55 protein-coding genes and 1 other RNA gene (2 of these 56 running past the window's edge) are annotated in these 56000 nt (G+C 63.6%); 11 read left to right on the forward strand and 45 right to left on the reverse strand.

Annotation, left to right across the window (positions count from 1 at the left end; translation table 11 throughout):
- The 7 genes from truB to rimP form a co-directional block, all read right to left on the reverse strand.
- Window positions 1-507: the 5' portion of a tRNA pseudouridine(55) synthase TruB gene (gene truB / locus AC56QQ_RS33580; RefSeq protein ID WP_497124858.1), read on the reverse strand. It extends 462 nt beyond the left edge of the window; only the first 507 of its 969 coding nucleotides appear in the window; it begins with the start codon at window positions 505-507; its stop codon lies beyond the left edge, outside the window.
- Window positions 507-941 (reverse strand): 30S ribosome-binding factor RbfA, encoded by a 435-nt coding sequence (gene rbfA, locus AC56QQ_RS33585; RefSeq protein WP_497124859.1) that lies wholly within the window; start codon window positions 939-941, stop codon window positions 507-509. The genes truB and rbfA overlap by 1 nt, the downstream gene beginning before the upstream one ends.
- Window positions 942-1048: 107 nt before the next feature.
- Window positions 1049-1621, reverse strand: coding sequence for a hypothetical protein (locus AC56QQ_RS33590; protein WP_497124860.1), 573 nt, complete (start codon window positions 1619-1621; stop codon window positions 1049-1051).
- Between the two features lie 18 nt (window positions 1622-1639).
- The gene (infB, locus tag AC56QQ_RS33595; RefSeq protein ID WP_497124862.1) at window positions 1640-4210 is read right to left on the reverse strand and encodes a translation initiation factor IF-2; all 2571 of its coding nucleotides are present in this window, start codon (window positions 4208-4210) and stop codon (window positions 1640-1642) included.
- The gene (locus AC56QQ_RS33600) at window positions 4207-4857 is read right to left on the reverse strand and encodes an RNA-binding protein (protein ID WP_497129216.1); all 651 of its coding nucleotides are present in this window, start codon (window positions 4855-4857) and stop codon (window positions 4207-4209) included. The genes infB and AC56QQ_RS33600 overlap by 4 nt, the downstream gene beginning before the upstream one ends.
- Window positions 4858-4895: 38 nt before the next feature.
- Window positions 4896-6491: a transcription termination factor NusA gene (gene nusA / locus AC56QQ_RS33605; RefSeq protein WP_497124863.1), complete on the reverse strand. Its 1596-nt coding sequence runs from the start codon at window positions 6489-6491 to the stop codon at window positions 4896-4898.
- Between the two features lie 48 nt (window positions 6492-6539).
- Window positions 6540-7175, reverse strand: coding sequence for a ribosome maturation factor RimP (gene rimP / locus AC56QQ_RS33610; protein WP_256748941.1), 636 nt, complete (start codon window positions 7173-7175; stop codon window positions 6540-6542).
- A gap of 287 nt (window positions 7176-7462) precedes the next feature.
- On the opposite strand from rimP, the gene AC56QQ_RS33615 reads away from it, so the two are divergent.
- A complete protein-coding gene (locus AC56QQ_RS33615) occupies window positions 7463-7627 on the forward strand; it encodes a hypothetical protein (protein WP_256748942.1) in 165 nt (54 codons plus the stop codon).
- 6 nt (window positions 7628-7633) lie between these two features.
- Here AC56QQ_RS33615 and AC56QQ_RS33620 read toward each other — a convergent pair whose 3' ends face one another.
- The 4 genes from AC56QQ_RS33620 to AC56QQ_RS33635 form a co-directional block, all read right to left on the reverse strand.
- Window positions 7634-9190: a tripartite tricarboxylate transporter permease gene (locus AC56QQ_RS33620; RefSeq protein ID WP_489859283.1), complete on the reverse strand. Its 1557-nt coding sequence runs from the start codon at window positions 9188-9190 to the stop codon at window positions 7634-7636.
- A 25-nt stretch (window positions 9191-9215) separates the two neighbouring features.
- Window positions 9216-9701, reverse strand: a complete 486-nt coding sequence (locus tag AC56QQ_RS33625; protein WP_497124864.1) for a tripartite tricarboxylate transporter TctB family protein — start codon at window positions 9699-9701, stop codon at window positions 9216-9218.
- A complete protein-coding gene (locus AC56QQ_RS33630; protein ID WP_497124865.1) occupies window positions 9698-10642 on the reverse strand; it encodes a Bug family tripartite tricarboxylate transporter substrate binding protein in 945 nt (314 codons plus the stop codon). Before AC56QQ_RS33630 ends, AC56QQ_RS33625 begins: the two co-directional genes overlap by 4 nt.
- 308 nt (window positions 10643-10950) lie before the next feature.
- Window positions 10951-12015, reverse strand: a complete 1065-nt coding sequence (locus tag AC56QQ_RS33635; RefSeq protein ID WP_497124866.1) for an ABC transporter substrate-binding protein — start codon at window positions 12013-12015, stop codon at window positions 10951-10953.
- A 119-nt stretch (window positions 12016-12134) separates the two neighbouring features.
- On the opposite strand from AC56QQ_RS33635, the gene AC56QQ_RS33640 reads away from it, so the two are divergent.
- Both AC56QQ_RS33640 and AC56QQ_RS33645 read left to right on the forward strand, forming a co-directional pair.
- A complete protein-coding gene (locus tag AC56QQ_RS33640; RefSeq protein ID WP_489859280.1) occupies window positions 12135-12809 on the forward strand; it encodes a response regulator transcription factor in 675 nt (224 codons plus the stop codon).
- 11 nt (window positions 12810-12820) lie between these two features.
- Window positions 12821-14224 carry a sensor histidine kinase gene (locus AC56QQ_RS33645; protein WP_497124867.1) on the forward strand — a complete coding sequence of 468 codons (1404 nt, stop codon included), beginning with the start codon at window positions 12821-12823 and terminating at the stop codon, window positions 14222-14224.
- On the opposite strand, the gene trmB is transcribed toward AC56QQ_RS33645, so the two are convergent.
- From trmB to AC56QQ_RS33735, 18 genes are all read right to left on the reverse strand, one after another.
- Window positions 14200-14901, reverse strand: coding sequence for a tRNA (guanine(46)-N(7))-methyltransferase TrmB (gene trmB, locus AC56QQ_RS33650; RefSeq protein WP_497124868.1), 702 nt, complete (start codon window positions 14899-14901; stop codon window positions 14200-14202). The genes AC56QQ_RS33645 and trmB overlap by 25 nt on opposite strands.
- Before the next feature lie 21 nt (window positions 14902-14922).
- Window positions 14923-16188: a methionine adenosyltransferase gene (metK, locus tag AC56QQ_RS33655; RefSeq protein ID WP_269906113.1), complete on the reverse strand. Its 1266-nt coding sequence runs from the start codon at window positions 16186-16188 to the stop codon at window positions 14923-14925.
- Between the two features lie 168 nt (window positions 16189-16356).
- The gene (locus tag AC56QQ_RS33660) at window positions 16357-16776 is read right to left on the reverse strand and encodes a helix-turn-helix domain-containing protein (RefSeq protein ID WP_091579562.1); all 420 of its coding nucleotides are present in this window, start codon (window positions 16774-16776) and stop codon (window positions 16357-16359) included.
- Between the two features lie 138 nt (window positions 16777-16914).
- A complete protein-coding gene (gene lnt, locus AC56QQ_RS33665; RefSeq protein WP_497124869.1) occupies window positions 16915-18507 on the reverse strand; it encodes an apolipoprotein N-acyltransferase in 1593 nt (530 codons plus the stop codon).
- 117 nt (window positions 18508-18624) lie between these two features.
- Window positions 18625-19095 (reverse strand): VOC family protein, encoded by a 471-nt coding sequence (locus tag AC56QQ_RS33670; protein ID WP_497124870.1) that lies wholly within the window; start codon window positions 19093-19095, stop codon window positions 18625-18627.
- A gap of 16 nt (window positions 19096-19111) precedes the next feature.
- The gene (locus AC56QQ_RS33675; protein WP_497124871.1) at window positions 19112-20188 is read right to left on the reverse strand and encodes a hemolysin family protein; all 1077 of its coding nucleotides are present in this window, start codon (window positions 20186-20188) and stop codon (window positions 19112-19114) included.
- A 28-nt stretch (window positions 20189-20216) separates the two neighbouring features.
- The gene (gene ybeY / locus AC56QQ_RS33680) at window positions 20217-20723 is read right to left on the reverse strand and encodes an rRNA maturation RNase YbeY (RefSeq protein WP_489859274.1); all 507 of its coding nucleotides are present in this window, start codon (window positions 20721-20723) and stop codon (window positions 20217-20219) included.
- A gap of 18 nt (window positions 20724-20741) precedes the next feature.
- Window positions 20742-21734: a PhoH family protein gene (locus AC56QQ_RS33685; protein WP_256749320.1), complete on the reverse strand. Its 993-nt coding sequence runs from the start codon at window positions 21732-21734 to the stop codon at window positions 20742-20744.
- Between the two features lie 83 nt (window positions 21735-21817).
- Complete coding sequence (gene miaB / locus AC56QQ_RS33690) at window positions 21818-23176, reverse strand: tRNA (N6-isopentenyl adenosine(37)-C2)-methylthiotransferase MiaB (RefSeq protein ID WP_497129218.1); 1359 nt, start codon at window positions 23174-23176, stop codon at window positions 21818-21820.
- 137 nt (window positions 23177-23313) lie between these two features.
- On the reverse strand, window positions 23314-24114 hold the full coding sequence (olsA, locus tag AC56QQ_RS33695) for a lyso-ornithine lipid O-acyltransferase (RefSeq protein ID WP_489859272.1): 801 nt from the start codon (window positions 24112-24114) through the stop codon (window positions 23314-23316).
- A 20-nt stretch (window positions 24115-24134) separates the two neighbouring features.
- The gene (gene rimI / locus AC56QQ_RS33700) at window positions 24135-24629 is read right to left on the reverse strand and encodes a ribosomal protein S18-alanine N-acetyltransferase (RefSeq protein WP_091579544.1); all 495 of its coding nucleotides are present in this window, start codon (window positions 24627-24629) and stop codon (window positions 24135-24137) included.
- 61 nt (window positions 24630-24690) lie between these two features.
- The gene (gene tsaB / locus AC56QQ_RS33705) at window positions 24691-25368 is read right to left on the reverse strand and encodes a tRNA (adenosine(37)-N6)-threonylcarbamoyltransferase complex dimerization subunit type 1 TsaB (RefSeq protein WP_497124872.1); all 678 of its coding nucleotides are present in this window, start codon (window positions 25366-25368) and stop codon (window positions 24691-24693) included.
- A 111-nt stretch (window positions 25369-25479) separates the two neighbouring features.
- Complete coding sequence (locus tag AC56QQ_RS33710; protein ID WP_497124874.1) at window positions 25480-26586, reverse strand: DUF1513 domain-containing protein; 1107 nt, start codon at window positions 26584-26586, stop codon at window positions 25480-25482.
- Window positions 26587-26651: 65 nt separating this feature from the next.
- Window positions 26652-27731 carry an imelysin family protein gene (locus AC56QQ_RS33715; RefSeq protein ID WP_497124875.1) on the reverse strand — a complete coding sequence of 360 codons (1080 nt, stop codon included), beginning with the start codon at window positions 27729-27731 and terminating at the stop codon, window positions 26652-26654.
- Complete coding sequence (locus AC56QQ_RS33720) at window positions 27731-29332, reverse strand: di-heme oxidoreductase family protein (protein WP_497124876.1); 1602 nt, start codon at window positions 29330-29332, stop codon at window positions 27731-27733. Before AC56QQ_RS33720 ends, AC56QQ_RS33715 begins: the two co-directional genes overlap by 1 nt.
- Before the next feature lie 9 nt (window positions 29333-29341).
- On the reverse strand, window positions 29342-29827 hold the full coding sequence (gene bfr, locus AC56QQ_RS33725) for a bacterioferritin (RefSeq protein WP_489859267.1): 486 nt from the start codon (window positions 29825-29827) through the stop codon (window positions 29342-29344).
- Window positions 29793-30104 carry a (2Fe-2S)-binding protein gene (locus AC56QQ_RS33730; protein WP_497124877.1) on the reverse strand — a complete coding sequence of 104 codons (312 nt, stop codon included), beginning with the start codon at window positions 30102-30104 and terminating at the stop codon, window positions 29793-29795. Before AC56QQ_RS33730 ends, bfr begins: the two co-directional genes overlap by 35 nt.
- A 133-nt stretch (window positions 30105-30237) precedes the next feature.
- The gene (locus AC56QQ_RS33735) at window positions 30238-31530 is read right to left on the reverse strand and encodes an imelysin family protein (protein ID WP_497129220.1); all 1293 of its coding nucleotides are present in this window, start codon (window positions 31528-31530) and stop codon (window positions 30238-30240) included.
- A gap of 459 nt (window positions 31531-31989) precedes the next feature.
- Here AC56QQ_RS33735 and AC56QQ_RS33740 point away from each other — a divergent pair, with 459 nt between their 5' ends.
- Entirely contained in the window at window positions 31990-33243 is a 1254-nt protein-coding gene (locus tag AC56QQ_RS33740) for an NAD(P)/FAD-dependent oxidoreductase (RefSeq protein ID WP_497124878.1), read from the forward strand.
- A 32-nt stretch (window positions 33244-33275) separates the two neighbouring features.
- Here the strand turns inward: AC56QQ_RS33740 and AC56QQ_RS33745 are convergent, their stop codons facing one another.
- Both AC56QQ_RS33745 and AC56QQ_RS33750 read right to left on the reverse strand, forming a co-directional pair.
- On the reverse strand, window positions 33276-34553 hold the full coding sequence (locus AC56QQ_RS33745) for a 4-aminobutyrate--2-oxoglutarate transaminase (protein ID WP_497124879.1): 1278 nt from the start codon (window positions 34551-34553) through the stop codon (window positions 33276-33278).
- Between the two features lie 173 nt (window positions 34554-34726).
- Window positions 34727-34969: a hypothetical protein gene (locus AC56QQ_RS33750; RefSeq protein ID WP_497124880.1), complete on the reverse strand. Its 243-nt coding sequence runs from the start codon at window positions 34967-34969 to the stop codon at window positions 34727-34729.
- Here AC56QQ_RS33750 and AC56QQ_RS33755 point away from each other — a divergent pair.
- The 3 genes from AC56QQ_RS33755 to AC56QQ_RS33765 are packed head-to-tail and all read left to right on the forward strand — an operon-like array spanning window position 34956 to window position 40098.
- Window positions 34956-35921, forward strand: coding sequence for an efflux RND transporter periplasmic adaptor subunit (locus tag AC56QQ_RS33755; protein WP_497124881.1), 966 nt, complete (start codon window positions 34956-34958; stop codon window positions 35919-35921). The genes AC56QQ_RS33750 and AC56QQ_RS33755 overlap by 14 nt on opposite strands.
- The gene (locus tag AC56QQ_RS33760) at window positions 35918-37000 is read left to right on the forward strand and encodes an efflux RND transporter periplasmic adaptor subunit (protein ID WP_497124883.1); all 1083 of its coding nucleotides are present in this window, start codon (window positions 35918-35920) and stop codon (window positions 36998-37000) included. The genes AC56QQ_RS33755 and AC56QQ_RS33760 overlap by 4 nt, the downstream gene beginning before the upstream one ends.
- On the forward strand, window positions 36997-40098 hold the full coding sequence (locus AC56QQ_RS33765; RefSeq protein WP_497124885.1) for an efflux RND transporter permease subunit: 3102 nt from the start codon (window positions 36997-36999) through the stop codon (window positions 40096-40098). The genes AC56QQ_RS33760 and AC56QQ_RS33765 overlap by 4 nt, the downstream gene beginning before the upstream one ends.
- A 6-nt stretch (window positions 40099-40104) precedes the next feature.
- Here the strand turns inward: AC56QQ_RS33765 and AC56QQ_RS33770 are convergent, their stop codons facing one another.
- The 12 genes from AC56QQ_RS33770 to ffs all read right to left on the reverse strand — a co-directional run bounded on the left by AC56QQ_RS33770 (window position 40105) and on the right by ffs (window position 51604).
- Entirely contained in the window at window positions 40105-40854 is a 750-nt protein-coding gene (locus AC56QQ_RS33770; RefSeq protein ID WP_497124886.1) for an ABC transporter ATP-binding protein, read from the reverse strand.
- Window positions 40851-41699 (reverse strand): ABC transporter ATP-binding protein, encoded by an 849-nt coding sequence (locus tag AC56QQ_RS33775; RefSeq protein WP_489859257.1) that lies wholly within the window; start codon window positions 41697-41699, stop codon window positions 40851-40853. The genes AC56QQ_RS33770 and AC56QQ_RS33775 overlap by 4 nt, the downstream gene beginning before the upstream one ends.
- Window positions 41696-42616, reverse strand: coding sequence for a nickel transporter permease (gene nikC / locus AC56QQ_RS33780; RefSeq protein ID WP_497124888.1), 921 nt, complete (start codon window positions 42614-42616; stop codon window positions 41696-41698). The genes AC56QQ_RS33775 and nikC overlap by 4 nt, the downstream gene beginning before the upstream one ends.
- Entirely contained in the window at window positions 42613-43674 is a 1062-nt protein-coding gene (locus AC56QQ_RS33785; protein WP_497124889.1) for an ABC transporter permease, read from the reverse strand. The genes nikC and AC56QQ_RS33785 overlap by 4 nt, the downstream gene beginning before the upstream one ends.
- Before the next feature lie 18 nt (window positions 43675-43692).
- A complete protein-coding gene (locus tag AC56QQ_RS33790; RefSeq protein ID WP_489859254.1) occupies window positions 43693-45336 on the reverse strand; it encodes an ABC transporter substrate-binding protein in 1644 nt (547 codons plus the stop codon).
- Window positions 45337-45599: 263 nt separating this feature from the next.
- The gene (locus AC56QQ_RS33795; RefSeq protein WP_497124890.1) at window positions 45600-46850 is read right to left on the reverse strand and encodes a lytic murein transglycosylase; all 1251 of its coding nucleotides are present in this window, start codon (window positions 46848-46850) and stop codon (window positions 45600-45602) included.
- Window positions 46851-46875: 25 nt separating this feature from the next.
- The gene (recR, locus tag AC56QQ_RS33800; RefSeq protein ID WP_091584573.1) at window positions 46876-47481 is read right to left on the reverse strand and encodes a recombination mediator RecR; all 606 of its coding nucleotides are present in this window, start codon (window positions 47479-47481) and stop codon (window positions 46876-46878) included.
- A 190-nt stretch (window positions 47482-47671) separates the two neighbouring features.
- A complete protein-coding gene (locus AC56QQ_RS33805) occupies window positions 47672-48667 on the reverse strand; it encodes a cell wall hydrolase (protein WP_497124891.1) in 996 nt (331 codons plus the stop codon).
- A 133-nt stretch (window positions 48668-48800) separates the two neighbouring features.
- Window positions 48801-49208 (reverse strand): hypothetical protein, encoded by a 408-nt coding sequence (locus AC56QQ_RS33810; protein ID WP_497124893.1) that lies wholly within the window; start codon window positions 49206-49208, stop codon window positions 48801-48803.
- A 19-nt stretch (window positions 49209-49227) separates the two neighbouring features.
- Complete coding sequence (locus tag AC56QQ_RS33815) at window positions 49228-49551, reverse strand: YbaB/EbfC family nucleoid-associated protein (protein ID WP_013527931.1); 324 nt, start codon at window positions 49549-49551, stop codon at window positions 49228-49230.
- A gap of 30 nt (window positions 49552-49581) precedes the next feature.
- On the reverse strand, window positions 49582-51402 hold the full coding sequence (locus AC56QQ_RS33820) for a DNA polymerase III subunit gamma/tau (protein WP_497124895.1): 1821 nt from the start codon (window positions 51400-51402) through the stop codon (window positions 49582-49584).
- 105 nt (window positions 51403-51507) lie between these two features.
- Window positions 51508-51604: signal recognition particle sRNA small type (gene ffs / locus AC56QQ_RS33825), an RNA gene on the reverse strand.
- A gap of 155 nt (window positions 51605-51759) precedes the next feature.
- Here ffs and AC56QQ_RS33830 point away from each other — a divergent pair.
- Genes AC56QQ_RS33830 through AC56QQ_RS33840 form a run of 3 tightly spaced genes read left to right on the forward strand, consistent with a single transcriptional unit; the run spans window position 51760 to window position 53518 of the window.
- Window positions 51760-52179 (forward strand): HIT family protein, encoded by a 420-nt coding sequence (locus tag AC56QQ_RS33830; RefSeq protein WP_091584565.1) that lies wholly within the window; start codon window positions 51760-51762, stop codon window positions 52177-52179.
- Between the two features lie 54 nt (window positions 52180-52233).
- Window positions 52234-53175: an NAD(+) diphosphatase gene (nudC, locus tag AC56QQ_RS33835; protein WP_497124896.1), complete on the forward strand. Its 942-nt coding sequence runs from the start codon at window positions 52234-52236 to the stop codon at window positions 53173-53175.
- Between the two features lie 37 nt (window positions 53176-53212).
- Window positions 53213-53518 (forward strand): Dabb family protein, encoded by a 306-nt coding sequence (locus tag AC56QQ_RS33840; protein ID WP_256748981.1) that lies wholly within the window; start codon window positions 53213-53215, stop codon window positions 53516-53518.
- Here AC56QQ_RS33840 and AC56QQ_RS33845 read toward each other — a convergent pair.
- On the reverse strand, window positions 53515-54378 hold the full coding sequence (locus tag AC56QQ_RS33845; protein ID WP_489859248.1) for a prephenate dehydratase: 864 nt from the start codon (window positions 54376-54378) through the stop codon (window positions 53515-53517). The two genes, AC56QQ_RS33840 and AC56QQ_RS33845, sit on opposite strands and share 4 nt — an antisense overlap.
- 45 nt (window positions 54379-54423) lie before the next feature.
- Window positions 54424-55152 (reverse strand): 3-deoxy-manno-octulosonate cytidylyltransferase, encoded by a 729-nt coding sequence (locus AC56QQ_RS33850; RefSeq protein ID WP_497124897.1) that lies wholly within the window; start codon window positions 55150-55152, stop codon window positions 54424-54426.
- A 193-nt stretch (window positions 55153-55345) separates the two neighbouring features.
- Between AC56QQ_RS33850 and AC56QQ_RS33855 the strand changes: the two genes are divergently transcribed.
- Window positions 55346-56000, forward strand: the 5' portion of a protein-coding gene (locus AC56QQ_RS33855; protein WP_489859246.1) for a c-type cytochrome. 17 nt of this gene lie beyond the right edge of the window; only the first 655 of its 672 coding nucleotides appear in the window; its start codon is at window positions 55346-55348; its stop codon lies beyond the right edge, outside the window.

Raw genomic sequence — 56000 nt, forward strand, 5'->3', positions numbered from 1 at the left:
AGTGTGGTCGGCATGGTGCTCGACAAGATCGAGACGGCCTATCTCGACCTCGCGCGGCGGGATGTCGACCGTCTCGCCCTCGCGGGCCAGGTCATAGGCGCGCTCGCCGGCGATCTTGATGGCCGAGAATTGTGGTGGCGTCTGCATGATGACGCCGGTGTATTTCGGCAGCAGCGCCAACACCTCGGCCTCCGACGGACGCTGGTCAGAGTCCTTGCTTACCGGACCCTCGAGGTCGTCGGTCGAACGCTCCTGCCCCCAGGCAACGGTGAAACGATAGATCTTGGCGCCGTCCTGCACGTAAGGCACGGTCTTGGTGGCTTCGCCGAGCGCGATAGGCAGCATGCCGGAAGCCAGCGGATCGAGCGTGCCGGCATGGCCGGCCTTGTCCGCCTGGAACAGCCACTTGATCTTGGAGACGGCTTCGGTCGAACCCATTCCGACCGGCTTGTCCAGCACCAGCCAGCCCGAGATCGGACGGCCCTTCTTCTTGCCGCGACGCGCCACTATTCGGTGTCCTTGTTGTCGTCTTTGTTTTGATCGGCTTGGTCGTCCGGGCCCAGATCGCGCGCCACTTCGGGCGACTTGAGGAGATCATTGATCCTGGCGAAATTGTCGAAGGAGGTGTCGAGCTTGAAGCGGAACTCCGGCATGAACTTCATCTGCCGCAGCGCCCCGGACACGCGGCCACGCACGAATTTCGCATGCTTGTTGAGCGCCTCGACCACCGCTCCGGTGTCCTTGGCGCCGAGTGGCGAAACGAAAGCGGTGGCGACCCTCAGATCGGTAGACATACGCACTTCCGAGACCGAAATCACGGTATTCTCGATCAGCGGATCGATGATCTCACCGCGCTGCAAGGTTTCGGACAGCGCATGGCGCACCTGTTCGGCGACACGCAGCATGCGCTGGGTTGGGCCAGCGGTTGTTGGTCTAGGCATGGAAATCTCTTTTCTTCGCGCGCGGGTTCGAACCGCCTCAAACCGTCCACTTAACGCTGTTGAGCAGGTTTGGCTACTCTGGGTAATTGTCTTAGCCGGTCGCCATTCTATAGCCGAGCCTCAGCTGCCCAGCTGCCTATTTTCTGGAGGGTGTCCACGGCAACAACTTCCCTTGGAACGAAAACAAAACGCTTGCCGCTGTCTATTGTGAGAAATAGGTAATCGCGGCTAAAGGACACCCGTTCTATCTTTCTTTTTTTGGTCGAATCCTTGTCAGAGAACTCAACAACACGCGTGTCGAAAATCCTTACTGAATCGACGACATCACCAACTTCATTGGCCTTTTTCTTCTTTCTAAAATATCCGCCAATACTGCGGACTATCAGCAGATATAAAGCTCCCATGGCCATTGGCGCCAAAACAGAAACGGCCTCGGCGGAGATGATATCCTGTACGAAGTATTCCAACATCGCGACGATTGACGCAGAAGCCCAAATAACCAAAAAAATTATGGCTATCAAAATCAGCCAAGCAATTCCTGTCAGGATCCAACGCCTGGATCGACCATACCGCAGGTCGCGAAACGAACTTGCGGCATCTTTGAGCCGCTTATCATTTGTTTGGAAAGTAAACTCCCATAGCGGGAGCATACTTTCCAAATTTGGAGCGTCCTGGCTCATGTCGGCGACGAAAGCGCCTTACAGCGTCCGGGTCACCATCTCGACGCGGAAGCACTCGATGACGTCGCCGACACGCATGTCCTCGTAGTTCTGGAAGGCCATGCCGCACTCCTGGCCGCCTGGAACTTCCGAAACCTCGTCCTTGAAGCGCTTCAGCGTCTTCAGCGTGCCTTCGTGGATGACGACGTTGTCGCGGATCAGGCGCACGCCCGCGCCACGCTCGACCTTGCCTTCGGTGACACGGCAGCCGGCGATCTTGCCGACCTTGGTGATGTCGAAGATCTCGAGAATCTGCGCATTGCCGATGAAAGTCTCGCGGCGTTCCGGCGACAACAGGCCCGACAGAGCCGCCTTCACGTCATCCACGAGATTGTAGATGATCGAGTAGTAGCGGATCTCGATGCCCGCAGCCGCGGCAGCGGCACGCGCCTGGACGTTGGCGCGGACATTGAAGCCGATGATCGCCGCACCCGAAGTCTCCGCCAGCGACACGTCGCTTTCGGTGATGGCGCCGGCGCCGGCATGAACGATGCGCGCACGCACCTCGTCGGTGCCGAGCTTGTCCAGCGCCGCGTTGATCGCCTCGATCGAGCCCTGCACGTCGCCCTTGATGACCAGCGGGAATTCCTTCAGTCCGCTCGTCTGCAATTGCGACATCATCTGCTCGAGCGACCCGCGCTGGCCGGCATGCTTGGCAACCGCCTTCTCACGCGCCAGACGCTGGCGGTACTCGGTGATTTCGCGGGCACGGGCCTCGTTGTTGACCACGGCAAAGCGGTCGCCGGCCTGCGGCGTGCCTTGCAGGCCAAGCACTTCGACCGGCATCGCCGGCGGCGCTTCCTTGATCTGCACGCCACGATCGTTAACCAGCGCACGCACCCGGCCCCATTCGTTGCCGGCGACAAGGATATCACCCGGCATCAGCGTGCCGGTCTGCACCAGCACGGTGGCAACCGGGCCACGGCCCTTGTCAAGCTGAGCTTCGATGACAACACCCTCGGCGGTGCGGTCCGGATTGGCCTTCAGGTCGAGAATTTCGGCCTGCAGCAGGATCGCCTCGAGCAGCTTGTCGAGATTGGTGCCCTTGGTCGCCGACACTTCGACGTCCAGCACTTCACCGCCCATCGATTCGACGAAAACCTCGTGGCGCAACAGTTCCGAACGCACCTTCTGCGGATCGGCATCATGCTTATCGATCTTGTTGATCGCCACGATGATCGGAACGCCGGCCGCCTTGGCATGGCTGATGGACTCGATCGTCTGCGGCATCACGCTGTCGTCGGCCGCCACCACCAGGATGGCGATGTCGGTTGCCCGGGCGCCGCGGGCGCGCATTGCGGTGAAGGCGGCGTGGCCGGGCGTGTCGATGAAGGTGATCTTGTGACCATTCTTCTCGACCTGATAGGCACCGATGTGCTGGGTGATGCCGCCGGCCTCGCCGGACACGACATTGGCGTTGCGGATGGCGTCGAGCAGCGAGGTCTTGCCGTGATCGACGTGGCCCATGATCGTCACCACAGGCGGCCGCGACACCAGGTCCTCGGCATTGTCAGCGATGTTGAACAGGCCTTCCTCGATGTCGGACTCGGCGACGCGGCGAACCGTGTGGCCGAATTCGGTGGCGACCAGCTCGGCCGTGTCGGCGTCGATGACGTCGCCCGGCTTCAGGATCTGGCCCTGCTTCATGAAGAACTTGACCAGGTCGACGGCGCGCTCGGACATGCGTTGCGCAAGTTCCTGGATGGTAATGGTTTCTGGCAGGATCACTTCGCGCATGACTTTCTCGCGAGGCTCATTGTGCATCGCGCGCTTGAATTTCTCCTGGCGGCGACGCATCGACGACAGCGAACGAGCCCGCGCGTCTTCGTCGGACAATGCTGAATTCAGCGTCAGCTTGCCCCGGCGGCGGTCTTCCTCGCTCTTGGTCGGCTTGGCCGGGCGCGCCACTTCGGGCGTGACCAGACGGCGCACCGGCGCACCGGCGCCAGTCCGCTTCGGCTTGACCTCTTCCTCGTCGTCAACAGTCGCCAGTTCAGCGGCCAGCGGCGCACGGCGGCGTGCCTCTTCCTCGGCCCGACGGCGGGACTCGGCCTCGGCCTGCAACCGCGCCTCTTCCTCGGCCTGGCGGCGGGCGGATTCCTCGCGTTCGCGCTTGCGGCGTTCTTCGTCCTCGGCGCGGCGCTTGGCGTCCTCGGCGGCGCGCTGACGGTCCTCGACCTCACGCACCTTCGAGCCTTCAAGCGCCCTGCGGCGCGCTTCCATTTCACTGCGCGACAGTTCGTTCAGCACCATGCCGCTGCGCTCGACCGGAGGCTGCGGCGGTGGCGGCGGCGCCTTGGGCGCTTCCTGCACGACGGGCGCTGCCACGACCGGCGGCTTCGGCGTGAACACCGGTGCGGCAACAGGCTCCGGCTTGTCGCCGGGCATCGAGAACTTGCGCTTCTTGGTTTCGACGACGACCTGCTTGGTGCGGCCGTGCGAGAAGTTCTGGCGCACAGTCCCCTGTTCCATACCGGGGCGCTTCAGCGTCAAGGTCTTCTTCGGCGTCACACTCAGCGTATTGTCGTCACCCGATTTCGTATCGCTCATTCCATATCCTCTGCGGCATCATCTTCGTCAGCAACAGCCGCAAGCATTGCCAGATCGTCCGGGGAACCGCCCCGATACCGGTCGAGCGCAACCATGCGCTTCTGGACCGCCCTGCCCGCGTCTCCCGCGAGAACGGCAGCATGTATCACATTTGTACCCCCCAATGCCAAGCTCAACTCGGCCTCGGAGAAAAGTTTGTAGGCAAGGATAGCAGGCCCGCCGAGATGGACTGTCGCCCGCCGCGCCTGGCTGATCTTGCGTACGCCGTCTTCGGATGCCTCGGCCGCATGGAGCACGAAAAGCGCCAGCCCGCCGCGCACCGCGCTCTCCACCTTGGTGGCGCCAAGCGAAATTGCGCCTGCCTTGCGTGCAAGCCCCAGCATGCCCAAGGCGTATTTGGAGAGCAGCCCGTCAACCATGCCGCCAAGATCGGGCGGCACGACCACCTGTGCCTTGAAGGCGCGCGCAAAGAGGTTTTTCGCCGCAGCCTTGTCGATATGTAGGCGGTCGGCGCTCACCCAGCAACCACGGCCGGGCAGATTTCTCTTGATGTCTGGAACGACGGCCGAATCCGGGCCGACGACGAACCGGATCAGTTCATCCGGTTCGGCCTGCCTGCGGGTGACGATGCAGGTGCGATCGTTCATCTCGTCCAAGGGCGGGTTCGGTGCGATGCGGTTTCACCTCACGCACCAACGGCTTCGTCAGCCGTTTCTTCTTCGGCTGCAAGCTCGTCTTCGGTGATCCAGCCAGCCTTGAGGCGGGCAGCCAGAACCATCTGCTCGGCATCGGCGCGCGTCACGCCATGGCTGGCGAGCACACCCGGAAATACCTTTGTCTCGCCGTCCTTGCGTTCCTTCCAGCCGGTCAGGTCGTCGGCCGCGTAGCCAGCGAAATCCTCGATCGTCTTGATGCCGTCCTCGCCGAGGGTCACCATCATGGCGGTGGTGATGCCGGGGATTTCGCGCAACTCGTCCTTGACGCCCAGCGCCTTGCGCTTGTCGTCGTGCTCGGCCTCGATCTTCTCCAGATACTCGCGGGCGCGGGTCTGGATCTCCGAAGCGGTGTCGTCGTCGAAGCCATCGATCGAGGCGATCTCGCCGGCATCGACATAGGCGACTTCCTCGACGCTGGTGAAGCCTTCGGAGGCCAGCACCTGGCCGACCATCTCGTCGACGTCGAGAGCTTCCATGAACAGCGACGATCGCTCGACAAATTCCTTCTGGCGGCGCTCGGATTCTTCAGCCTCGGTCAGGATGTCGATATCCCAGCCGGTGAGCTGCGAGGCGAGCCGCACGTTCTGGCCGCGGCGGCCGATGGCCAGCGACAGCTGGTCGTCGGGAACCACGACCTCAATGCGTTCGGCATCCTCGTCGAGCACGACCTTGGCGACTTCGGCCGGCTGCAGCGCGTTGACGATGAAGGACGCGGCCGAAGGCGACCACGGAATGATGTCGATCTTCTCACCCTGCAATTCGCCGACGACCGCCTGGACGCGGCTGCCGCGCATGCCGACGCAGGCGCCGACCGGATCGATCGATGAGTCCCGCGAGATGACGGCGATCTTGGCACGCGAGCCCGGGTCGCGGGCGACCGACTTGATCTCAATGATGCCGTCATAGATCTCAGGCACTTCCATGGTGAACAGCTTCGCCATGAACTGCGGATGGGTGCGCGACAGGAATATCTGCGGGCCGCGCTGCTCGCGACGCACATCGTAGACATAGGCGCGGACGCGATCGCCATATTTGTAGTTCTCGCGCGGGATCAGCTCGTCGCGACGGATGATCGCCTCGCCACGGCCAAGATCGACAATGACATTGCCGTATTCGACGCGCTTGACCGTGCCGTTGACGATTTCGCCGATGCGGTCCTTGTATTCGTCGTACTGGCGGTCGCGCTCTGCCTCGCGCACCTTCTGCACGATGACCTGCTTGGCCGACTGGGCGGCGATGCGGCCGAAATCCATCGGCGGCAGCTGTTCGGCGATGAAGTCGCCGAGCTGGGCGTCGGGATTGCGCTCACGCGCCGAGGATATGGCGATCTGCGTGGCGTAGTCATCGACCTTCTCGACCACTTCCATCAGCCGCTGCAGCTTCATCTCGCCGGTGTTGGGATTGATGTCGGCACGGATGTTGGTCTCCTGGCCGTAACGCGAACGCGCTGCCTTCTGGATCGCATCGGCCATGGCGGCGATGACGATCGACTTGTCGATCGACTTTTCACGCGCGACCGCATCGGCGATCTGCAGCAGTTCAAGCCTGTTGGCGCTTACAACCATGTTTTTTCTCCCGAGCTTGTTGCCGAGCTTTTACGCCCGGCAGCCCAATCACATTTCCTGTTCGGTTTCGTTTTCCGCGCCCTCTGGCGCCTCGTCTTCCGGCTCGCCGCGGCGTTTCTTCGCTTCCTTGCGCGCCCTGTTGTCCTTCGACAGCGCGTCACGGATGAGATCGTCGGTCAGGATCAACCGGGTTTCGGCGATCGCATCGTAAGGTACGCGCACCGTCGGCTCTTCGCCATAGGCGGCCTTGTCGCGCTCGATCAGCACGTCATTTTCACCGGCCTCGACGATCTTGCCCTTGAACCGCTTGCGATCGGCGACAATGATCGATGTTTCCATCTTGACCAGATGACCCGTCCACGTCGCGAAATCAGACTTGCGGACCAATGGCCGGTCGATACCGGGCGACGAGACCTCGAGATGATAGGCCTTTTCGATCGGATCATCGACATCGAGCGCCGGCGACACCGCGCGGCTGACCTCTTCGCAATCCTCGACGGTCATGGTGCCGTCCTCGCGCTCGGCCATGATCTGCAGCGTCAGCCCGTTCTGGCCCGACAGATGCACCCGCACAAGGCGGAAGCCGATCGCGCGCAGCACCGGCTGGACGATCAACGCGATGCGCGCATCGATGCCGCTCTCGCGGATGATGCGATCGTCGCCCTCGCTTGCCGTTGCAGTCATTCGATCCCTGTCGTTCGATTCGAAGCTATCGGCAGGTAATAAAAAAGAGCGGGACCGGGTGGACCCACTCTTCGTCATACCGACCAAGAATTTGAAGCTGATATAAACGAAGGTGGCGCGCCTTTCAAGTCCCGTAGGCGGCGGCGCCCCCCGAACGGAATTCAACCGACTGTTGCAGCACGCGCATGGCAAGCATGCAGTTGCGCCACTAACCGGCTGTCTTTCCAGTACCTATGTCCACCAAGCCGTGCAATTTCGATGATGCACGGCAGCAAGGAAGAAAACAAATGAATACCTACAAGCCGTTTGGCGCTATTGGCGAACTGATCCGCCTGTTTGGCAGTGCAATTACCGTATCGGCCGCTGTTGAGCGCGGTCGCCGTCCCGACAATCGGGACTTGGTGGCGCTGGGCATCGAGCCGCGCGATTTCCACCGAATCCGGCGCTTTTAGAGCCTGTCAGTCCTCATTGGCGCCAAGCTGAGCCAGAACCTTGCCCCGGCCACGGGCTCGCAGATAGAGCGGCAAAAGCACCGCAGTCGCCGCTAGCAGCAACAGGATCACCGCGATCGGAGATCCGACCAGGATCAACAGATCGCCCTGGCTGATGGCCAGCGCGCGGCGCAGTTGCTGCTCCGCCATCGGCCCCAGGATCAATCCCACCACAACCGGCGCAATCGGATAGCCGAAGCGGCGCAGGCCGTAGCCGAGCAGGCCGAACGCCAAAAGCATGCCCAGTTCGAACGAAACGGGCAAAGTGAACAGACCCAGGACGTTGACCTGCGACACGGCTGCATTGGCACCGATCGTTCCGAGCGTCGCAAACGTCAGGATGCCGGCATAGAGCCAGGGTGTCGGTATCGTCAAAAGCTTGATCCAGACACCGATCAGCGGCAGGTTGAGCACCAGAAGCATCAGATTGGCAACGAGCAGGCTGGCAATCAAACCCCAGACAAGCTGAGGATTTGTGGCGAACAGCAGCGGGCCCGGCTGCAATCCGAACTGCTGGAAGCCAGCCAGCATGATCGCGGCCGTGGCCGTGGTCGGCAGTCCCAGCGTCAGCAACGGCACCAGCGTGCCGGCGGCCGAAGCGTTGTTGGCCGCTTCCGGACCTGCGACGCCTTCGATCGCGCCGTGGCCGAATTCTTCCGGTTTTTCCGCAAGCTGCTTTTCCACCGAGTAAGAAAGGAACGTGCCGATTTCGGCGCCACCAGCCGGCATTGCGCCGATCGGGAAGCCTATGGCGGTGCCACGCAGCCAAGGCTTCCATGAGCGGCGCCAGTCCTCGCGGGTCATCCAGACCGAACCCTTGACCGCCTGTATGGTTGAACTGCTGCTCTTGCCGGCGGCAACGCTCAGTGCTTCGCCGATGGCAAAGAGCGCCACCGCTAGCGTGGTCACCTCGATACCATCGAGCAGGTCGGGAATGCCGAAGGCGAGACGCGCCTGCCCTGTCTGCAGGTCAATACCGATCAACCCGAGCCCCAGACCGATGAACAGCGCGGTGAGACCGCGCAGCGTCGAGTCGCCGAAGGCCGCCGAAACGGTCATGAAGGCGAGGATCATCAGCGCGAAATATTCGGCCGGACCGAACGACAACGCCATCTTGACGATGGTTGGCGCGATGAAGGCGAGGCCGATCGTGGCAATCAGCCCGGCGACGAAAGAGCCAATGGCGGCCGTCGCCAGTGCCGGCCCGCCGCGCCCGGCGCGAGCCATCTTGTTGCCTTCCAGCGCGGTAACGATCGAGGCACTTTCGCCCGGCGTGTTGAGCAGGATCGACGTCGTCGAGCCGCCATACATGCCGCCATAGTAGATGCCGGCAAACATGATCAGCGAGCCGGCCGGGTCCAGTTTGTAGGTAACGGGCAGAAGCAGCGCCACGGTGAGCGCCGGGCCAATGCCGGGAAGAACGCCGACAGCCGTGCCGAGCGTGACGCCGATGAGCGCATAAAGCAGGTTCATCGGCTGGAGAGCCGTCAACAACCCTTGCGCCAGCAGACCGAACGTATCCATCAGGGCTGAACTCCCACGAAAATCGCTAGAACAGCTGCTCAAGCGGGCCGGCAGGCAGCGAAAGCTGCAGCCCCTTGGCGAAGATGATCCAGATGATGAATGACAGGATGAAGCCGATCGGGATCGTCTGCCACAACGGGCCACGGCCGAATGCGCGCGCGGTCGCGGCAAAAAGCAGGCCCGTGGCAATCGCGAAGCCGGCCACCTTCAGCAGCAGCATCTGGGCCAAGAGGCCGCCGACGATCCACAGGATCGGACTGATCTCCTGATGTTCGCGTTCAGGAAAATCGCCGCGAAAGGCCTCGAAAGCCGTCCAGATCGACAGACCAAGAAACACCGCGGCAATGAAGTATGGAAAGGTCGTGGGGCCGACGCGCGCATAATTGGCCCCGGCACCGTGGCTGGCGGTGCTCCACGCAATCACCACGGCCACGATGGCGAGTGCGGCGGCGATGACAAGCGCCGCCCGATCCGGGCGGCGCTTCGCTTGCTGGTGGTCCGTCTGGCTCATTTCACCAGACCGATATCTTTCAGGATCGCCGCCGTCGCTTCGGTGTCCTTCTTGAGCTGGGCGGAGAATTCGTCACCGGCGAGATAGGTGTTGGCCCAGCCCTTGTCGGCGAGAATCTTCTTCCACGACGCCGACTGCACCATCTTGTCGACGTCGGCAAGCACGGCGGCTTTCTGATCGGCGGAGAGGCCGGGAGCGGCAGCAACCATACGCCAGTTCTGGATGGAAACATCCACACCACCTTCCTTGAAGGTCGGCGCATCGATGGCTTCGACCTTGGTCTCGCTGGAGATGCCGATGATGCGAAGCTGACCGGCCTTGATCTGCGATTCGAATTCGCCATAGCCGGAAATGCCGACCGTCACCTGGCCGCCAAGAATGGCGGCAAGAGCTTCACCACCGCCGGAAAAGGCGATGTAGTTGATCTTGGTGGGGTCGACGCCAACGGCCTTGGCAAGAAGGCCCGCGGCAATGTGGTCGGTCCCTCCGGCAGAACCGCCGCCCCAGGAGACCGCGCCCGGATCAGCCTTGAGCTTGGCAACCAGCCCGGCCATATCCTTGATGTCGGACGCGGCCGGAACAACGATCGCTTCATATTCGCCGGTCAGGCGGGCGATCGGGGTGATCCGGTCGAGCGTCACCGGCGAAGCGTTGGTAAGGATCGCGCCGACCATGACATAGCCACCGACGATGAGCTGGGTCGGATCGCCATTGGCCTGATTGACGAACTGCGCGAGGCCGATGGTGCCGCCGGCTCCAGGAACGTTGTTGACCTGCACGCTGCTTGATATCTTTTCGTCCTGGAGCGCGGTCTGCATCGAGCGTGCCGTCTGGTCCCAACCGCCGCCGGGGGCTGCGGGAGCCATGATCTTGTAGTCGGCCGCCGCGGCCGGCAGGGCGAGTGCGCCCGCGATGATGGATGCCAACACGAATTGCTTCATTTGCCGTTCCTCCCTTGCTACCCGCATGCGCGGGGCAAATGCTTGTTCAGTTTCGAAGCCCGCGTCAGGCAGCGTCCCGAAATAACAAGGAAGGAGCTGGCCGGCTCAGCGTCCGGCCACTATGGGCAGCGTTTCCAGACCACCTGCACGGCGGCAGTGCCGGCCGTCGGTAGTCTTTGCGGAAACGTGTTCGAAGTCCTCCCGAACTTTCCGAGCCTCGCCGCCTCCACGGATGGGCCAAAACCTACCTAGCATGGCAACCTGACATCAGACTGACACCGATGCAACAGGATAGGCATATCGAGCTATCAGGGACTGCGCAGCGCCGCGTTCCAGCGTTCGATGAGGCGCATGCGCTTTACCTGGTCGAGATAGACCATCAGGCCCGGGCTGACCGGGACCGGACGCAATTGTGCGCCGAGAACCTCCTGCATCCTGTTTGCCGTGTTCTCACCCGATACCTCTGGATTGACGGCAGCGATCTCGAGTTCGCGCGCCATCACCGTCTGTCCTTCCGCGGACATGAAATATTCAAGATAGCGGCGACCGAGGTCGGGTGAGTGGGAGCCGGTCGGCACCAGCCCGATGCGCGACATCACCACCGTATAGTCCTTGGGCAGGACAATGCCGACGTCGGGATCTCTGGCGGCCCAATCGGCGGCATAAGAACCCAGGATGTTGTAGCCAAGCACAAAGCGGCCATCGGCGATCCGCTCGAGGATGGCGGAGCTGGTCGAATAGAGCTTCACTCCTGCCGCTCCCATGGCGCGGATCACCGACCAGATGTCCGGATATTGCTCCTGGTCGCGCGCCATGAACATGAAACCAACGCCGGAACGCTCGATGTCGTAAGTGGCGATGCGGCCATAGACCTTGTCGCCCTGGGTCCTGAGGAAATCGACGAACTGGCCGCGCGTGGCCGGCGGCGGAACGTCCTTGAAGCTCGGCTTGTGATAGACGAACACCGCGGGCTCGAAGGTCAGCGCATAGGCCGTGTCGCGCCAGTTTGCCCAGCGCGGCCATCGATCGGAGAGCGGCAGACGGCTTTCCTGAGCATAGCCGTCATTGGCGAGCTTGACCTGGAGGTCCATGGCCGAGGAAAAAGCAATGTCGGCGGTGCCCTTGCCGGCGTCCGTTTCGGCCACGACACGATCATAGATGTCGGTCGTCAGCAAATCCTCGTAGCGCACGGCGACATCGGGATTGGCCCTCTGGAAGCCGTCGATCATCGGTTTGGCCAACGGCGCGTCAAGCGAGGAATAGACGACCAGCGTGCGTGCATTCGAAGCGCCGTCAAGTGCGGGAAAGAGGGTGACCTCGGCCCGCGCGGGCGCCGAAAGACAAACCAGAACGGTGAGGATGGCCAAGCGCATGGTCGCCAGACCATGCATCAACAATGCGGGTCGTACAACGGCGACACGCGATGGACGCAAATGACGCGGCTCTGGACCTTTGCCTGTCGAATAGGCATCGTCCGTGCAGGGAGAACCCAGTGCGCATTCTGGTGGTAGAGGACAATCAGACGCTGGCCGATGGGCTCGCAGCCGTGCTGAGAGGCAGCGGCTACGCCGTCGACGTGGTCGGCGATGGTGCGTCGGCCGTGGCGGTACTTGCCACCGAGCGGTTCGACCTCGTTATTCTCGACCTTAACCTGCCCCAGATGGATGGTCTCGAGGTGTTGCGCACCATGCGCGGCCGCCAGCATGACGCGGCGGTGCTGATCCTGTCGGCACGCCACTCGCTGGACGAAAGGGTCAAGGGGCTCGACCTTGGCGCCGACGACTACATGGTCAAGCCCTTCGATGTGGGCGAACTGGAGGCGCGGGTCCGCACGTTGCTGCGCCGTCGCGCAGGCCTCAAGGCAGCCACCGTTGCCTTTGGCGAGGTAGTGCTCGACCTCAACACGCGCAGTTTCTCGTCCCAGGGCGCAGCAATCGACATTCCCGCGCGGGAGCTGGCATTGCTCGAAACGCTGTTCATGCGCGCCGGCAAGGTGGTGGCCAAGCAAGCTATTATCGAATCGCTTGCCGGTTTCGACGAGGACCTGAGCGCCAACGCCATCGAGCAATATGCCAGCCGCCTGCGCAAGCGGCTGGCGCCTTACGGACTGACGGTCAGAACCGCACGCGGCATTGGCTACTATCTCGAAAAGATCCCAAGCGCCTGATGGTGCGGACAATGCCATATTCGCTGCGAGGGCGGCTGCTGGTCTGGCTGCTGGTGCCGCTGGTCATCATGGGCCTGATTGCGCTCGCCGACACTTATCGCGAGGCCGTGAACACGGCAAACGCCGTATCAGACCGCGTGCTGGCCGGCTCGGCGCTGGCCATTGCCGAGCGCATCGTGGTGGCCGAGAACGGCATGCTGGAGGTCGACGTTCCCTACGTGGCGCTCGAGATGCTGACGTCGGCGGCGCAAGACCGCGTCTTCTACCGCGTCGACGGCCCCGGTGGCGTCTTCATAACCGGCTATCAGACGTTGCCGGTGATCAAGGGGCTTGCGCGGGAGGAAAGCGGCTATGCCGATGGCAGTTTTCGCGGCGAGCCTATCCGACTGACATCGCTGTCCCGCGCCGCTTCGACGGGGGCGAGTTCCGTGCCCTTTGTCGTTACCGTCGCCGAAACGACCATTGCCCGCTCGCAACTGGCCCGCACCATCCTGTTGCGCTCCGCATTGCGCCTGGCCATCCTGATCGGCGGTGCAGCGGCGATCGTGTGGCTCGCCGTCACCTTTTCGCTGAGGCCGCTCTATCGGCTGCGGGATGCCATCGCCGAGCGCAACCCCGACGATTTGCACCCGATCGAACAGTCGGTGCCAAAGGAGGTGCGCGGGCTGGTCGACACCGTCAACTCGTTCATGGGAAGACTTGGTTCGGCGCTCGGCGCGATGCGGCATTTCACGGGCAATGCCAGCCATCAGCTGCGCACGCCGCTGGCCATCATCCGCACACAGCTGGCGCTTTCGGCGCGCGCTCATTCGCTTGAAGAGGCACGCCATGCCGCCGCGATCGGTGACGAGGCGATCGCCCATGCCGAGCGGGTCATCGCCCAGCTCCTGTTGCTTGCCAAGGTCGACGAAGCGCTGTCCGATCGGCTGAAGAGCCTTGGCGCTATCAATCTGACCGAACTTGCGCAGACGCTGACCGCCGACTTTGTCGCCCACGCCCGCAGTGTCGGCATCGACCTCGGCTTCGAGGGCGAGCGGTCGCTGTTTGTCCGCGGCGAGCCGATGCTGTTGAGCGAGATGATCCGCAATCTGATCGAAAATGTGCTTGCCTATGCCGGCAGCGGGGCGGAGGCGACCGTCAAGGTTTTCGGTAGCGGCGCTGATGTCGTTCTGGAAGTGGAAGACACCGGACCCGGTATCGCGGCGGACAAACTGGACAGCGTACGCCAGCGCTTCGTGCGCGGCGATGCCGGCGGCAAGCCGGGCGCTGGGCTGGGCCTGCCGATCGTAGAGGAGATCGGGGCGCTGTTCGGCGGCCGGCTCGATCTGTCGGCGGGCAAGGACGATTGCGGTCTGCGCGTGCGCGTCACCTTTTCAACGGCGAACCGGGATCAGCCTCGCACGAAAGTAAGATAGGCCGGCCGCCGGCCCTCACGAATGGCCTTCGCCTCGTAGCGTGTGCCGGGCCAGCCGTCATAGGGACGATGCCAGTCCGCCGCCTCCGAAGCCTGCCAGGCGAACCCGCCATGCGCCCGGCAATGCAGCAAAGTCCAGTTTACATAGGTGTCGATGTCGGAGGCGAAGCGGAATTTTGAACCCGGCTTCAGGACGCGCGCGAAACGGTCGAGATTGACGGGGCTGACGAAACGGCGCTTCCAGTGCTTCTTCTTCGGCCAGGGATCCGGATAGAGAAGGTCGATGCCGTCGAGCGAAGCTTGCGGCAACCAGTCGAGCAGCCGGGTGGCGTCGTCGTCATAAACCCGAAGATTGGCGAGTGGCTTTTCCTTGACCGCCATCATCATCTTGGCCATGCCGTTGACGAAGGGTTCGACGCCGATAAAGCCGATCGTCGGCGCCTCGGTGGCGCGATGCAGCAGATGTTCGCCGCCGCCAAAGCCAATTTCGAGGCGAACGGCCGAAACATCCGCCTCAAACAGAGAGCGCGGATCAGCCGGCGGTTCAGCCGTCAGATCGAGCCGGTATCTGCCGAAGCCGCTTTCCAGCGCGGCCGCCTGCTGCGGACGCATGGTCTTGCCGCGCCGGCGACCGAAAAATGCTTCGGTCGCGCGACGTGGTCTGTCCTTCGGTTCCATAGCGAGGCCTTGGCGCCGCTATCAGGCGGCAACCGCGTCCTTGAGTGCCTTGGCGAGATCGGTCTTCTCCCAGGAGAAAGACCCATCCCGGCCGGCCTTGCGGCCGAAATGGCCGTAGGACGACGTCTTGGCATAGATCGGCTTGTTGAGATCCAGATGGCGACGGATGCCGGACGGCGAGAGATCCATGACGGTGCGCAGCGCTTCCTCGAGCTTGGCCTCGTCGACCTTGCCGGTGCCGTGCAGGTCGACATAGACCGACAGCGGCTGGGCGACGCCAATGGCGTAGGAAAGCTGGATGGTGCAGCGGTCGGCGAGTTTCGCCGCGACGACATTCTTGGCCAGATAGCGGGCCGCATAGGCCGCGGAACGGTCGACCTTGGTGGTGTCCTTGCCGGAGAAGGCGCCGCCGCCATGGGGTGCCGCGCCACCATAGGTGTCGACGATGATCTTGCGGCCGGTCAGCCCGGCATCGCCGTCCGGCCCGCCAATGACGAACTTGCCGGTCGGGTTGATGTACCACATGCAATTGTCGGCGATCTTGAGGTCGCCCAGTGCCTCGCGGATATAGGGTTCGACAACCTGGCGAACCTTCTTGGAGTCCCAGCTTGCATCGAGGTGCTGGGTGGAGAGCACGATCTGCGTCGCTTCCGCCGCCTTGCCGTCGACATAGCGAACGGTGACCTGGCTCTTGGCGTCCGGCCCGAGCTTGCCGGCCTCGCCGCTGCCTTCGTGGCGGGCGGCGGCCAGCAATTCGAGGATCTTGTGGCTGTAGTAGATCGGCGCCGGCATCAGGTCCGGCGTCTCGCGGCAGGCATAGCCGAACATGATGCCCTGGTCGCCGGCACCTTCCTCGCCCTGACGGTCGGAAGCGTTGTCGACGCCCTGACCGATATCGGGCGACTGGCCGTGCAGCAGGACCTCGATCTTGGCCGTCTTCCAGTGGAAGCCGGCCTGCTCGTAGCCGATCTCACGGATCGCCTTGCGGGCGACCGACTTGAACTTGGCCGGGTTGACGATCGGGTGACCGGCGGCATCCTTCAGGATGTTGCCTTCCTTGTCCTTCTTCAGCAGCGTCTCGGGGACGCGCACCTCACCGGCGATGACGACGCGGTTGGTGGTTGCCAGCGTCTCGCAGGCGACGCGGACTTTCCACGGATCCATGCCGGTCTTCTTGGCTTCGCGATAGACCAGATCGACGATCTCGTCGGAGATCCGGTCACAGACCTTGTCGGGGTGGCCCTCGGAAACGGATTCCGAGGTAAAGAAGTAATTCTGCCGCGTCACGGGTGTCCCCTCTTGAAAAACGATCGGCAGGCTGCCGATTTTGGCGCGCCACCTGTTAGCGGGGCGGAGCGTCGCTCGTCAAGCGGTGCCGCCGTCCTGGCATGAATGTCAATGCAGTTATCTTGTGCCACCGGCGGCAAGTTACCGCCGGTGCAACGGGATTGCGGATCAGTCGGGATCGTCGGCCGAGAGGGACTTGACCAGATCTATGATCCTGCGGCGCACCTTGGCGTCGGCGATCTTGACAAAGGCCCGGTTGAGCTGAAGACCTTCGGGACTGCCGCAGAATTCGACGGCGAAAGCCATCGACGCATCTTCGGCAAAGCCACGGCCGGCGACGGCCTCTTGGCCGGGCGCATCCTCGAAAAAGAAGGCAACAGGCACGCCGAGTATGGAAGCGATCGCCTGCAGGCGGCTGGCGCCGACGCGATTGGTGCCCTTTTCATATTTCTGAATTTGTTGAAATGTGATGCCGAGATTCTCGCCCAGTTTCTCCTGGCTCATTCCCAGCATATTGCGGCGAAGCCGAATGCGGCTCCCAACATGGATATCGATCGGATTCGGTTTTTTCTTGTTGTCTTCTGCCATTTTTTCCTCGCCGAATTTTTTCGGCTTTCTCTATTTTTTCCTGCCCAAATGGAGCCGGAGGCAACTGCCCCAACAGAACGATCAACCGACTTCGAGAAATTTCAGGCGTTACAGTATGAGTTTCTAATGTGCGGGCTGTCAATTCACCCGTAGCCTCTGCCTTACGTTCAACAGCGCCGCCGCAACGGCAAACAGCAACATGATCAGCATTCCGTTAATCCACCGCTGGCCGGAGGATACGATCCTCTGTTCGGAAATCGGCACATGTGCATCGATGGCTCCGCGCGCATCGATCGCCAGCGCATCGACGATGCGTCCGCGTGGATCGACAACGGCCGAGATGCCGTTGTTGGCAGCACGCAACAATGGCAATCCATTCTCCACCGCGCGAATTTGAGCCTGCCTGAAATGCTGGTACGGACCAGGCGTATCGCCGAACCAAGCATCATTTGTGACGTTCACAATAAGCTGCGCTGACGTTGCGTCAACTGCCACCAGATCGGGAAAAATCACCTCATAACAAATAAATGGCAGCGCGCGGATGCCGCCCGGCAGTGTGAGGGCGTGCCGCTCGTTGCCGGCGGTAAACGTCATCGGCCCGGCAACCAGCTGCTCGATGCCGAAACGCTCGAGCAGATCGGCAAAAGGCAGATATTCGCCGAACGGCACCAGATGAACCTTGTCCACGGCATCAGTGATTTCACCCTTGTCGTCGATCGCAACCACGGAGTTGTAGTAGCGGCTGTCGGCGTTGGCGGCCGAGCCGCCTTCCTCGCGCACGACGCCGGCTATCAGCGTCTGGCCATCGCCCAGCATGTCGCCCAGCGCCGTCAATGCGTCTGGCCGCTCGGTGAACAGGAACGGCACCGAGGTTTCCGGCCACAGGATCAGTTGCGGCTTTGCATGACCGGGGTCCGGTGCCTTGGCCGACAGGCCCATCAGGACCGCGAAGATGCGGTCGCGAACCGAGGCGTCCCACTTTTCCGACAGGTCCACGGCCGGCTGGACGATACGGACATCCAGGCTGCGCGCCGCCGGCTTTTCAGGAGCGGTAAGCCTGACATAGCCGAAGCCGGCATGGGCAGCGGCGAGGATGACAAACAGCACCGCGCCGAGGCGAAGATGCCGGCGTGCCACCAGCAGCGCCGGCAGCGCGAACAGGAACACGGCGAGCACGTTCATGCCGATCATGCCGGTGACCGAGACGCTCTGCATCAGCAAGGGAACGGGCATTGCGGCGTAGCCGATCGCATTCCAGGGAAAACCGGTGAACAGGAAACCGCGCAGCCACTCCGCCAGCCCGAAGCCGAAGGCAAGAGCGGCGATACGGCCTATGTCGCTGCTCCACAAAAGCCGCGCCACCATTGCCGCAAAGCCATAAAAAAAGGCGAGCGCGAAGGGAATGCCGACCACCGCGAAGGGGAGCGCCCAGGCAAAGCTGTCGGCCTCGACCAGCAGCGCCGAGCCGATCCACCACAGGCCGGCAAGGAAATAGCCGAAGCCGAACCACCAGCCGACGGCAAGGGCCGGCCGCAGGCGCCGGAACAAGCTGCCGGAGGCTTCGCCGGTGGCGCCGTCGAGCAGCCAGACCAGCAAGGGAAACGAGATGAAACAGGCGGCGAAGAAATCGTAAGGTGCCTGGCCAAGCACCGCCAGCGCCCCCGCGAGAAACGCGACGAGCGCGCGCCGCCAACCCCAAAGCAGAATTATCCGGCCGGCAAGGCGCTCCATGCATACTTCCGAGTCGCGCGAATCAGGAAGCAAGATTTAACAGGCTGCGGTCCGCGCTCCAAACGGCAGTGATCCCGCGAGAAGCGCGCCCGGGCCGGGTCCAGCGATGCCGGCCGTCTAGCGATGCCAGCCATCGATGCGCAGATCGCCCAATCGCTCCGCCTCCTCGCGCGGAACCAGGCGAATGGGTTGCGTGAAGGTCCAGACATGGCCCTCGGGATCACGGGCCCGATACTGACGTTCGCCATAGAACTGATCGGCGGGCTCCTGGAGGATCTCCGCGCCCTTTACCCTGGCTTGTTCGCAATGGGCGTCCAGCCCATCCTTCAGGCGCACATAGACGGACTGGGTGTTCCTGCCGCCGACCGAAGCCGGACTGGCGACGTAGTCGGCCCATTCGGAATCGACGATGATGTGGCTGTCGCCGAACCGCATCTCGGAATGGACGAGCTTCCCCTCGGCATCGCTGACCACCATGCTGCGCACGAAGCCGAAAGCCGCTTCAAGCCAGTCCAGCGCGGCACGAGGATCCTTGTAGAAGACACCCGAGCCCAGGCTGGAGTGCTTGAACGGGTCGTCGAGCGTCATCGGGCGAGCGAAAGGCTCACGCCTGCTCGGCACGGGCGGCGGCGCGCCGGCGGCGTTCAGCCTTCTGGATCTGCACGATGCGCACGCGCTTGACGCGGCGCGGATCTGCATCGAGCACGTGAAACTCGAAGCCGGGAATGGCCTGCACCACCTCGCCCCGGGCCGGAACGCGGCCAAGCGTGTTGAAGATCATGCCGCCGATGGTGTCGACATATTCGCCGTGTTCGCCGGCGGCGAAATCCCCACCGATCATCTTGGCGACATCGTCGATCTCGGCCTTGCCGTCGACGATGAACACGCCGTCACCGCTCTGGGTGATCATCGGCTCGTCGTCGTCATGCTCGTCCTCGATGTCGCCGACGACCATCTCGACGATGTCTTCCAGCGAGACGAGGCCGTCGGTGCCCCCATATTCGTCGATCACCAGCGCCATCTGCGTGCGTGTCGTCTGCATGCGGCCCATCAGGTCCGAGGCAAGCATCGACGGCGGCACGAACAGCACCGGGCGGATCAGGTTGAGGTCGCCAATGGTGCGCGCAAGGTCGACCTGCGCGAGATCGAGAACCGTGGCGGCAGGGGTTTTCCTGCTCGTGCGGCCCTTCTTGACCCGCGCGATCTTGGTGATGTGGGCCAGCACGTCGCGAATATGGACCATGCCGCGCGGATCATCGAGGGTCTCGGAATAGACCGGCATGCGGGAATGGCCGGATTGCTCGAAAGTGTCCAGGAGATCGCCGAGCGTCGTCGTGATCTCGACCGCCTCGATGTCGGCGCGCGGCACCATGACGTCCTCGACGCGCACTTCGCGCAGCCGCAGGATGTTGTTGAGCATGGCGCGTTCGCCGGGCGAAAAGGCGCCAGTATCGCTCGTCGTTTCGGCAAGCGCGCCGGCGATTTCCTCACGCAGGCTGGTGCCATTGCGTTGCCGGAACAAGCCCAAAACGCGTTCGAACAGGGAAGGACCGGCAGGCGAAGACTCGCTGGCAGCGCTGCCGGTAACGGTACTCGGACTTGATCCCTCTTCCGAAGTATCGGAAGCCTTGGTAGCACTGCCGGCGTCGGGGCGGGCGGCAGTCTCTGGTTTGTCGTTCATCGTCGTCCGGTCAATTGGTCTTTTGTAGTTACGCGTAGGGATCGGGAATGGCAAGCCTTGCGAGCGCCGCGCGTTCGATGGCCTCCATCTCCTCGGCCTCGGCGTCGGTCTCGTGATCATAGCCCATGAGATGCAGCAGGCCATGGATGACGAGATGGGAGATATGGTTCTCCAAGGGCTTCTCTTCCAGTGCCGCTTCGCGCGCGACCGTTTCAGCGGCCAGCACGATATCGCCCAGCATCGGCGGCAGCGGGCCCCCCTTGGGAAACGGAAAAGCCGGGAAAGACAGGACGTTGGTTGGCTTGTCCTTGCCGCGCCAGCCGGCATTGAGCGTGCGTATATGGGCATCGTCGGAAAAAACGACGCTGAGTTCGGAGCGTCCTGCCGCGCCGGTTTCGGCGAAGGCGGCACCGGCAGCCCGTTCGACCAGCCGCAAAAGTCCGGCCTCTTCAGGCCAGTTTCCCGCTTCGACTGCCAAGTCGATGTCGACGGGAAGCGAAATCTCCCCACCGACCGGTTTTATGTCCTCAGGCATGACGCCGCATCGTCAAAATCAATTCTCGGCGCCGAGGCCGCGCGCCAGCTTGGCATCCCGGTCGTACGCCCTGACGATTTCAGCCACCAGCGGATGGCGAACCACATCGACATCGTTGAAGCGCACGGTCACCGCGCCCGCCACGCCGTCGAGGACACGCAAGGCTTCGACCAAGCCGGATTTGGTGCTTGGAGGAAGGTCGATCTGGGTTGGATCGCCGGTGACGATCATGCGCGAGTTCTCGCCCAGACGCGTCAGGAACATCTTCATCTGCATCGGCGTGGTGTTCTGCGCTTCGTCGAGAATAACCGCGGCATGCGCCAGCGTGCGGCCGCGCATGAAGGCGAGCGGCGCGATCTCGATCACCTCGGCGGCAATGGCCCGCTCGACCTTGTCGGCCGGCATCATGTCGTAGAGCGCATCATAGAGCGGACGCAGGTAGGGGTCGACCTTTTCCTTCATGTCACCCGGCAGGAAGCCAAGCCGCTCACCGGCCTCGACCGCCGGCCGCGAGAGAATGATGCGTTCGACCATGCCGCGCTCGAGCAGCATCGCCGCATGCGCCACCGCCAGATAGGTCTTGCCGGTGCCTGCCGGACCGATGCCGAACACCAGTTCCGACCGCTCCAGCGCCCGCATATAGGCGTCCTGGTTCAGCGAGCGGGCATAGATGGTCTTCTTGCGGGTGGTGATCTGGGCGGCGGAGACCTTGCCCTTGCGCTCGAGCGTCGGCAGGGTCAGCTGATCATCGGCGGCGACCGCCATGCGCACGGCGCCGTCGACGTCGGACTGACCGATATCCACGCCCTTCTGCAGGATGCCGTAGAGATTATCCAGGGCGCGGCGTGCCTGCTCGGCGGCTGAAGCGGACCCCTTGATGGTCAGCTGGTTGCCGCGCGAGCGAATGTCGACGCCGAGCTTCTGCTCGAGCCTGGCGAGATTTTCGTCGAACTGACCGTAAAGGGCGCTGGCAAGCTTGTTGTTGTCGAAAGTCAGAACGATGTGCGCCATGTCAGAAGCCCCAGATGCCGGTACCGGGGGCAGGTTCTTCAGCTCTGCTGCGCTCAACCGTCTCTCCTCATCTGCCGAGACCCTCAGGCCAATTCGGCGAACAGGCTGTTGTAGCCCGTCTTCGTGATTCGCACCTGGATAATGTCACCGATTTCGCCGGCCTTTTCATCAACAATAACCGGCTGCAGCCAGGGAGAGCGGCCAACCTTCTGGCCGGCCTGGCGGCCGGGCTTCTCGATCAGCGTGTCGATGGTGCTGCCGACGAGGCTCAAGCCGAAGTCCTGCTGCTGCTTCACGAGCAGCGCCTGCAGCCGCTGCAGGCGCTCATCCTTGACGATTTCCGGCACATGGCCGGCCATCTCGGCACCCGGCGTGCCGGGGCGCGGCGAATATTTGAACGAAAAGGCCGAGGCGTAATTCACCTGGCGCACCAGTTCCATGGTCGCCTCGAAATCCGCTTCGGTCTCGCCGGGGAAACCGACGATGAAGTCGCCGGAAAGCGCGATATCCGGCCGGGCGGCACGGATGCGGTCGAGCAGCGCCAGATAGCCCTTCGCCGTATGCCGTCGATTCATCGCCTTGAGGATGCGGTCGGACCCCGATTGCACCGGCAGGTGCAAATAAGGCATCAACGCCGGCAGATCGCGGTGGGCGGCGATCAGTTCATCATCCATGTCGCGCGGGTGGCTGGTGGTGTAGCGCAAGCGCGCCAGCCCGGGGATTTCGGCGAGCCGGAACAGCAGCCGGCCAAGGCCCCATTCCTCGCCATTTTCGCCCTGTCCATGCCAGGCATTGACGTTCTGGCCGAGCAGCGTCACCTCGCGCACGCCGGCTTCCGCCAGACGCTGCGCCTCCGCGACGATCTGCGCCACCGGCCGCGACACTTCGGAGCCCCTGGTGTAAGGCACGACGCAGAAGGTGCAGAACTTGTCGCAGCCTTCCTGCACGGTGAGAAATGCAGTGACGCCGCGCTTGATGACCTCGGCGCGCTTCGGCTGCGGCAGGTGCTCGAACTTGTCCTCGATGGCGTAGTCGGTTTCGACGATCTTTTCGCCGCCGCGCACCCGCGCCAATACGTCGGGCAGCCGGTGATAGGTCTGCGGACCGATGACCAGATCGACGGCCGGCGAACGCCGGATGATCTCGGCCCCTTCGGCTTGCGCCACGCATCCGGCGACGCCGACCAGCATTTCGCGGCCTGTGCCGGCGCGTTCTGCTTTCATCTCGCGGATACGGCCAAGCTCGGAATAAACCTTTTCGGCTGCTTTCTCCCTGATGTGGCAGGTGTTGAGCAGCACCAGGTCCGCCTCGCCGATGGTGTCGGTCGCGGTATAGCCGTCGGCGGCCAGCGCATCGGCCATGCGCTGCGAATCATAGACGTTCATCTGGCAGCCATAGGTCTTGATGAAGACCTTTCTGGTCGCTCCAGCCGGCGCGGCCATCCCTTCGGCGGTGGTGTCGATGTCGTCACGCTCTATCGTGTTCAAGTCCATCCGGCGGCTTCTAACGCCTTTCCGTGACAAAAAACAGACGATTCTCCGCTGCCACCGTCAGGCTTGCCGGCGGACGCGCAGCCCGGCTAACGGCTGGGGCGCGGATCGGCAAGCGCCGCCTGCATCATCTCACGCACCCTGCTTTCCATCAGCTTCGATGTTTCCTTGCGATTCGAGCCCTTGGAAAAGGCGATCGGCTCGCCGAAATGCACCTCGACATCGAGGGCGCCCTCCGCCAGCAGCACCCTGAGATGTGGCATTAGGTCCTCATCGCCGATCCAGGCGGCAAGCGGCCGGTGCCGGCGGCCGAGCGGCACGCCATGCAGACGCGTGTAGGCGATCGCCACCGGCTGGATGAACACCTGCTCCGCCGCGCCCTCCGAAATCGCCATCGAGGCGGCGCCAAACAGCGTGCTCTTGAACGGCAGGACGACGTTGCCGTCGCCTGTCGAGCCTTCGGCGAACAGCACCATGGCGTCGCCCTTGGCCATGCGGCTGGCGATTTCGCTTGCCTGGTCGCCCGACGAACGCTTGCGCTCGCGCTCGATGAAGACGGTGCGCTGCAGCTTCGACAGCATGCCGATCAGCGGCCAGCCTTCCATATCCGCCCTGGCGATGAACTTCACGTCGACCATGGAGCCGAGCACCATGATGTCGGTCCAGGAGATGTGATTGGCAGCCACCAGCAACGGGCGCTTGGTCGAAAGCGCGCCGTGGACATGGACGCGCATGCCGAGCGCCCTGATGATCAGCCTGTGCCAGATCTTCAGGATGAACGTTTCCGGCCACCAGCCGGTCTTCATCGACAGGATCTGCAACGGCACGAGGATCAGCGAACCGGCAACGACGAGGCCCAGCGCCAGGAAAATCCTGATTTTCTTGATCATCGCCCTATCCCGGCCTCTGGCTAGCGAAGATCGCGGCGCATGACAAGCGCACCGGTCGGGCCGCGCTCGGGGGACTTGTAATAATTCGGACGCTTGCCGACCTCGCGGAAGCCCAGCCGCCGATACAGCGCGATCGCGGCGACATTGGTCTCGTCGACCTCGAGGAACAGCGCTTCGGCACGCTGCGCGTGCAGTTCGCGCAGCACCGCATCCATCAACTGCCAGCCAAGCCCCTGCCGGCGATGGGATCGCGCCACCGCGACGGTCAGGATCTCGCCCTCGCCGGCGGCCAGCCTGGCCAGCACGAAGCCGACCGGCGGCTTGGAGCCTTGCCCGGTTTCGCGCGCGGCATAGCCGAACACGGTGTCCTGTTCGAGCAAGGCGGCGAATTCGCCATCGGTCCACGGGCGGACAAAGTCCTCGCGATGCAGCAGCGAGACCGCCGGGCTGTCGGCGATCTTCAGCGGCTCGAGCGCATAGTCCCGGCGACGCGGCTGGAGAAAAGGTATGCGCATTAACTTCCGTTTTCTTGTTTGACCATGATCTTCTCCGAAAACCGGCTTCCATTTATCGGGATCATGGTCCGAGCCTCGACAATATGAACCCGGCCTGCGGCTTGGCGTCCGCACCGCGTAGATAGAGCGGTTTCGGCCTTTCGCCCTCCCCCTTGGCGGCAGCCAGCCGAGCGTATGTGAGAATGTCGGCGGTAGCCGTCCGAGGGCCGATGTCGAAGGCGCGCCCGGCCGACGCGGCAATCTGCGCCGCGGCGGTGCCGGCAAGCACGGACGAGCTTTCCGTCGCCATGGTGGTGGCATCCGCCAGCGTGGTCACCGCCGGACCGTAAGTCAAAACCGACATTTCATCGTAAAGGGCGGCATGGATTTCCTCGCGCCCGGCATCGAGCGCCGCCAGCACGGCGCGACCGGGAAATGTCGCGGCTGCATCAGCCACCAGTGCCTCGAGCGTTGTTACCCCGATCGCGGGAATCTTCAACGCCAGCGCCAGACCGCGCGCGGTCGAGACGCCGACACGCAGGCCGGTGAAGGAACCGGGGCCGACAGAAACGGCGATGGCGCCCAGACCGGCATAGCTGGTTGCGCTCGCCTTCAGCGCCTCGGCAATGACCGCCATCAGGTGCTCGGCGTGGCCCTTGCCGAGGTCGAGCACCGAGCGGCCGAGTTCCAGCTTCGCCTCCGCGTCATAGACGCAAGCGGCGCAGAGATTGGCGGCACAGTCGATGGCGAGCACTTTCATGAAACGACCGGTTCGAGAAACAGTTTCCCTGTGCCCGCCACGGCGCGCCACTGCAAGGGGATAGTGCATAATTTGTTAAGCGGCTTCGCTTCGGCCCGGCCGGTAGAGCATCTACGCGACTGGCTCGATACGCAGCATATGGTTGTCCCAGACATAGTCTGGCTCGGAGCGTGTCGCACCACTGCCCTCGACGATCTCGCCAGCGCCGGTCGTCGCCATGAAGCCGGTTCCGTCGGGCGCCACGCCGCAGACCTCGACCAGTGCGTTGGTCGAGACGACCTTGCCGCTCGCCGCATCGATCACAACAAGCGAATTGCCTTCCGGCGACGAGACGGCGACGGTGCCGGCAACCGGATTGGCGGCGACCGAGCCGATATAGTTGCGGAAGCCGGTCAGCACGTCCCGCGGCATGTCGAGCAACTGCAAATCCTTGCCGCGCGCGGCGCGGCCGACCAGCAGTGGACGATCGGTGCCCGGTCCCCTGTACTGGCAACCGAACCAGACGGTGCCGGTCTGGTCGGTGTCCATGTGGCGGATCGACAGCTGGTGAAGTGCGGTCGGCAGTTCGTGCTTTTCGAGGAGGTCGCCGGTGACGCGGTCGATGAGCACATAGGACGGCTTCATGGTCGCGATGTTGAGCTCGGCGCGGCCGTAGTCCGGATGGGTCTCGATGCCGCCATTGGCGACGGCAATCGTCCTGCCGTCCCCCATGAGCAGAAGCTCGTGCGGGCCCATTCCATAGGTCGGAAACTCGCCGATACGCTTGAATTTTGCCCGCGCATCATAGACGCCGACAACGCCGGCGGCATTGTCGAAGTCATTCTCGGTGGCGTAAAGCAGCGCCCCGTCGGTCGAGAACACGCCATGGCCGAAGAAATGCCGGCCGGTGATGCTGGCGATGGTCAGCGGCGCGTCGCGTCCGTTGTGATCAAAGACGACCGCGAAGGTGCCCGGCTGGCGAGCAAAGACCACCGAACGCTTCGACACCGGATCGAAAGTGACGTCGTGGCCGCGATCGGGCAGATCGATCGCATGCAGGACCTTGCCGGCCTCGGACAGTACGGCGGCGCCGTAACTGCCATCGCGCTTGACGAAGGCGGTGGCGAAAACGGCGTCGGCGGCAAGCGTCTTCGCCCATGCCGACGGCGCCATCGCGGCCACGAAGCCTGCCCCGGCGGCCCGGAGGAAATCACGGCGATCTATGAGTGGCGTTTTCAAGGATCAGTCTCTCTTCTTGAGCATGATCTTTTCCGAAAACCGGCTTCCACTTTCCGGGTTCATGCTCAGTCCCCATCCAGCGACGAGAAGCCGGCGGTCAGGCCGAATTCGGCGGTCAGCCTGGTGCCGAACAGGGTCGACAGGCTGGAGGTGATCAGCGCGAAATGGTCGAGTTTGTCACGCAGCACCGGATCGGCAAGTGCCTTGTCGATCGGACCTTTGACGGCCTTGGCGGTGGCAACGCCGTTGACCAGCTGGATATGGATCGATTCCGCCATCCAGCGCGCATCGGGCGGCAATGCGTCGCCAAGCCTCGAAGCCTGGAACAGCGTATCGATGCCGGCGAGGTTTCCAGCCAGTGAATTGGTGGTGTTTTGCGAGCGCCAGTAGATCGCCTGTTTCGGCTTGTCCGCATCCGGCTTGCCGCCGAAAAAGCCTTTCAGGCGGACATCGCGAACCATTTCCAGCTCATTGATGAAGACGCCGACCAGTTCCGTAACCGCTTCGTTGCCGTCGCGGTAAAGCGGGTTCCGAGGCCCCGGATTGGCCCAAAGGGCGGCAAATCCGTCCGGCTTGTTCCAGGCATCGCTGACGTTGCCGGCCATGGTTTCGATGTTGCCGGCAAGCGCGGCGCCATAGGCGCAGCGATAGGAACCGCCTTTGCCGGTCAGCGCATCGGCGCCGTCGCCATAAAGGACGAATTCCAGCGCCCCCAACCCTTGCATGGCAACGCTCTTGCCAGCCAGTTGGGCGGGATCGGTGGCGGTCGGGTCCTTGTCCGCCAAGGCAGCCTGCACCTGTTTCAGGCCGATGCCCTTGCGATCCGGCCAGAACAACATGCGTTCCAGCCGGTTGCTTTCCTTGATCGGCCCGAAGCCGATGATTTCGGCTGACGACCAGGCATCGACCGTGGCCGAAAATTCGGCACGCGCCGCATCAAGCTCCCCTTGCGAGGGCGTGGCGCAGAGCTTGCGCACGGATCCGGTCAAGGTTTCAGTATGCTCGTGCAGGCTGGCATAGGCCGGGCGGACAAACCCATCGATCGCTCGCTGGATGATGTCGGAGGCTTTCACCGCCGCCGACGCAGGGAAGACGCCCAGCAGAGCCAGAGGCAGAACGAGAACCAGTGCGGAACGCTTCAGCATCAGAGTGACTCCAGGAATTTGACCAGGGCATCGCGGTCAGTGGCACTGGCGGCGGCAAAACGGTCACGCGCCTTCTGCGCCTCGCCGCCATGCCACAGGATCGCCTCGGCCAATGTGCGCGCGCGGCCATCATGCAGAAAGAAAGAGTTGCCGTTGACCGTTTCAGTGAGGCCGACGCCCCACAGCGGCGGCGTGCGCCATTCATTGCCCGTCGCCTCCCCCACGGCCTGACCATCGGCCAGATCAGGTCCCATGTCGTGCAGCAGGAAGTCGGAATAGGGCCAGATCAGTTGGAAAGCCTGCGCCTTGTTGGGCGTGTCGCGACGGGTGACGAATTTCGGCGTGTGGCAGGCAACGCAGCCGATCTCGTAGAAGACCCTCTTGCCGGCCAGCACGTCCAGCTTGTCGAGGCCGCGGCGTGCCGGCACGGCCAGGTTCCGCGAATAGAAGGTGACCAGATCCATCACCGGCGGCGGCGCCTCGACCGAGCCGAGGCGCTGCTGCGCGCCGTTCGGCATGGCGAGACATTCTGGCTCAGCGGCGGTGCAATCGCCCCAATGTTTCGGCACTTCGGGCGTCGAGATGCCGATATCGCCGGCAAAGGCATCCGCCGCCTGCTGTCGGATCGAAGCGGTTTGCGCCTTCCAGCCGAAACGGCCAAGCGTCGGCTCGCCGCCCTGGCCGTCGCGCACGATGTTCGGCCTGCCGGAAATGCCGTCACCGTTGCGGTCGTCCGGGTCGGCGTTGGCGAGGATGTCCGCCGGCGCAATCTGTTCGATCAGGCCAAGGCCAATCATCGGTGGGGTCAGGCGCGGCGACAGCGTGGTGCGCGGATCAAGCGGTCCGTAGGCGGGGTCGGCGACCGAATAGGTGGGTTTGCGCAGCGAAACCACGCTGCCTCCCGCCAGCGTCACCTTCCGTTCCCGGTAGTCGACATGCATCCTGCCTTCGCCACGCAGGCCAGGCACGGCCAGTTCCTGCAACTGCGTGCCATAGACCGGGTCGGGGAAATTGAGCACCTTGTGGTCGGCTAGCGCGGCTTTCTCCTGCGCGCTGCCCGCCTCGCGCGCCAGTCGCAGGAACATCGACGTGGTGCCGGCGTCGCCTTCCGGCGGATGGCCGCGGCCATCCTTAAGATGGCAGTTCTGGCAGGCGCGTTCGTTGAACAGCGGACCCAGGCCATCCGATGCCTGCGTCGAGGATGGTGACGACACCCAGTTCTTGCGGAAAAGGGCGTTGCCGAGCTTGAAGGTGCCCTCTTCCTCGAAGGCGATGTTGGCCGAGGATTGCGAGAAGGAATCGCGGCTGACGTCCTTTCTGGACGTGCCAGCGCCGCCTTGCATCAGTTCGAACTGTTCGGGTTTGGAAAAATCCGTGGTCGGCCTGATGATGGCGGTGACGCGCGCCTGATCCTTCGCGTCGAGGTCGGTGCGCGTGGTGGCGAGGCCGGGAGGCTGAGGGCCGCCGGCCATCGCGGAAGAGGTGAACGCCACCACGAAGATGAGGCAGCGCCTGCCGACCAACCTGGCTGGTGTTTTCTGACGGAGCGGCGAGCCTTCGGCCCGCCGCAAGCGGCGCACGAATTCTAGCAGGCGCCGCATTCCATGCCCTTAATCCGCCTCGTCCGCCGATGCGGCGTTGAGCTGGCCGTATTTTTCCTCGCCGATCGAGGCAAGCAGGTCGAGCTGCGTCTCGAGGAAGTCGATGTGACCCTCCTCGTCAGCCAGCAATTCCTCGAACAGTTTCATCGTCACGTAGTCGCCCGCTTCCTCGCAGATCTCGCGCGACCGCTTGTATGCCGTGCGCGCGTCATACTCGCCGGCGAGATCGGATTCGAGCACTTCCTTCACATTCTGCCCGATGCGCAGCGGCGCCACGGACTGCAGGTTCGGGTGGCCTTCGAGGAAGATGATGCGAGCCACGAGCCGGTCGGCATGGTGCATCTCCTCGATCGATTCCGCGCGTTCCTTTTTTGCCAGCTTGGCATATCCCCAGTCTTCAAGCAGACGGAAATGCACCCAGTATTGATTGACGGCACCGAGCTCCAGAAACAGAGCCTCGTTAAGCCGCTCGATGATCAGCTTTTCGCCTTTCATAGGTTCTGCTCCCGTATTGGACGCGCAGGCCTCTGACGCGATCCAGGTGTGAAACGACATCCACGCCGCTCGCCTCCGAGCGGGCGTGGTAATTTTCGGTGACCCGAATGATCGTTTCGACCACATTTGGAAAGCAGCCGCAACAACGACCGCGCTTGTGCATGGCGTGATAGACCTTCGCCGGCACGATCAGTTGCCAGGGGTCCTGATCCAGCAGACCGACGATCGTCTGCTCGATCTCCTTCTCGGTGATGATGTTGCAATGGCAGATCAGCATTACGTTGCTCTGGCTGACGGCGCTCCGGCACCGTTTGGCTGGTATTTCCTGGTCGGCACGACCTTTTCCGAAAACCGGCTTCCACTTTTTCGCTTACGCGGACCTCCGGTTCGGGGCCATGCCATGACGGCTCTTACTTGAACACCTTGTCCGGCGCGTCGAGACTGTCGGAGCCCTCGAAGGCAATGTTGTTGAGCTTCAGCGAGCCGACAGCGCGTTCGATCGACTTGGTCTGGTCGACCAGTGCGTCGATCGCTGCCTGCACTGTGGCGTTGCCTTGCGTATTGCCCTCGGCGATCTGCTGGTCATAGGCCTCGCCGGCCAGTGCCCGCGCCTTGATCGCCTCCATCCTGGCGACGCTGACATCGAGCTTGTCCGACAGCTCCTTGTCGATCGCCGGATCGACCGCTTTCACCATATCCGACACCGAAGGACCCGAAACAACGCTGCCGTCGAGCCTGGCATAGCTGGCATGATAGGCGGCGCGAATACCGACGGCGTCGTAGAGATGCGAGTTGTAGGTGTTGTCGGAAAAGCAGTCATGCTCCTCTTCCGGATCATGCAGCAGCAGACCAAGCTTCATGCGCTCGCCGGCCAGTTCGCCATAGGACAGCGAACCCATGCCGGTGAAGATGATCGAGATGGCGGTGTTCGGTTCGCCATCGACGAGGTTCTTGCGCGCGGCGCCGTCTTCCTTCCAGTCGTTGACCATCTTCTGCAGGTCGGAGACCAGAAGGTCACTCGCCGACTTCAGGTACTGGGCGCGGCGGTCGCAATTGCCGCCGGTGCAGTTTTTGAGATCGTAGTCGGTATAAGGGCGCTCACCGGCGCCCGGACCGGTGCCGTGCAGGTCCTGGCCCCAGAGCAGGAACTCGATGGCGTGATAGCCGGTGGCGACGTTGGCTTCGATGCCGCCGGCTTCCTGCAGCGTGCCGGACAGGAATTCCGGCGTCAGGTTCGAGGCGTCGACCTTCTTGCCGTTGATCTCGATCTCCTTGTTGGCGATCACATTGGCCGTATAGAGCGAATTCGCGTCCGACTCGGTGCCGTAGCTCTTGGCGACATAGTCGATCAGGCCTTCGTCCAGCGGCCAGGAATTCACCTCGCCCTCCCAGTCGTCGACGATCTTGTTGCCGAACCGGTAGACTTCGGTCTGCTGGTAGGGAACGCGGGCCGCCTTCCAGGCTTCGCGAGCCGCATTGAGCGTTTCGACCGAGGGCTTGGCGAGCAGCGCGTCGACCGCCTTGTCGAGCGCCTGCGCCGTGGTCAGCGAGTCCTCATATTTGGCGAGCCCGATATCGGCATAGGTCTTGATGACCGCCTTCACGTCGGTTTCCGCCTTGGCCGGCAACACGAACACCGCCGCCGTCAGCAGCGCCGTGGCGCCGATCGCTGCAAGCCTGGCGCCATACCGTGCCGTGATCATTGCTCTCATGACAGCTATCTCCTCGAAATTCAGTGAAAAGCCGGCGCCAATGGCGCGGCAACGGACGGCCCATGCCAGGGCATGTGCATGCAACCGGAGGGGACAGGGACCACGCGACGGCGCGGCTGGCGTAAGAAAGACACCGAAATGCCTCCAATCGAAAGGGTTCAAGGCCCAGACATCAAAGGGATGCGCTTGATGCGCGAGCCTTCCATAAAGCGTCGACGCCGCTGGAAGTCAACTGGCGAAAGAGATAAAATTCAATTGAAACAACAGTTTAGAATTATTCTAAACTACAACTGTCAACTTTAACCGCACCTCCAGCGTCACGCGCGCCGTGGGACCACATGATTGACAGACGCCATTCCGGGTGCGACCCGAACGCATACTTTCGCGACGGTGTCAGGCAGATGCCGTCTGGCGAGAAGTCCTAGAATCTGTCGAGGAATTTGGGCTGCGATGAAGAACGGTGTGGTCATTGTCGGTGCTGGTCATGCGGGCGTGCAAGCGGCCGCCAGCCTGCGCGAGGAAGGGTATGACGGGCCGGTGATCCTCGTCGGCGACGAGAACGAGCTGCCCTATCACAAGCCGCCGCTGTCCAAGACCTTCATCAAGGATGCCGACGCGAAACCACAGCCCTTGCGCGGCGAAGCCTTCTACAGCGGCAGCGCGATCGACTATCGGCCGGGCGTCAAGGTCGACCGGATCGATGCCGGCGGACGGCTCCTGGACATTGCCGGCGGCGGCTCGCTTGCCTTCGACCACCTGATCCTGGCGACTGGCTCGCGGCCGCGCACCCTGCCGCTGCCCGGCTCCGATCTGTCCGGCGTGGTGTCGTTGCGCTCGCTCGCCGATGCGCGGCTGATCCGCGACCTCAGCGCGCGAAGCGACGAGGTCGTCATCCTCGGTGGCGGCTTCATCGGGCTGGAGATCGCCGCCACGCTCAGGGCAGCCGGCCGCACGGTTACGGTGGTCGAGGCGGTCGACCGGCTGCTCGGCCGCGCCGTGGCGCCGGTCGTGGCGAGCCATGTACGGCTAAGGCTGGAAACGATCGGCGTGCGCATCCTCACCGGCACCAGCGTTACAAGGCTGGAAGGCGAAGACGGCCATGTCGTGGCCGCAGTCACCTCGTCAGGTGAAAGGCTGCCCGCACGCATGGTCATTGTCGGCATCGGCGCCGTGCCGAACGTCGAACTGGCGCAGGCCTCCGGCCTCGCCATAGCCAACGGCATTCGTGTCGATCACCAGATGCGGACCTCGGCGCCGGAAATCCTGGCGATCGGCGATGCCGCCTCCTACCGGCACTGGTTCACCGGCGGCGACGTGCGCCTGGAATCGGTGCAGAACGCCACCGACCAGGCGCGGCTTGCCGCACGCACGATCACCGGCCACGCGGACGCCTATTCGGCGGTGCCGTGGTTCTGGTCCGACATTGGCGACATGAAGCTGCAGATGGTCGGCCTGACCGCCGGCGGCGACAGCCATGTCGTGCTGGGCGACCTGCCCGACAACAAATTCTCGATCTACCACTATGCCGGCGACCGGCTGCTCGGCATCGAATCGGTCAACCGCCCCGGCGACCACATGCTTGGTCGCAAGATGCTCGGCGCCGGCTTCTCGCCGACGCCACAGACCGTCGCTGCCGGCCCCGAGGGCCTGAAAGCGGCGCTGGCCACTTTCCTTGAGAAGGAGCCGGCCAGAGCGGCGGGATAATCCCGCCCCCTCCAGGCCGGCACGCCGCCCCTTCAGGCGGCGCAGACTTCTCGGATCGAGCTTTCCAGAATGTCGAGCGCCTCGTTCATGACGCTATCCTGGATGGTGATCGGGGCGAGGAAGCGGATGACGTTGCCGTAGACGCCGCATGCCAACAGGATCAGGCCCTTGTCGAGCGCCTTCAGCCTGATCGCGTTGGCGATCTCGGCCGACGGCAGGCCCTTCTTGACGTCGTTGAACTCGACCGCGTTCATGAAGCCCGGGCCTCTGATATCGACGATTTCGGGCACCTCGTCGCGGATCGACTGCAGTCGCTGCTTCAGTCGCCCGCCCAGCGCATTGGCCCGGTCACAGAGCTTTTCCTCTTCGATCACATCGAGCACGGCGTGCGCCGCGGCGACGCCGATCGGGCTGCCGCCATAGGTGCCGCCGAGGCCGCCGGGGCCGGGTGCATCCATGATTTCGGCGCGGCCGGTGACCGCGGCCAGCGGGAAACCGCCGGCCAGGCTCTTGGCCATTGTGGTGATGTCGGCCGCCACGTCGTGATGATCCATCGCGAACATCTTGCCGGTGCGGGCAAAGCCGGTCTGCACCTCGTCGGCGATCAACAGCATGCCGTGCTGGTCGCAGAGCTTGCGCAGCGCCACCATGAAATCGCGCGGCACTTCATAGAACCCGCCCTCGCCCTGCACCGGCTCGACGATGATGGCGGCAACGCGGGCCGGATCGACATCGGCCTTGAACAGGCGGTCGAGCGCGGCCAGCGAATCGGCAACCGATACACCATGCAGCGGCACCGGGAACGGCGCGTGATAGACGTCGCCCGGCATGGCGCCGAAGCCGACCTTGTAAGGGACGACCTTGCCGGTCAGCGCCATGCCCATGAAGGTGCGGCCGTGGAAGCCGCCGGCGAAGGCGATGACCGCCGGGCGCCCGGTGGCATTGCGGGCGATCTTGATGGCGTTCTCAACCGCCTCGGCGCCGGTGGTGACGAAGATCGTCTTCTTCTCGAACTTACCGGGCAGCATGGCGTTCAGCCGTTCGGCCAGCCGCACATAGCTCTCATAGGGTACGACCTGATGGCACGTGTGCGTGAAGCGGTCGAGCTGTGCCTTGACCGCCTCGATCACCTTGGGGTGACGATGCCCGGTGTTGACGACGGCGATGCCCGACGAGAAATCGATATAGCGGCGACCCTCGACATCCCAGATCTCCGAGTTTTCAGCCCGGTCGGCGTAGATTTGCGTGGTCATGCCGACGCCGCGTGAGATCGACTGGTTCTTGCGTTCGGAAATGGCTGAATTCTTCATGGTATCCCTCATCGGGCTGGCGCCCGTTCTCGTTTGATCACCGTCTTCTGACCTTATTTCACGTTTTCCTCAAGTCGGCACCACCGGCGGTCGATTGGGCCTGCGGCTTCGGCACGCCCTTAACCAGTCGGGCGATACGCGTGCGAGACCGGTTTTCTTTTTCCGAGGATCGATTATCCTCCCGATTGTCCGCGAGGCATCGCGATCGGCCCGCGGCTGAGGGAGCCCATGAGCAGGAACGCGACATCGTCCGTCTCGCCGCCATCGGTCAAAGCTTCCAGCCTTTTGTCTTTTCCTGCCGCCTCGGCAATTTTTGCCTGCACGGCCGCGATGTTGCTGACCGGCTGCCAGAAGCAGGAGGCGGCAGCAAGAAAGCTGCCGGTGATGGTGCGCACGGAGACGGTGGCGATCGCCAACTTTGCGCCGCGAACCTCGCTGACCGGGGTGATCGCCGCGCGCACGCTGAACAATCTGTCGTTCCGGGTCGGCGGCCGCGTCGCCGAGCGGCTTGTCGATGTCGGCCAGCATGTCGATCAAGGTGCCGTGCTCGCCCGCCTCGATCCGCGGGAGCAGGAGTCCGATTTGCGGTCGGCGCAGGCCGACCTCGACGCCGCGCAGGCGCAGTTGACCCAGTCCGCCGCCGCCTTCGAGCGGCAGAAGACACTTCTGGCCCAGGGGTTCACCACCAGGCGCGACTATGACGCGGCCGACCAGGCGCTGAAGGTGGCGCAAGGCAGCGTCGATGCCGCGCGGAGCGCGTTCGCCAACGCTCAGCAGAACCTGTCCTTCACCGAACTCAAGGCAGGGGCCGCGGGCGTGATCACCGCCCGCCAGGTCGAAGCGGGGCAAGTGGTGCAAGCAGCGCAAACCGTCTTCACCGTCGCCGAGGACGGCGACCGCGACGCGGTGTTCAACGTCCAGGAAACTCTGGTCGCCAGGGCGCCGGCCTCTCCGGCGGTGACGATCACGCTGTTGTCCGACCCCCAGGTCAAGGCGATGGGCAAGGTCCGCGAAATCTCGCCGGTGGTTGATCCGGCTTCGGGTTCGATCCGGGTCAAGGTCAGCATTCCCGACACGCCCGCCGGCATGCCGCTGGGGGCGGCGGTCATCGGCTCGGTCAGCGCCAAGCCGACGAAGGCTGTCCTGCTGCCCTGGCAGGCGCTGACGTCGAGCGCCGGCAATCCGGCGGTGTGGGTGGTCGACCCCGCGACCAAGGCGGTGACCACGACGCCGGTCGAGGTGCTGGCTTTTGAATCGGGCACGGTCGTGATCGCCAAGGGGCTGGACGAAGGCCAAAGCGTCGTTACATCAGGCGGACAGTTGCTCAGCCCTGGACAGACGGTCGAGATATCGGGAGCGGGCCAATGAACCGGCTGCCGCGCATCCTGCTTGGCTTGTTCGCGCTTGGCGCGCTCGCCGGCTGCTCGAAGTCGGATGAAAAGCCACCGCCGGAGATCGTCCGGCCGGTGCTGTCGGTCGTGGTCGAACCGCGCACCACCCAGACCTTCGGCTTCGCCGGCTCGGTCGAGCCACAGTACAGTGCAGACTTGGCCTTCCGCCTGCTTGGCCGGGTGGTCTCGCGCGACGTCAAGGTCGGCGACATCGTCAGCAAGGGCACGACGATCGCCGCGCTCGACCCGACCGCGCTGGAGCTGGCCGTCCAGGCGGCCAGCGCGGAACTTTCCAATGCCGAGGCACAGTTCGCCAACGCCGCCGCCAGCGAGGAACGCCAACGCCAGCTGCTTGCCGCCGCCAACACCTCGCAGGCCGTCTTCGATGCCGCACAACAGGCGCGCAAGGCAGCCGAGGCCGGCGTCGAGCGGGCCAAGGCCGCGCTTGCCAAGTCGCAGGAGCAGCTTGGCTATGCCAGACTGTTCTCGGATTTCGACGGCGTCGTCACCGCTACCGGCGCCGAGGTCGGGCAGACAGTCTCGGCGGGCCAGACTGTCGTCACTGTGGCACGCTCCGATCTGCGCGAGGCGGTGGTCGATATTCCCGACCAGTTGACCGATGATCTGACAGCCGGCACGCCGTTCCAGGTCATCCTTCAATCGCTGCCGACGATCGAGACCCAGGCCAAGCTGCGCGAGATCGCGCCCCAGGCCGAGGGCTCGACCCGCACCCGCCGCGTCCGGCTGACGCTCATCGATCCGCCGCAGGCCTTCAGGCTCGGCTCGACGGTGACCGCGACGCGCATGACCAAGGTGGCGCCGACGATCGAACTGCCGCTGTCGGCGCTGCTCGAAAAGGACGGCTCCGACAGAGTGTGGATCGTCGATCCGCAGACATCGAGCGTCAGCGCGCACGAGATCAAGGTTGCCGCCAAGGGCGCCGCCACCTTTACCGTCGCCGAAGGACTGGAGGCCGGCATGCGCGTCATCACCGCCGGCGTACATAGCCTGGCCGAGGGACAAAAAGTCAGGATTCTCGAAGGAGGGGCCACGTGAAAGGCTTCAACCTCTCCGACTGGGCGCTCAGCCACCGCTCCATGGTCTGGTATTTCATGCTGGTCTTCGTCGTCGCCGGCGTGTTCTCCTACCTCAATCTCGGCCGTGAGGAAGACCCCAATTTCACCATCAAGACGATGATCATCCAGGCCAACTGGCCGGGCGCGTCGGTCAAGGAGACCCTGCAGCAGGTGACCGACCGCATCGAGAAGAAGCTCGAGGAGCTCGACAGCCTCGACTTCACCAGATCCGTCACCACCGCCGGCCAGACCGTCATCTTCGTCAACCTGAAGGACACCACCAGGGCGCGTGATGTCGTGCCGAACTGGATTCAGGTGCGCAACATGGTCAACGATATCAAGGGGCAGTTTCCGCAAGGCGTGCAGGGACCGTTCTTCAACGACCGCTTCGGCGATGTCTACGGCAACATCTACGCCTTCACGTCGGACGGGCTGACCCCGCGCCAATTGCGCGACTATGTCGAGGATGTCCGCACAAAAATCCTGACCGTGCCCAATGCCGGCAAGGTCGATCTCGTCGGCGCGCAGGACGAGGCGATCTATCTCGAATTCTCGACCCGCCAGATCGCGGCCCTTGGCCTCAATCAGCAGGCGATCGTGGCCAGCTTGCAGGCGCAGAACGCGATAACGCCGTCGGGCGTCATCCAGTCGGGGCCGGAACGGATCAGCGTGCGGGTCGGCGGCCAGTTCACCTCGGAGGACAGCCTTCGCGCCATCAATCTGCGCGTCAATGACCGCTTCTTCCGGCTGAGCGACGTGGCGACGATTTCCCGCGGCTATGTCGATCCGCCGACGGCCCTGTTCCGCTTCAACGGCGAGGATGCGATCGGGCTCGCCATAGGTATGAGGCCCAACGCCAACCTGCTGCAATTCGGCGAAGCCCTCCATGAGGAGATGAACAAGGTTCTGGCCGACCTGCCGATCGGCGTCGGCGTGCATCTGGTCGCCGACCAGCCTGTCATCGTCGAGGAGGCCGTCTCCGGCTTCACGCGCGCTCTGTTCGAGGCGGTCGCCATCGTGCTCGCGGTGTCGTTCATCAGCCTCGGTATGCGCGCCGGCTTCGTGGTGGCGCTGTCGATCCCGCTGGTGCTGGCCATCACCTTCACGGTCATGGCCTATCTCGGCATCTCACTGCAGCGCATTTCGCTCGGCGCGCTGATCATCGCGCTCGGCCTTCTGGTCGACGATGCCATGATCGCGGTCGAAATGATGGTGGCGCGGCTGGAGGTTGGCGACAATCTGCGCAAGGCGGCGACCTATGTCTACACCTCGACCGCCTTCCCGATGCTGACCGGCACGCTGGTGACGGTCGCCGGCTTCATTCCGATCGGCCTCAACAACAGCGCCGCAGGCGAATACACCTTCACGCTGTTCGTCGTCATCGCGGTGTCGCTCTTGGTGTCATGGATCGTCGCGGTGCTGTTCGCGCCGCTGCTCGGCGTCACCATCCTGCCGGCGACCATGAAGCAGCAACATCACGACCAGCCTGGCCGTTTCACATCGCTGTTCCGGCGTGTCCTGATCGGCTCCGTGCGCCATCACTGGCTGACCATCATCGCCACGGTGCTGTTGTTTGCCGCCTCGATCGCCGGCTTCGGCCTCGTCCAGCAGCAGTTTTTCCCGCCCTCCGACCGGCCGGAGCTGATCGTCGACTGGAACCTGCCGCAGAACTCATCGATCGCCGAGACCCGCGACCAGATGGAACGCTTCGAGCAGCGGGCGCTGGTCGGCAATCCCGATATCGACCATTTCAGCTCCTATATCGGCCAGGGCGCGGTGCGCTTCGTGCTGGCCTATGACGTGCAGCCGGCCAATCCCTATTTCGGCCAGACCGTGATCGTCACCAAGAGCATCGAGGCGCGCAACCGGGTCAAGCCGGCGCTGGAAAGGCTGCTGCGCGAGGAGTTCGTCGGCACGGACGCCTTCGTCAAGCCGCTCGAACTCGGGCCGCCGGTCGGGCGCCCGGTGCAGTACCGCGTCGGCGGCCCCGATATCCAGACGGTGCGGGAGCTGGCACAACAGTTCTCCGGTGTGATTTCCGCGAATCCGAAGCTGGCAGCACCCACCTTCGACTGGAACGAGCCGCAGCGTGTGCTGAGGGTCGAAGTGCTGCAGGACAAGGCGCGCCAGCTCGGTATCACCTCTTCCGACATTGCCAGCGCACTGAACAGCACGGTCGGCGGCGCCACCATCACCCAAGTGCGCGACGCCACCTACCTGATCAATGTCGTGGCCCGTTCGCGCGAGGCCGAGCGCGGCTCGATCGGAACGTTGCAGAACATGCAGCTGCCGACCGGCACGGGCGAATCCATCCCGCTCGCCGCGGTGGCCAATTTCCGCTACGAGCTCGAACAGCCAACGGTGTGGCGGCGCGACCGCATTCCGACGATCACCGTGCGCGCCGGATTGGTCGGCGACGTGCTGCCGGCAACCGTGGTCAACGAACTGAAGCCCGCGGTCGACGCCTTCATCGCCAAGCTGCCGCCGCGCTATTCGATCGCCACCGCCGGCTCGGTCGAGGAAAGCGCCAAAAGCCAAGGGCCGATCGCGGCCGTGGTGCCGCTCATGCTGTTCATCATGGCGACCATCCTGATGGTGCAGTTGCAGAGCTTCCAGCGCCTGTTCCTGGTCGTGGCGGTGGCGCCGCTCGGGCTGATCGGCGTGGTGGCGGCACTGGTGCCGAGCGGCGCGCCGCTCGGTTTCGTCGCCATCCTCGGCGTGCTGGCGCTGATCGGCATCCTGATCCGCAACTCGGTCATCCTGATCGTGCAGATTGAGGATCTGGTGCGCGAGGGTAAGGACCGCTGGGCGGCCGTCATCGAAGCCACCGAGCACCGCATGCGCCCGATAGCGCTGACGGCGGCCGCCGCCAGCCTCGCGCTGATCCCGATCGCCCGCGAGGTGTTCTGGGGCCCGATGGCCTATGCCATGATGGGCGGCATCATCGCCGGCACCGCGATTACATTACTGTTCCTGCCGGCGCTTTACGTGACGTGGTTCCGGATCAAGGAGCCGAAGCCGGGGCAGCACGGTGAAGGTACGCACAGCGATGTCTTGGCGGAAGACGGAGCGGCCTGAAGCCGCTCAAGCCGTGCGGACGAAACCCTCGCTGGCTCGTAACAGGTTGCGCGTATAATCCTCTGTCACGCGGTGCGCGACAAGTTGGGCCGCCGTCAGATTCTCAACCGCCTCGCCGCTTTGCATCACCATCAGCCGCTCGCACATATGGGTGATGATGGCGAGGTCGTGGCTGACCATCAGGAAGGTCAGCTTACGCCGCCGGCGAACCTCTTCCAGCAGGTTGAGCACTTCGGCCTGCACCGAGGCATCGAGCGCCGAGGTCGGCTCGTCGAGCAGCAGGATCGACGGTTCGAGGATCAGGGCACGCGCGATCGCCACACGCTGGCGCTGGCCGCCCGACAATTGATGCGAATAGCGGAAGCGGAAGCCGTTGCCGAGACCGACCTCATCGAGCGCCCGCTGGATCCGCTTTTCGCCGTCGGCAAAACCATGGATGGCGAGCGGCTCCTGCAGCAGGCGGTCGACGGTCTGGCGCGGGTGCAGCGAGCCGTACGGATCCTGGAAGACCATCTGCACTTCGCGGTAAAAGGCCTTGTCGCGACGTGGCCCAAGCTTCTTGCCATTGACGGTGATGCTGCCGGAAGCGACCGGCGCGAGGCCGGCGATGGCCCGCAGCAGCGTCGATTTGCCGGAGCCGGATTCGCCGACAAGGCCGAAGGATTCGCCTGACCTGACTTCGAGGCTCACGCCCTTCAACGCGCGAAACCGGTCGAAGATCACTTCCAGCCCGTCGATGGCAATCGCTGCTGTCATGCCGCCCACTCCGGCTTGCGGTCGAGCACCGGCAGCGGATGCCGTTCGAAGCCGATCCTGGGCATGCAGTTGAGCAGGCCGCGCGTGTAGGGGTGCTGGGCCCGGCCGAGTTCCGACGCCTTGAGCTGCTCGACCACCTTGCCGGCATACATGACGATGACGCGGTCGCAGAAGGACGAGACCAGGCGCAGATCGTGCGAGATGAAGATCAGCCCCATGCCACGCTCGCTCACCAGCCGGTCCAGGATGCCGAGCACGTCGAGCTGAACGGTGACGTCGAGCGCCGAAGTCGGCTCGTCGGCAATCATCATTTCCGGTCCGGCGATCAGCATCATGGCGATCATGGCGCGTTGGCCCATGCCGCCGGACACTTCATGCGGATGCAGGTCGAAGACACGGGCGGGGTCGCGGATCTGCACCGCCTCCAGCATGGCCAGCGCGCGGTCGCGCGCCTCGGCCTTGCCGACCTTCTCATGCGTGCGTAGCGTCTCGACGATCTGGCGGCCGATGCTCATCACCGGGTCGAGCGAATATTTCGGATCCTGCAGGATCATGGCGATGCGTTTTCCGCGCAGCGCCCGGCGTTCGCGTGGCGACGCGGCGAGCAGGTCGATGCCGTCGAAGGCGAGCTTGTTGGCCGATATCCTGGCCTGCGGCGGCGTCAGGCCCATGATGGCGCGGCCGGTCTGCGATTTGCCCGAGCCGGATTCGCCGACGATGCCGAGCCGCTCGCGGCCGAGCGAAAAGGAGACGCCACGCACCGCCTCGATCAGCCCGGTGCGGGTCGGAAAGGTGACGCGCAGATCGTCGACGTCAAGAAGCGTACCCTTTGGCTGCGTGCTCATTGGTCACCACTGCGGGGATCGAGCGCGTCGCGCAGGCCATCGCCAAGCAGGTTGAAGCCAAGGCTGACGATGAGGATCGCGAAGCCCGGCGCACCGGCCACCCACCACTGGTCGAGCACGAAGCGGCGGCCCGAAGCGATCATGGTGCCCCACTCAGGCAGTGGCGGCTGCGCGCCGAGGCCAAGGAAGCCGAGACCCGCGGCGGTGAGGATGATGCCGGCCATGTCGAGCGTCACCCTGACGATCAGCGAGGAGATGCAGAGTGGCATGATGTGGCGCAGCACGATGCGGAAGGGTGAGGCGCCCATCAATTGCACCGCCTTGATGTAGTCGGAATTGCGCACGGTCAGCGTTTCGGCGCGCGCGATGCGGGCATAGGGCGGCCAGGAGGTGATGGCGATGGCAAGTACCGCGTTTTCGATTCCGGGTCCAAGGGCGGCGACGAAGGCGAGCGCCAGGATCAGCTTGGGGAAGGCGAGGAAGATGTCGGTGATGCGCATCAGGACGGCATCGGTCCAGCCGCCGGCATAGCCGGCGACGGTGCCGACGAGCAGGCCAATGGGTGCGGCGATGATGGCGACCAGGATGACCACATAAAGCGTCCAGCGCGAGCCGTAGAGAATGCGCGAAAGGATGTCTCGGCCAAGGTCATCGGTACCGAACCAGTGCTCGGCGCTCGGCGCCAGCAACCTTGCATTCTTGAGATCGCCGAAAGTCGGCGAATAGGGCGCCAGCACGCCGGCAAGCGCGGCAACGACCAGCAATGCGATGATGATGAGCAGGCCGAGAAAGGCCAGCCGGTTGGCGGAAAAGCGCCGCCACGCCACATAGGCGCGGCCGAGCCTTGCCTGCATGCGCGACGCCGGCCGCTCGCTGAGCAGCCAGTCGCGACGGCTCTGGATAGTCTCGGCGCTCATCCTGTCTTGGTCCTCGGATCGAGCACGCGGTAGAGCAGGTCGGACAGGAGATTGATGCCGATGAAGACCGAACCGATGACGATGGTGCCGCCTAGAACGGCATTCATGTCGGCGTTCTGCAGCGAATTGGTGATGTAGAGACCAATGCCCGGCCAGGAGAACACGGTCTCGGTCAGCACCGAACCTTCGAGCAGCCCGGCATAGGACAGCGCGATCACCGTCACCATGGGCACGGCGGCGTTGCGCAGCGCGTGGCCCCAGATGATGCGGGTTTCCGACAGGCCCTTGGCGCGCGCCGCGACGATATATTCCTGCGACAGCTCGTTCAGCATGAACGAGCGCGTCATGCGACTGATATAGGCGAGCGAGAAGTAGCCGAGCAGCGAGGCCGGCAGGATGATGTGGCGAAAGGCATCATAGAAGACGTCCCACTGTCCCTGCATCGCAGAGTCGAGCAGATAGAAGCCGGTGATCGGCGTGAAGGTGTATTCGTAGACGACGTCGAGCCGCGCCGGGAAGGCGACCCATTGCAGCTTGGCGTAGAACAGCACCAGCGCCAGCAGCCCGAGCCAGAAGATCGGAACGGAGTAACCGATCAAGCCAATGATGCGCACGATCTGGTCGATGAGGCTGCCGCGCTTGACCGCGGCCAGCACGCCAAGCGGCACGCCGAACAAAGCACCGATCAATGTCCCCAGCGTCGCCAGTTCCGTCGTTGCCGGAAGGGCGCGGCGAATGTCGGTCATGACCGGATTGGTGGTCAGCACCGAGGTGCCGAAATCGCCATTCAGCGCGCTTTTCACATAGATGTAGAACTGCTCGATCAGCGGCAGGTCCAGACCCATTTCGCGGCGCGTGCGCTCGACGACATTGGCCGGTGCCCGGTCGCCGAGCACCGCCAGCACCGGGTCGATCGGGATGACCCGGCCAATGAAGAAGGTGACCGCGAGAAGACCAAGATAGGTCGTGATCGCGATGACCAGAAAGCGGCCAACGAATGATGCAAGGGCGACGGCGCGGGCGCTGCCGCGCCCGCCCTCGTTTTCAACCGCACTCATGCGGCGCGTCCGCGGGCGTTACTCTTTCGAGACCGGCCCGACGAAGTTGCTGTCGAAGCTCGGGCCGAGCGCGAAGCCCTTGAGGTTCTTGCGCAGTCCGGCCACTTCCAGCTGCTGGTGGATAACGACGAAGGGACTGGTGTCGAGGATCTTCTTCTCGAGGTCCTGGTACGTTGCAGCGCGCTTGGCCGAATCCTTCTCGAGCAGAGCCGCTTCCGTCTCCTTGGTCAGGTCCGGAATGTCCCATGCATTGCGCCAGGCGAGCGTCTTGGTCTTGCCTTCATCCGAATTGTCCGGGTTCGAGGCAAAGGTCTGGGCGTTGGAGTTCGGATCGAAATAATCCTGGCCCCACTGGCCGATATAGATGTCGTGGTTGCGGGCGCGGTACTTGGTCAGCGTCTGCTTGCCGTCGCCGGGGATGATCTCCAGCTTGATGCCGGCCTGCCCCAGTGTCTGCTGGATCGATTCCGCCATGCCGGTCGTCGGCTGGCCGGTGCGTACGTCCATGGTTACGCTGAAGCCGTCAGGCAGGCCGGCCTTGGCCAGCAGTTCCTTGGCTTTGGCGACATCGAGCTTGAACGGATTCTCGTCCAGTTCCCCCAGAACGCCCTTGGGCAGGAAGGTCTGGTGGATCTCGCCAATGCCCTTGAGGATGGTCGAGCTCAACGCATCATAGTCGACGAGATACTTGAACGCCTGGCGAACCTCGGGCTTGGCCAGGTTCGGGTTCTTCTGGTTGAGGCTGATGTAGTAGACGGTGCCCTTGGGCGCGCTGGTGGTGGTGAGATCGGCGTTCTTGGCGATGGCATCGAGGTCGTTCGGCTCGAGGTTGCGGGCAACGTCGATGTCGCCGGCTTCAAGCGCCAGGCGCTGGGCCGAGCTTTCCTTCATGTTGCGATAGATAACGCGGGCAAGCTTGGCCTTCTCGCCGTAGTAATTGTCGTTGCGCTCCAGCACGACAGCCTCGTTGGCGCGCCATTCGCGCAGCTTGAAGACGCCGGAGCCGGCATAGCCGGTCTTCAGCCAGGCATTGCCGAAATCATTGTCCCATTTGTAGTCGGCGCTCGGCGTGACTGCCGCGACATGTTCCTTGACCAGCTTGGCATCGACCACCGAAGCAACGGTTGCCGAGAGGCAATTCAGCACGAAGCTCGGCGCATAGGCCTTGTCGACGACGAACTGGAAGGTGGTGTCATCGACGGCCTTGGCTTTTTCGGCGACGTTGTCGCCGCTTATGCCGAACTGGTCGATGATGAAGGCCGGGCTCTTGTCCAGCTTGACGGCTCGCTCGAACGAATAGGCGACGTCGGCCGCCGTGATCGGATTGCCCGAGGCGAATTTCAGGCCGGGCTTGAGCTTGAACGTGTACGTCAGGCCGTCGTCGGAGACGCTCCAGCTATCGGCGAGGTCGCCCTTGACCTTGGAGGTGTCGCCGAGGTCGAGACGGACAAGCAGATCGTAGGTGTTGCCGGTGACCTCGGCGGTCGACAGTTCGAACGCCTCGCCCGGATCCATGGAGATGATGTCGTCGATGGCGAAGCCCTCGACCAGCGTGTCGGCGGGCGTGACAGCGAAGGCAGGTGCCGCGCCAATGAGCAGCGCCGACATCGCCGCGCCCGCAAGCAAGGTGCGCGAGCGAAGAGCAAACTTTTCCATCATCATGGTGATCGTTCCCTGTTTTGTTGGTTTGTTGACCTGAGTTCCCGGCTCAGGGTTGCAGAATTCTTGTCGGAGCCAGACGATGGCCCTCTAACCCCTTACCGTCGTGGTTTTTGTCCAATTGGTCAACACCCTATCCGGCAGCCTGTCAGCCGGCAACGGGCATTCGCAGGACAGTGCATTGGACCAGAATGGGGCATGGCGTGTCGATGCACATGCCAGCCAATTGCGGCCGCAGATCGGGAAAAATCTGCTAATTTCGGGGGCTATTTCAGCGCCGCGACCAGACTTGCGTCGGGGAAGCAGGTGGCGGCCTGACCATTCTTAGCCTGCCATTCGCCGATCGACCGGCGGGTCTTGAAGCCGGGCAGGCCGTCAGCGCTGCCGACATCGTAGCCCTTGGCTTCCAACGCCCGCTGCAGGGCTGCGATGTCGGAGCGGTAAAGCCCGCCGACCGCGCCCCAATTGCCGGCAAAATTGGCGTCGCCATGGGCGATGCGATCGGCGCCGTGGCCGATGAACAGCGCGTAGAGATCGCTGGTGTTGTATTCCTTCAGCACGTAGAAATTGGGCGTCGCGATAAAGGCCGGCCCGCTGCGCCCGGCCGGCATCAGCAGAAAACCCTCGGCCTTCAGTTCGCTCGCCGGAAATGCTTTTCCGCCGACGCGCTTGATGCCCATCGCCGCCCACGCGGAAATCTTCTTGCCCTGGTCCGGACCTTCGAGCGAACAGGAGACGGTCTCCGGAACGGTCACCTCGAAGCCCCAGCCGCGCCCCCTCACCCAGCCATAGTGAACGAGGTAGTTGGCGATCGAGGCCAGCACGTCCGGTGTCGAGTTCCAGATGTCGGCGCGGCCGTCGCCATCGAAATCCACCGCATGCTTCAGGAACGACGTCGGCATGAACTGCGGCTGGCCGAGCGCACCGGCCCAGGACGATTTCATCGCACCGACCGGAGCCAGCCCGCGTTCGACGATTTCCAGCGCGGCCAGAAGCTCGGTGCGGAAGAAATCCTTCTTGGTCGACATGAACGCCTTGGTGCCCAGCACCTCGAAGGCGTCGTAGGGCATCTTCGCCGCACCGAAGCCGGTCTCGCGGCCCCATATTGCCAGCAACACTTCGCCCGGCACGCCATAGCGCTTTTCGATTGCGGCAAGTGTCCTGGCATTGGTGGCTTCGCGCGCGCGGCCGCCCGCAGTGACGGCGCCAATGGTCTTTTCGGCGAAGTAGGCGCCGGGTGAGCCGAACTCAGCCTGGTGCTGCTTCTGCGGCGTCGTCGCCTTCTCGCCCGGCTTCACCAGGTCGGGCAGCTTCAGATTGGGCTTGATGCCATCGAAAGCGGCATCGAAGGTCTTTTTGGAAATGCCTTTCGCCTTGGCTTGCGGCCACAGGTCGTTCTGCAGCCAGGCGCGGAACTGATCTTCGATCCTGGCGGCTGACGCCGGAGCCGTCGAGACCGTCACCGCGAAGGCGAGGCAGAGAAAGACGAGGGTCGATTTCACAAAAGCAGGAACCATCTGCATCCCCTGCCCGCCAATTGCGTCAAAACGCCGTCCGCGAGCGCAGCGCCGCGGCCAGCGTTCCCTCGTCGAGATAGTCGAGTTCACCACCAACCGGCACGCCATGCGCGAGCCGCGTCACCTTGATGTCGAAGCCGGACAGCTGGTCGGTGAGGTAGTGCGCGGTCGTCTGGCCCTCCACCGTCGCGTTGACGGCGATGATGACCTCCTTGACCTCACCACCGGCGACGCGGTCGATCAGCGAGCGGATGTTGAGCTGGTCGGGGCCGATGCCGTCGAGCGGCGACAGCGTACCGCCGAGCACGTGGTAGCGCACATTCATCGCCGCCGCCCGTTCGAGCGCCCACAGGTCGGAAACGTCCTCGACGACGATGATGGTAGCGGCGTCACGGCGCGGATCGGTGCAGATCATGCAGGGGTCCGACGTATCGACATTGCCGCAGGTCGAGCAGATGCGCACCTTTTCGGCCGCCTCGCCCATGGCGGCGGCGAGCGGCGACAACAGCTGCTCCTTCTTCTTGATCAGATGAAGCGCGGCGCGCCTGGCCGAACGCGGACCCAACCCCGGCACCTTGGCCAGGAGCTGGATCAGGCGTTCGATCTCGGGACCGGCGATTCGCTTGGACATCGCTCTGATCTAGAGCAATTCCAGGAAAAGTGCGAAGCGGTTTTCCGTCCGGAATTGCGTCAAAATGAAAAGTGGGAACAGTTCACCGTTTCCACGAAACGGTGAACCGTTCCAGGATTTTTCAGAGCGCTTTGGAACATCCAGCATCGGCAAGACCCGCCATATTGCGCTGGCGGACCCTGGAGTGCGATCAGTTGGCTTCGAGCGGCCGGCTCTGGCTGACGATCATCGCGCCGATGGCGTCGGTGTCGTCCGGCGTCGACTGGAACCCCATCGACGCCTCCTGCGGCGCGTTCTGGACCGAGCTGATGACCCTTTTGTTCAACGTTCCGCCAAAACGGGCGGCATCGGGTTCTTCCATCGGCTCCTGCATCGCCACCACTATCGGCTTGGCCGAGACGCGCGCCGACTTTGCCGCCGGCGCAGCAGATGCGGTCACATAAGCCTGCTGGGCAGGGGCGGTGCGGGCGGTCGCCGTCTTGGGCTGATGTGCCGGTTCGACCGAGGCAGTCATAAAGGCCTGTTGCGCCGGAGCGGCACGGACAGACGTCTTGGCCGGACGCGCCGGGTCCGCGGAAGCGACAAGCACGGCAGGTACGGGGGCTGGCGTCGCGGCCGAGGCGATGGCGACGGTCGGCTCATCCGGCAGCGGCTGCCAGTTGCGGCCGCGCTTCTCGTAGAAGGCATTGCCGCCGGCAACCATGGTGTAGTGCATGTTCTTGTAGGGGAACCGCAGCCCGGCGGTGTGGAAATACATCGTGTTCTTGAGCTTGGCCTTGCGCTCGCCCTTGAGCACGGCGTCGGCGGCTTCCTCGACATCGGGCATCGCCCGCGAATTCATTGGCCGGGTCATGACGCCGGGCGCGAACTGCCCGCGCTCGCCCACCACCTCGCAGATGGTGCTGCCGTGGTTGCCGGAGCGCAGCCGATTCATCACCACAGTGCCGACCGCGATCATGCCGTCGCGGCTCGACCGGTTGGACTCGAAGAACATCGCCCTCTCCAGGCATTCCTTGTCCTTCGGCGTGTGGCTGTAGGCCCGCGAGCTCAGGAAACTCGGCGTTATGGCGTCAGTCAGGCTTGCCACGGACATGCCGTGCGAAGTGGTCTGACTGCAAGCGGCCAAGAACAGGGGAGACGTAACGACGCCGAGCAACAGCGGCGTCTTCCATCGCATGGCAATCAACAGGTAACCCTCTCACTTCGATGCCCGCCCCCAGGCTGCGGCAAGAATGAGACACTTTCAGGCAAAATGATGGCTAAAACGTTATTAATGAGGCACTGTTGCCAAATGGGCACAAATGCATGGTTTTTCCCGGTTAGCGCGCGGCCGGCACTGCGGGTGGCTGGCCAGGCTCGACCTCTTCGACTTTCTCGGAAAACAGCCCTCTCTCGAGGAACAATTCCCGCGCGTTCCTGGCCGCGGGAGCGATCTTTCCCGGCCAATCGCTCTCGATGAACTCAGCCTTGGTGAAGTCCGGATTTGTCTCGCAGGCCGCCTCGAGGAATTCAGCGATCTCCAGCACGATCGCGCGTTCGTCCCGCGAAAGCGCCGATGTGCCGGCCTCGATCGACGGGCGATGCACGAAATCCTCGAACAGATCGAAATAACCCTTGATGCCGACGAGATCGACGCCCGCATCGCAATCGGCCAGGATTTCCAGAATCTCGTAGATCCGGTTGCGGATACGCTGCTCGATCAGTCTTTCGGACGGCTCTTCGGTCATGGCGTGCCGCCACTGAACGCTAGAAGGGCAGTTTCATTCCTGGCGGGATCGGCAGTCCCGCGGTCAGCGCCTTGGTCTTTTCCTGCATGATCTGCTCGACCTTGGTCTTGGCGTCATTGTGGGCGGCGAGAACTAGGTCCTCCAGGATCTCGACATCGTCCTCCTTGAACAAGGACGGGTCGATCTTCAGCGACTTCATCTCGAATTTTCCGGTCAGCGTCACGTTAACCAGGCCACCGCCGGCCTGGCCGGATGCTTCCAGCGTGGCGATCTCGTCCTGCATGGCCTGGAACTTGGCCTGCATTTCCTTCGCCTTGCCCATCAGGCCGAGAAGATCTTTCATGGTCGGGTCCTTTGCGAATACTTGCTGGGATCAGGTCTCGTCGTCGTCCGCCGGCGGTTCGACCGGCAAATCGGCTTCAGCCGTCTCGGCTTCCGGCGCGTCGGGAATGCGCACGTCGATGATCTTCGCACCGGGAAAGCGCGCCAGGATGGCGGCGACGGTCGGGTCGCTCTTGGCATCGAGGAAGGCATTCTCGCGCTTGGTCGATTCCATTTCGGCAAGGGTCTGGCCGCCCTCCTCCTTCGACAGCGAGACCAGCCAGTTGCGCCCGGTCCAGGCGCGCAACTTCGTCGTCAGGTCGTTGAGCAGCATCTTGGGCGCGTCGCTGGTCAGGCCGACATCGATACGGCCGGGCTCGATACGCACGAGACGGATGCAGCTTTTGACCAACACCTTGAAGGCGATGTCACGCTGCGCGTCGGCAAGGGCAACGATGTCGGCCAGCGATTTCAGCGGTATTTGCTGCGTCTCCAGCACCGGTTGCGGTGGCGCGACAAAGGCGACGGGAGCAGGCGCCGCCTCGACCAGCCGCATGGTCTGCGCACCGCCCGGTCCGGCAGGCATGCGCGTCTGCGCCACCGCGCTGGCGCTGGCGCTGCCATTGCCAGAACCTGCTGGCGCTCCATTCGGGCGCGTCGCGCCATTTTGAACCGGTGCCGCGCCCTCAAGCGATCTCAGCGCCTCGTCCAGCGTCGGCAGGTCGGCGGCATGCGCCAGCCGGATCAGCACCATCTCGGCGGCACTGACCGGCCGGTTGGAGGACTGCACCTCGGGAATGCCCTTGAGCAGCATCTGCCATGTCCGCGACAACACCCTGACCGACAGCGTCCTGGCGAAATCGGCGCCGCGCTGCCGCTCGCCCTCGGACAGCGAAGCATCCTCGATTGCCGTCGGCACGAAACGCAGCCGGGTGACGAGGTGGTTGAACTCGGCAAGATCGATCAGCACGGCGGCCGGATCGGCGCCGGTGTCGTACTGCGTGCGGAATTCGGCCAATGCCGCCGCCACGTCGCCCTTCATCACATGTTCGAACAGGTCGACGATGCGGGCGCGGTCGGCGAGCCCGAGCATCGCCCGTACGGCATCGGCACTGACGGAGCCGGCGCCGTGCGCGATCGCCTGGTCGAGGATGGAGAGCGAGTCGCGGGCCGAGCCTTCGGCCGCGCGCGCGATCATAGCCAGCGCGTCGTCGTCGACCGAAATGCCTTCCTTGGCCGAAATCGAGGAGAGGTGGGCGACCAGCGCACCTGCATCGATGCGCCTCAGGTCAAAACGCTGGCAGCGCGACAGGACGGTGATCGGAACCTTGCGGATCTCGGTGGTGGCGAAGATGAACTTGACGTGCGGCGGCGGCTCTTCCAGCGTCTTCAGCAGGCCGTTGAAGGCCTGCGTGGAAAGCATGTGCACTTCGTCGATGATGTAGACTTTGTAGCGGGCCGAGACCGGTGCGTAGCGCACGCGCTCGATGATATCCCTGATATCGTCGATGCCGGTGTGCGAGGCGGCATCCATCTCGATGACGTCGACATGGCGGCCTTCCATGATTGCCTGGCAATGCTCGCCGAGCACGGCAAGGTCGACCGAAGGCTGGTCCATATCGGCGGTTTTGTAATTCAGGGCCCGTGCAAGTATGCGCGCCGTCGTGGTCTTGCCGACACCGCGCACGCCGGTCAGCATCCACGCCTGGGCTATGCGGCCGGTGGCAAAGGCGTTGGTGAGGGTACGCACCATCGGCTCCTGGCCGACCAGCTCGGAGAAATTCGAGGGACGGTACTTGCGCGCCAGCACGCGATAGGCGACGGCCTTGCCATTCTCCAGGCTTTCTGGTCCCGAATTTCCGGCTTCGCTCATTCGCCCGTAAAGCTCCAAATGGCCGCGCCCTAAGGCGGCCGATTCCTGCGCATAGTCTCGCTCGCGCTGCAATGCGTCGTCAATGTCGCGAGAGGGGCCGATGAGGTGGGAGGCTGGAACAATGACCCGTTCCGGGCTCGTTAGGGCTGCTTCCTTCCGGACCTGACCCGGTTGGCGAGTGGATCGTCCACCACCAACCTCCCGCTTCCCATATCGGCAATTCGGCGATGAAATGCAAGTGCGCACGAGAATTGGCACACCAAACCGTGAGGGGCATAATGATTCGCTTGCAGCCCCTGTGCCGCCGCTCTAGCGTTTATGCGGTTGAAAAAAACACGAAACGTAAGGGAAACGCCGATGCTGCCGGGCCTGAAGGCCGGATTCACGCTGGATGCCCGGCTGGAGGCGGACAGCGAGCAGTTGATGTGGCTTGGGCTATGCGAATTGCGGGTGATGAACGATCGCCGCTGGCCATGGCTGCTGCTTGTGCCGCAGCGGCCGGGCGCGGAGGAAATCCACGACATGACCCCGCTCGACCAGGCAATGCTGACCTTCGAGACCAATATGGTGGCGCAAGCGCTGAAGAAGGCGACTGGCTGCACCAAGATCAACACCGGCGCGCTCGGCAACATCGTGCGCCAGTTGCACATCCATGTCATCGCACGTTCGGAAGGCGATCCCGGCTGGCCCGGCCCGGTGTGGGGGCACGGCCTGCGCGAGCCCTACAAGCGTTCCGACCTGCGCCGGTTTGCCGAAACGATAAGGGCGGCGCTATAAGCCTTCCCCTGTGTTCATCCCAAGACATGTCCATCCCAAAGCACCAGAGTCCGCATGAGCTTTCGCCTGTTTGACGCGCCCTTGCGCGAGCCGAGCCAGTTCGTCGGCTTTGCCGGCAACACGATCGACCGGCAATCCGAGAACCGCGCCGACGATTCGGTCGACCAGGCGCTGGCCGATCCGACGACGCGGCTGCTTTTGATGAATGGCGGCCGGCTCTACCTGAAGCTCGGGAACAGCAGTCTCGACCCCTGGTTCGGCGTCGCCGAGAGCCAGCCCTTCAAGGTTTCGCTTGCCGACGGCGTCCTGCTCGGCTTTTCCGAACAAGGACCCGTGCTGGCCGTGCCGGCCGGCGTCGATGCCGAACAGCTGCCCGAAACCATCAAGGCGATCGACTACCGATCGGTCTACATGCAAGGGCTGATCGATGAAGCGGCCGCCGGCGCGATGGCGCAAGGTGCTGCCCTGCTCGCCTGGCATGCAAGCCATCGTTTCTGCAGCAAGTGTGGTACCGAATCACAGATGCGGGCGGGCGGCTACAAGCGGCATTGCCCGAATTGCGGTACCGAACATTTTCCGCGCACCGACCCGGTGGCGATCATGCTGACGACGACGCGGGAGAAATGCCTGCTTGGGCGCGGCCGGCATTTCGCGCCGGGCATGTATTCGGCCCTTGCCGGTTTCATCGAGCCGGGCGAAACGATCGAGGCAGCGGTGCGCCGCGAAACGCTGGAGGAGGCCGGCATAAGGCTGGGCCGTGTCGTCTACCATGCCAGCCAGCCCTGGCCGTTTCCCTATTCGCTGATGATCGGCTGCTTCGGCGAGCCGCTCAATGAAGACATCCAGGCCGACCTCAACGAGTTGGAGGACTGCCGCTGGTTTGCCCGCGACGAAGTGCGCCTGATGCTTGCCAGGGAGCATCCCGGCAATCTGATCACGCCGCCGAAAGGCGCCATCGCGCACCATCTTATCCGCGCCTGGGTCGATGCCGAATAATGCCCGCGAATACTGAAAGACATTCCAGGAGAGACAAATGATCCGTCACACCGTCGTCTTCACGCTGAAGCATGCGCCACACTCGCTGGAGGAAAAGCGGTTTCTCGTCGACGCCAGGAAAATCCTCTCGGCGATCCGGGGCGTCACGCATTTCGAACAGTTGCGGCAGGTCAGCCCCAAGAACGACTACCAGTTCGGCTTCTCGATGGAGTTCGCCGATCAGGCCGCCTATACGAGGTACAACGATCATCCCGACCATGTCGCCTTCGTGCGCGATCGTTGGATTCCGGAAGTCGAGAAATTCCTCGAAATCGACTATGTGCCGCTCGGCGCGGTGATTTAGTCCGCCACCTTCCACTGCTCGCGTGACTCACTGGCCGGATAGACGCCAAGGATCCGCACCTCGCGCGAGAAGAAGCGAAGCTCGTCCAGCGCCAGCTTGACCAGCGGATCGTCGGGATGGCCCTCGATGTCGGCGTAAAACAGCGTCGCCGTGAAAGCTCCCAGCTGGTAGCTCTCCAGCTTGGTCATGTTGATGCCGTTGGTGGCGAAGCCGCCCATCGCCTTGTAGAGCGCGGCCGGTACGTTGCGGACGCGGAAAATGAAGGTCGTCATCATCTTGGCGTCGGCCGAGGGGCGTTCGGCCCACTGCTTGTTCTTGGTCAGAACGACGAAGCGCGTGACGTTGCTGTCGGTGTCCTCGACATTCTCCTCGATGATGTCGAGCCCGTAGAGCTTCGCTGCCAAAGCCGGCGCCAGAGCGGCCATCGTGCGGTCCTTGACCTCGGAGACCAGCTTGGCGGCGCCAGCCGTGTCGCCAGCGACGATCGCCTTCCAGCCGTTCTTGCGGATGTATTTGCGGCACTGGCCAAGCGCGTGGATATGGCTGTGCACGGTCTTGATCTCGTCGCGCTTGACGCCCGGCAGCACCATCAGCTGGAAATGGATCGGCAGGAAATATTCGCCGACGATGTGCAGCTTCGACTCCGGCAAAAGGTGATGGATGTCGGCGACGCGCCCGGCAATGGTGTTCTCGATCGGGATCATGGCGAGATCGGCCTTGCCCGTCTCGACGGCATTGAACGCGTCCTCGAAGGTCGGGCACGGCAACGGCTCCATCGTGGGATAGACGTTGCGGGAGGCGGTGTCGGAATTGGCGCCCGGCTCGCCCTGGAACGATATTCTGTTGGTCTTTTCAGGCATGGGCCAAGTCTCGGTTCAAAGGGGTCTCGGGTTCGAAGGGATGTCTCAGGTCGAAAGGATGGTTCTGGCGCGTTCGAGGTCTTCGGGCGTGTCGACACCGAGCGGCAGCGAACGCACGATCTCGGCATCGATGCGCATGCCGGCCTCCAGCGCCCGCAGCTGCTCCAGCCGCTCGCGACGTTCGAGCTGTGACGGCTTCAGCGCGACGAAGCGCTCGAGCGCGGCGCGGCGGTAGGCATAGAGGCCGACATGATGATAGAGCGGCCCTTCGCCCCATGGCGCGGTGGCGCGGGTGAAATAAAGCGCCCTCAGCCGCGTGCCGGAGAGCGGCGAACCGACGATCTTGACGACGTTCGGATTGGTCTTCTCCTCGTCGCGGACGATCTCGACGCCGAGCGTGGCGATATCCACGGCCGCATTCTCGAAAGGCCTGAGCGAAGCGCCGATTATATCGGGATCGATGGTCGGCAGGTCGCCCTGAACGTTGACGATCGTTTCGACCTTTCTTGCAGGATCGAGGATCGTCAACGCTTCGAAGATGCGGTCGGAACCCGATTCGTGGTCCATGCGCGTCATCACGGCCTCGAAACCATGCGCGCGCACCGCTTCCGCCACGCTTTGCGTGTCGGTCGCCACCACCACTCGGCCGAGGCCGGCCTCGGCGGCGCGGCGGGCGACATGGACGATCATCGGCGCGCCCGCGATGTCAGCAAGCGGCTTGCCCGGCAGGCGCGTCGAGGCCATGCGGGCCGGGATCAGGATCAACGTGGACATCGCAAGCGACAGGCGTCTCAAAAGTGGAAGGGAAAAGTGGCAAAAGGTCTCACTGGAAGCGCCCTTATAGGTGTTGCAACGCCCGAGCAAAAGACCTAGTTTCCGCCCGATTTGACCGGCTCTGGAGGGCAGGTCTCGATACCGACGGACGGAGTGGACGGTTCGGTCCGCCGGAAAAGGGAGCAAGGGGCGTATGGATTCCAACGAAGTCAACAAGCTGCTCGCCGGATTGCTCGGAACCGTTTTCGTGGTGTTCTCGGTCGGCCTTGTGTCCAATGCGCTGTTTGCCTCGCCGCCCCCGGAAAAGCCCGGTTTCGCCATCGAGGCCGCCGAGCCCGCCGAAGGCGGCCCGGCCGCTCCGGCTGCCGAAGCCAAGCCGATCGCCGACCTGCTGGCGACCGCCAATGTCGAAGCGGGCGCAGCGGTCTTCAAGAAATGCCAGGCCTGCCATTCCGGTGAAAAGGGCGGCCCGAACAAGGTCGGCCCCGATCTGTGGGATCTCGTCGACCGCCCCGTCGCCGAACATGCAGGCTTCGCCTATTCGGCCGGCATGAAGGAATTCTCCAAGGGCGGCACCGAGAAGTGGACCTACGACAACATCAACCACTTCATCACCTCGCCAAAGAAATTCGTGAAAGGCACGGCCATGGGCTTCGCCGGTCTGCCCAAGGACGAGGACCGCGCCAACGTCATCGCCTATCTGCGCACGCTTTCGGACAATCCCAAGCCGCTGCCGGCGCCAGGGGCCGCCGCCGATGCGACGGCGCCCGCCAAGCCGGCTGAGGCCGCACCGGCAAAGCCGGCGGCGCCAGCCGCTCCCGCTGCACCGGCTCCGGCCGCACCGGCAC

The organism is Mesorhizobium sp. RCAM 05099, assembly GCF_059683685.1.

What these genes read in the sequence shown, in the direction of transcription:
- nudC (WP_497124896.1), top strand. Translation starts at nt 52,234, where the DNA reads ATGAGCTTTCGCCTGTTTGACGCGCCCTTGCGCGAGCCGAGCCAGTTC.
- rimI (WP_091579544.1), bottom strand. Translation starts at nt 24,629, where the DNA reads ATGCGCATACCTTTTCTCCAGCCGCGTCGCCGGGACTATGCGCTCGAG.
- AC56QQ_RS33845 (WP_489859248.1), bottom strand. Translation starts at nt 54,378, where the DNA reads ATGCCTGAAAAGACCAACAGAATATCGTTCCAGGGCGAGCCGGGCGCC.
- AC56QQ_RS33815 (WP_013527931.1), bottom strand. Translation starts at nt 49,551, where the DNA reads ATGAAAGATCTTCTCGGCCTGATGGGCAAGGCGAAGGAAATGCAGGCC.
- AC56QQ_RS33715 (WP_497124875.1), bottom strand. Translation starts at nt 27,731, where the DNA reads ATGCTGAAGCGTTCCGCACTGGTTCTCGTTCTGCCTCTGGCTCTGCTG.
- AC56QQ_RS33620 (WP_489859283.1), bottom strand. Translation starts at nt 9,190, where the DNA reads ATGGATACGTTCGGTCTGCTGGCGCAAGGGTTGTTGACGGCTCTCCAG.
- tsaB (WP_497124872.1), bottom strand. Translation starts at nt 25,368, where the DNA reads ATGAAAGTGCTCGCCATCGACTGTGCCGCCAATCTCTGCGCCGCTTGC.
- rimP (WP_256748941.1), bottom strand. Translation starts at nt 7,175, where the DNA reads ATGACTGCAACGGCAAGCGAGGGCGACGATCGCATCATCCGCGAGAGC.
- infB (WP_497124862.1), bottom strand. Translation starts at nt 4,210, where the DNA reads ATGAGCGATACGAAATCGGGTGACGACAATACGCTGAGTGTGACGCCG.
- AC56QQ_RS33685 (WP_256749320.1), bottom strand. Translation starts at nt 21,734, where the DNA reads ATGGCGCACATCGTTCTGACTTTCGACAACAACAAGCTTGCCAGCGCC.
- nikC (WP_497124888.1), bottom strand. Translation starts at nt 42,616, where the DNA reads ATGAGCGCCGAGACTATCCAGAGCCGTCGCGACTGGCTGCTCAGCGAG.
- recR (WP_091584573.1), bottom strand. Translation starts at nt 47,481, where the DNA reads ATGTCCAAGCGAATCGCCGGTCCCGAGATCGAACGCCTGATCCAGCTC.
- AC56QQ_RS33615 (WP_256748942.1), top strand. Translation starts at nt 7,463, where the DNA reads ATGAATACCTACAAGCCGTTTGGCGCTATTGGCGAACTGATCCGCCTG.
- AC56QQ_RS33735 (WP_497129220.1), bottom strand. Translation starts at nt 31,530, where the DNA reads ATGATCACGGCACGGTATGGCGCCAGGCTTGCAGCGATCGGCGCCACG.
- AC56QQ_RS33795 (WP_497124890.1), bottom strand. Translation starts at nt 46,850, where the DNA reads ATGGTTCCTGCTTTTGTGAAATCGACCCTCGTCTTTCTCTGCCTCGCC.
- AC56QQ_RS33645 (WP_497124867.1), top strand. Translation starts at nt 12,821, where the DNA reads ATGCCATATTCGCTGCGAGGGCGGCTGCTGGTCTGGCTGCTGGTGCCG.
- AC56QQ_RS33775 (WP_489859257.1), bottom strand. Translation starts at nt 41,699, where the DNA reads ATGAGCACGCAGCCAAAGGGTACGCTTCTTGACGTCGACGATCTGCGC.
- AC56QQ_RS33770 (WP_497124886.1), bottom strand. Translation starts at nt 40,854, where the DNA reads ATGACAGCAGCGATTGCCATCGACGGGCTGGAAGTGATCTTCGACCGG.
- AC56QQ_RS33675 (WP_497124871.1), bottom strand. Translation starts at nt 20,188, where the DNA reads ATGAACGACAAACCAGAGACTGCCGCCCGCCCCGACGCCGGCAGTGCT.
- rbfA (WP_497124859.1), bottom strand. Translation starts at nt 941, where the DNA reads ATGCCTAGACCAACAACCGCTGGCCCAACCCAGCGCATGCTGCGTGTC.
- AC56QQ_RS33730 (WP_497124877.1), bottom strand. Translation starts at nt 30,104, where the DNA reads ATGCTGATCTGCCATTGCAACATCATCACCGAGAAGGAGATCGAGCAG.
- AC56QQ_RS33625 (WP_497124864.1), bottom strand. Translation starts at nt 9,701, where the DNA reads ATGAGCCAGACGGACCACCAGCAAGCGAAGCGCCGCCCGGATCGGGCG.
- AC56QQ_RS33635 (WP_497124866.1), bottom strand. Translation starts at nt 12,015, where the DNA reads ATGCGCTTGGCCATCCTCACCGTTCTGGTTTGTCTTTCGGCGCCCGCG.
- AC56QQ_RS33670 (WP_497124870.1), bottom strand. Translation starts at nt 19,095, where the DNA reads ATGACGCTCGACGACCCGTTCAAGCACTCCAGCCTGGGCTCGGGTGTC.
- AC56QQ_RS33840 (WP_256748981.1), top strand. Translation starts at nt 53,213, where the DNA reads ATGATCCGTCACACCGTCGTCTTCACGCTGAAGCATGCGCCACACTCG.
- trmB (WP_497124868.1), bottom strand. Translation starts at nt 14,901, where the DNA reads ATGGAACCGAAGGACAGACCACGTCGCGCGACCGAAGCATTTTTCGGT.
- AC56QQ_RS33790 (WP_489859254.1), bottom strand. Translation starts at nt 45,336, where the DNA reads ATGATGATGGAAAAGTTTGCTCTTCGCTCGCGCACCTTGCTTGCGGGC.
- AC56QQ_RS33785 (WP_497124889.1), bottom strand. Translation starts at nt 43,674, where the DNA reads ATGAGTGCGGTTGAAAACGAGGGCGGGCGCGGCAGCGCCCGCGCCGTC.
- AC56QQ_RS33600 (WP_497129216.1), bottom strand. Translation starts at nt 4,857, where the DNA reads ATGAACGATCGCACCTGCATCGTCACCCGCAGGCAGGCCGAACCGGAT.
- AC56QQ_RS33590 (WP_497124860.1), bottom strand. Translation starts at nt 1,621, where the DNA reads ATGAGCCAGGACGCTCCAAATTTGGAAAGTATGCTCCCGCTATGGGAG.
- AC56QQ_RS33630 (WP_497124865.1), bottom strand. Translation starts at nt 10,642, where the DNA reads ATGAAGCAATTCGTGTTGGCATCCATCATCGCGGGCGCACTCGCCCTG.
- bfr (WP_489859267.1), bottom strand. Translation starts at nt 29,827, where the DNA reads ATGAAAGGCGAAAAGCTGATCATCGAGCGGCTTAACGAGGCTCTGTTT.
- AC56QQ_RS33720 (WP_497124876.1), bottom strand. Translation starts at nt 29,332, where the DNA reads ATGCGGCGCCTGCTAGAATTCGTGCGCCGCTTGCGGCGGGCCGAAGGC.
- AC56QQ_RS33660 (WP_091579562.1), bottom strand. Translation starts at nt 16,776, where the DNA reads ATGGCAGAAGACAACAAGAAAAAACCGAATCCGATCGATATCCATGTT.
- AC56QQ_RS33810 (WP_497124893.1), bottom strand. Translation starts at nt 49,208, where the DNA reads ATGACCGAAGAGCCGTCCGAAAGACTGATCGAGCAGCGTATCCGCAAC.
- AC56QQ_RS33850 (WP_497124897.1), bottom strand. Translation starts at nt 55,152, where the DNA reads ATGTCCACGTTGATCCTGATCCCGGCCCGCATGGCCTCGACGCGCCTG.
- AC56QQ_RS33760 (WP_497124883.1), top strand. Translation starts at nt 35,918, where the DNA reads ATGAACCGGCTGCCGCGCATCCTGCTTGGCTTGTTCGCGCTTGGCGCG.
- AC56QQ_RS33830 (WP_091584565.1), top strand. Translation starts at nt 51,760, where the DNA reads ATGCTGCCGGGCCTGAAGGCCGGATTCACGCTGGATGCCCGGCTGGAG.
- AC56QQ_RS33820 (WP_497124895.1), bottom strand. Translation starts at nt 51,402, where the DNA reads ATGAGCGAAGCCGGAAATTCGGGACCAGAAAGCCTGGAGAATGGCAAG.
- AC56QQ_RS33740 (WP_497124878.1), top strand. Translation starts at nt 31,990, where the DNA reads ATGAAGAACGGTGTGGTCATTGTCGGTGCTGGTCATGCGGGCGTGCAA.
- olsA (WP_489859272.1), bottom strand. Translation starts at nt 24,114, where the DNA reads ATGATCAAGAAAATCAGGATTTTCCTGGCGCTGGGCCTCGTCGTTGCC.
- nusA (WP_497124863.1), bottom strand. Translation starts at nt 6,491, where the DNA reads ATGGTTGTAAGCGCCAACAGGCTTGAACTGCTGCAGATCGCCGATGCG.
- ybeY (WP_489859274.1), bottom strand. Translation starts at nt 20,723, where the DNA reads ATGCCTGAGGACATAAAACCGGTCGGTGGGGAGATTTCGCTTCCCGTC.
- lnt (WP_497124869.1), bottom strand. Translation starts at nt 18,507, where the DNA reads ATGGAGCGCCTTGCCGGCCGGATAATTCTGCTTTGGGGTTGGCGGCGC.
- AC56QQ_RS33745 (WP_497124879.1), bottom strand. Translation starts at nt 34,553, where the DNA reads ATGAAGAATTCAGCCATTTCCGAACGCAAGAACCAGTCGATCTCACGC.
- miaB (WP_497129218.1), bottom strand. Translation starts at nt 23,176, where the DNA reads ATGGCCGCGCCGGCTGGAGCGACCAGAAAGGTCTTCATCAAGACCTAT.